Here is a 56,442-nt window from a genome sequence, read left to right on the forward strand (position 1 = left end):
GCAGCTCTGAACCGCTTCACCATCCAGTTCGAAGAACGGCTGGTGCAGCGTTAAACACCAACCCGTTTACACAAAATTCGGGACACCCCCCAGGCAACCCTCCCCGGCACCCTCACCCCTTATAATCAAAGATTCCACAGCATCCCAGCAGACCACGAACAATGAGCGACAACACGCTTGCCAAGAGTTTCGAACCCCACAACATCGAAGCCCAATGGGGCCCGGAGTGGGAAAAACGCGCCTACGCCGCGCCAGCGTTCGCGGAAAACACGAAAAACTTCTCGATCCAGCTGCCGCCGCCTAACGTCACAGGCACCCTGCACATGGGCCACGCCTTCAACCAGACGATCATGGACGGCCTCACCCGCTACCATCGCATGCTCGGCGAAAACACCCTCTGGGTCCCCGGCACCGATCACGCCGGTATCGCCACCCAGATCGTCGTCGAACGCCAACTCGACGCCCAGAAGGTCTCGCGCCATGACCTCGGCCGCGAAAAGTTCGTCGAACGTGTCTGGGAATGGAAGCAGCAATCCGGTTCGACCATCACCAGCCAGGTCCGGCGCCTCGGCGCCTCCATCGACTGGTCGCGCGAATACTTCACCATGGACGACAAGATGTCCGCCGCCGTGCGCGACGTGTTTGTCCGTCTATATGAACAGGGCCTGATCTATCGCGGCAAGCGCCTCGTCAACTGGGATCCGGTCCTCATGACCGCCGTCTCCGACCTCGAAGTCGCCAGCGAAGAAGAAAATGGCCACCTCTGGCACATCCAGTATCCGCTGACCGATGGTTCGGGTTATCTGACGGTTGCCACCACCCGCCCGGAAACCATGCTCGGCGACGTCGCCGTCATGGTCCATCCGGAAGACGAACGCTACGCCAGCCTGATCGGCAAGACCGTGATGCTGCCGCTCGCCGACCGCGAAATCCCCATCATCGCCGACGATTACGTCGACCGCGAATTCGGCACCGGTGTCGTCAAGGTCACCCCCGCACACGATTTCAACGACTATCAGGTCGGCCAGCGCCACAAGCTGCCGCAGATCGAAATCCTCACGCTCGAAGCAAAGATCAACGACAACGCGCCCGAGAAGTACCGCGGTCTCGATCGTTTCGAGGCGCGCAAGCAGGTGGTCGCGGATCTGGAAGCCATCGGTCTGCTCGAGTCCGTCAAGCCGCACAAGCTGATGGTGCCGCGTGGGGACCGTACCGGCGTCGTGCTCGAACCGATGCTCACGGACCAATGGTTCGTCGCCATGAGCAAACCGGCGCCGGAAGGGACCTACAATCCCGGCAAGTCGATCGCCGAAACTGCGCTCGACGTGGTCCGCAACGGCCAGATCAGGTTCGTGCCGGAAAACTGGACCACCACCTACTATCAATGGCTCGAAAACATCCAGGACTGGTGTATCTCGCGCCAACTCTGGTGGGGCCATCAGATTCCGGCCTGGTATGGCGAAAACGGCGAAATCTTCGTCGCCAAGACTGAAGAAGACGCCCGCGCGCAAGCGGTTGCCAAGGGCTATACCGGCGCCCTCAAACGCGACGAAGACGTGCTCGACACGTGGTTTTCGTCGGCACTGGTGCCGTTCTCGTCGCTCGGCTGGCCGAACGAGACGAAGGAACTGGCAGCGTTCCTGCCGTCGTCCGTGCTCGTCACCGGCTTCGACATCATCTTCTTCTGGGTCGCGCGGATGGTCATGATGACCACCCATTTCACCGGCAAGGTGCCCTTCGACACCGTTTATGTGCACGGCCTCGTGCGCGATGCCGAAGGCCAGAAGATGTCGAAGAGCAAAGGCAACACGCTCGATCCGATCGATATCGTCGACGGCATCGATCTCGATTCGCTGGTCGCCAAACGCACCACCGGCCTGATGAATCCGAAGCAGGCAGCGTCGATCGAGAAAAAGACCCGCAAGGAATTCCCCGAAGGCATCCCCGCGTTCGGCACCGACGCGCTGCGCTTTACGATGGCGTCGATGGCCACGCTTGGCCGCAACGTCAACTTCGACCTCGCGCGCTGCGAGGGCTATCGCAACTTCTGCAACAAGCTGTGGAACGCCACCCGCTTCGTGCTGATGAACTGCGAAGGCCACGACTGCGGCTTCGGCAAACCCGCCGATGCGTGCGGTCCGAATGGCGAGGGCAACTGCGGCCCGGGCGCCTACCTCGACTTCTCGCAGGCAGACCGCTGGATCGTCTCGCACCTGCAGCGCGTCGAGGCTGAAGTGGCCAAGGGCTTTGCCGACTACCGCTTCGACAATGTGGCAAACGCCCTATACAAGTTCGTCTGGGACGAATACTGTGACTGGTATCTCGAGCTGGCCAAGGTGCAGATCCAGAACGGCGCGCCGGAGCAGCAGCGCGCCACTCGCCGCACTTTGTTGCGTGTGCTCGAGACGGTCCTGCGCCTCGCGCATCCGGTGATTCCGTTCATCACCGAGGCGCTGTGGCAGAAGGTGGCGCCCCTTGCCGACCGTTACCCGCAAGGTATGGCCGAGGGCGAAGCTTCTATCATGGTGCAGCGTTATCCGGTGGCCGAGCCCAGCAAGCTGGACGAAGCGGCCGAACAGTGGGTGGCTGATCTGAAGGCTGTAATCGACGCCTGCCGCAACCTGCGTGGCGAGATGAACCTGTCGCCGGCCGTCAAGGTGCCGCTGCTCGCAACCGGCAACGCGGAACGCCTGCGCACGTTCGCACCGTACGCCCAGGCGCTGGCCCGATTGTCGGATGTGCAGATCATCGCCGACGAGGCTACGCTCGACGCTCAGACACATGGCGCGCCAATTGCTATCGTAGGGAATGACAAGCTGGTGCTGAAGGTGGAAATCGATGTCGCAGCCGAACGCGAACGCTTGTCAAAAGAGATTGCGAGATTGGGCGCCGAAGTGTCGAAATGCAATGCAAAGCTGCAAAATGAAAGCTTTGTTGCGAAAGCCCCGCCCGCAGTCGTTGAGCAGGAGCAGAAAAGGCTGGCAGAATACGAAACGACCATCGGCAAGCTGAACGCGCAACTTGCGCGCCTGCCAGCCTGATTGACGCTCCACGTCTGCGCCTGCGCACAGACGTAGCCACCACAGGATTCAGGGGTAATTACATGCTAAAAGTTACAAAAGCGGTATTTCCGGTAGCAGGTCTTGGCACCCGGTTCCTCCCCGCCACCAAGGCGAGCCCGAAGGAAATGCTGCCCATCGTCGACAAGCCACTGATCCAGTACGCAGTCGAAGAAGCGATGGCCGCCGGTATCACCGAAATGATCTTCGTCACGGGCCGCAGCAAGCGCGCGATCGAGGATCACTTCGACAAGTCGTACGAAATCGAAGCGGAGCTCGAAGCACGCGGCAAGGACAAGCTGCTGGAACTCGTGCGCAGCATCAAGCCGAGCCACGTCGACTGCTTCTACGTACGCCAGCCCGAGGCGCTCGGCCTCGGCCACGCGGTGATGTGCGCGGAAAAGCTGGTGGGCGACAACCCGTTCGCCGTGATCCTCGCGGACGACTTGCTGTACGGCAAGCCGCCCGTGATGGCGCAGATGATCGAGGTGTTCGACCACTATCACAGCTCGGTCATCGGCGTCGAAGAAATCCCGCACTCGGAGACGAAGTCCTACGGGATCGTCGACGGCAAGGAGTGGGAAGATTCGATCATCAAGATGTCGGGCATCGTGGAAAAGCCGGCGCCGGAAGTGGCGCCGTCGAACCTCGGCGTGGTTGGCCGGTACGTGCTGAAGCCGCGGATTTTCGAGCATCTGCGTGCCTTGAAGCCGGGCGCGGGCGGCGAGTTGCAACTGACGGATGCGATCCAGTCGCTGCTCGCCGATGAGCAGGTGCTGGCGTACAAGTATCACGGCACGCGCTTCGATTGCGGCAGCAAGCTGGGCTATCTGAAGGCGACGGTGGAATTCGCGCTGCGTCACCCGGAAGTGGCTGCGGATTTTGAAGAGTATCTGCGGACTCGCTCGCCGGTGCTGGAAGGGTAAGCTGGCGGACGGATAGAAGCGCGGAAATCCGCGCGGCAGATGTAAAAAAGGCGCTGTTGCTCCGCGGATCGCGGGCACGGCGCCTTTTATTTTGAGTGCTGCGGTTCTGACGCAGGTCAATCCTCGCGAGTCTGCTCCGATCCGCTGGGCCTTACCGCCGCCGCATCAAAAACACAAACACCTTGTCCTGCGTCGACACCTCGACGATTTCATTACCCGTCTGCTTGGCGAACGCGGCGAAATCGCGTTGCGAGCCGGGATCGGTGGCGAGCACCTTGAGGATCTGGCCGCTCTCCATATCGGCAAGCGCCTTTTTGGCGCGCAAAATGGGGAGCGGACAGTTGAGCCCGCGCGCATCGACTTCCTTGTGAACCTGAATTTGCATCGACGATGACCTTCGGGATAAGGCGCCGCGAACGACGCCGGACAGAGGGTCAAATTCTACAGCAGCCGTCATATCCACGCCGGAAGCGCCGATATGACGACCATCACAGGAACACGCTGGGGCGCCTTTTCGGGCATCGCGTCGTCAAAGCCAAACCCCGGGGCCTTATTAGCCTTACAACGTCACCGCCTGCCCCGTCTGCAAAGACTGCCGCAGCGCGCTGCCAATCCGCGTCGCCTCCAACGCGTCAGCCAACGTCGCACCTGCCGACGCCCCACCCTGCACCGCCGCCACAAATGCCCGCGCTTCGTAGAGGAACGCGTCTTCGAAACGGTCGAAGAAAGTCGGTGTGCATTCGTTGCGAATCCCGCTCGCGTCCGAAATCTCGACGCGATTCAAACGCGGATTGTGGCCAATGGTCATCGCGCCTGCCGTGCCGATCACTTCGCTGCTGGTATCGTTGCCGTGCGCCATGGTGCGCGACGCGTAAAACATCGCGAGGCTGCCGTCGTCGAATTCGCAGATCGCCACGCCGTTGTCGACATCGCCGAATTCGCGCAGCCCTTCATGCAGGGCGATCGTCCCGCTCGCAAACACGCGTTTGGCGCGCGGTTTGCCGAGCAGCCAACGAGCCACGTCGATATCGTGCACCGTGCAGTCGAGAAAAATCCCGCCCGAGGTCGGCGCGAAGCGCACAAAGAAGCCGTCGGGGTCGTTCTTGTCGGTGTTCTGCGAGCGCACCATGAACGGCCGGCCAATCACGCCTGCTTCGATCTTCTCGAACGCGTCGCGATAGCTCGGATCGAAGCGGCGCATGAAACCGATGGTCGCCTGCAAATGCGGATGCTGTTCCGCTTCCGCCAGCACACGCTCGCACTCCGCCAGATCCAGCGACAGCGGCTTCTCGCAGAACACATGTTTGCCGACCCGCAGCGCGTCGATAATCTGTTGCGCGTGCAACGACGACGGCGTGACGAGCCAAACGGCATCGACCTCAGGATCATCGAGCAACGCGGCATAGTCTTTGTACAAACGCGGCGACGACAAAGCCTCAGCGGCCCACGCCAACTCTTCTTCTACGGGACTGCAAGCCGCGACGAGCACGGCCCCCGGCACGCGATAAGCGAGATTTTCCGCATGACGCTTGCCGAGCCGTCCAAGCCCGACTACGCCAACACGAACGGGTTTGCGATTAGCAGTGGTCGCCATCATGCACCCTCCCCGAGACGCACCGGCCGGCCTTCACGCCACGAGCGCGTCGCTGCATCCGCGAGTTCAAGCGCCTTCAGGCCATCTGCGACAGTCGTGCGAACCGGTTTGCCCTGCGTGACCGCCTCGAAGAAGTGTGCAATTTCCGCCGCGTACGCCGCGCGGTAACGCTCAAGGAAAAACGCTTCGGGCACGTCACTCGAGACTTCCGTCTTCGAATAGGCAACCACCTCGGTAGGACGCACGTTGCCGGCCTGCAGCATGCCCTCGCTGCCAAGCACTTCGAAGCGTTGATCGTAGCCATACGCTGCACGCCGCGCCGTGTTGATCTGGCAGAGCCGCCCGCTCTTCGTGCGAATCGTCACGGCTGTCGAATCGATATCGCCCGCGTCGGCAATCGCCGGGTCGCTCAGGCAACTGCCCGTGGCGTGCAGCGTCTCAGCTTCATCGTCGAGAATCCAGCGGAAGATGTCGAAGTCGTGGATCAGCATGTCCTTGAAGATCCCACCCGAATGCTTGATGTAGTCAACCGGCGGTGCGCCCGGATCGCGGCTCGTGACAATCAGCATTTCCGGCGTGCCGATTTCACCGGCGTCGATGCGCGCCTTCAACGCGGCAAAGGTCGGATCGAAACGGCGCTGAAAGCCGATCATGCACACCACGCCCGCGCGTTCCACTGCCAGCGCGCAAGCACGCGCGCGTTCGAGCGTCAGATCCACGGGCTTTTCGCAGAAGATGTGCTTCTTCTGCGCGGCCGATTGCTGGATCAGGTCTGCATGCGTATCCGTGCTCGAACAGATCACCGTCGCACCGACCGACGCGTCGCCCATCGCGCCGTCTATGTCCGTGACCTGCGCGCCGTGCAAAGCGGCCAGCGCTGCCGCCGCATCCTTGTTCACGTCCACCACGTACTTGAGCCGCACGCCCGGTTGCCGCGCGAGATTGGCCGCATGAATCCGGCCAATGCGCCCTGCACCGAACACTGCTACGTCGATTGTCTTGCCGCCTGCTAGGTCAGTCATCGTATCCTCCAGTGTCTTTCGATTCTTCTACGTTCAATTCGAGCTTGTACGCGAGCGCGATGAACAGCGCCTGGCACAGGCAGATCGTGCTGGTGAGGGAGCGGAACGCGAACGCGCTCCCCTCCTTCACATAAAGTTGCGTGGTGGCGTAGCGCGCGAGCGGCGACAACTGGCTGTCGCTGATCACCAGCGTTTTTGCCTGGTGATGATGCGCCACCCTTAAGCAGTACTGCGTTTCCTTGCCGTACGGTGCGAAGCTTATCGCGATCACTACGTCGCCCTTCCTGACGCTACGGATCTGCTCGCGATACATGCCGCCGAAACCGGACACCAGGTGCACGCGCTTAGGCGTGTGCTGCAACGCGTAGACGATGTAGCTCGCCATCGGAAACGAACGCCGCACACCCACCACGTAGATGTTGTCGGCCTGTTGCAGCATCTTCACGGCGGCGTCGAACTGCGCATCGTCGAGACCCGCTTCGAGCTCATCGAGTCCGCCGCGACACGCGGCAACGAATTCGCGCGCCACGGAACCGCCGGACAACGCACCCGGCTTCTCGTCGATCAGCTTGCGAATGCGCTGCTGATAACTCGGCGACGATGTGCCCTGCCCCGTATAAGCCTGGCGAAACACCGCCTGCAGATCGGAAAAGCCGGAGAAGCCGAAGCGCTGCGCAAACCGCACGACCGCCGACGGATGCACGCCGCAGCTCGCCGCGATGTCGCTGGTGCGATCCACCATCACGCTTGAGCGATGCTGCTCGATATACGTCGCAACGTTCTTCAACTGACGCGGCAACGAGTCGTAGTTTTCCGCGATGCGCTGCATCAAATCTTCGACGCTGGGCAATTCTTCTGTGCTCTCTTCCGCCATGGCTCTTCCTTTGATGCTTTATTGCGCTGCAAAACGGCCCCCATCAAGGCTCTGCGCACCACGCTAACGTTGCCGATTATAGGCAGGCAAGACATCAAATGGAACATATTTTCCATTTTTCTTTGTCATGAAATTTTCATTGCAACTGGTCAAAAGATGGCCTAATCTTGGTCCTGAGCGATGGTGTAGCGAGCATGCGTGTTCACGCGAAGAGGGCTCGCAGGTATGAAGAAACACCATACGTTCCCTTCAATAACGAAGACCGAGAAAGGTGGAGACAATGAGACTTTGCAATGGCAAGGCAACGCTGAGGATTCTGGTGGCAGCACTGGCGCTGACGGCGGGATTGGCCGCCACAACCGCGGCCCGCGCGGCCGATGCGCACTTCGTGTTGATCAGCCACGCACCCGATTCCGATTCCTGGTGGAACACCATCAAGAACGCAATCAAACAGGCCGACGAGGATTTCAACGTCGAGACCGACTACCGCAACCCGCCTAATGGCGACATCGCCGACATGGCCCGCCTGATCGAACAGGCTGCAGCACGCAACTACGACGGCGTGATCGTTACCATCGCCGACTACGACGTGCTGAAGGGCTCGATCGGTAAGGTCACCGAAAAGCACATTCCGTTAGTGACGATCAATTCTGGCACCGAGCAGCAGAGCGCCGATCTGGGCGCGATCATGCACATCGGCCAGCCTGAATACGCGGCAGGTAAAGCAGCAGGCGAAAAAGCGAAGGCCGCGGGCGTCAAGTCGTTCCTGTGCGTAAACCACTACGCGACCAACCCGGCGTCGTTCGAACGTTGCCGCGGCTTTGCCGATGCGCTTGGGGTCGACTTCAAGACCTCCACGCTCGATGCAGGCACGGACCCAACCGGCATCCAGTCGAAGGTGAGTGCGTATCTGCGCAATCACCCGGACACCGGCGGCGTGCTCGCGCTCGGGCCGCTCTCGGCTGCGCCGACGATCAAGGCGCTGCAGCAAATGGGTCTGGCCGGCAAGCTCTGGTTCGCAACGTTCGACTTTGACGACGACATCGCCAAGGCCATCAAGGACGGCACGATCAAGTTCGCCATCGACCAGCAACCGTACCTGCAGGGTTACATCGCCGTCGCCGTGCTGGCCATCGCCAAGCACGACCACACTACCGACCCCGTGAAGATCCGCCAGGCTCTCCAGGCTAACCCGAAGTTCCAGGCTCGTCTGTCGACCTATGGTCTCGCCCCCTCCTACGGTCCGCGCAACATTGGCTCTGGTCCGGGCTTCATTACGAAGGAAAACATCGACAAGGTAATCAAGTACGCAGGTCAGTACCGCTAAGCAAGGTTTGATTGAGTTCGGGCACGGGAAACCGTCCCAGCAGGCATGAAGAAAGCGCGTGCCGCCAGCCGCCACTGGCCCGGCCGCACGCGCTCCCCTTCGCAAGGTTTCAATTGCACTTCACTTGCATTCAGCGCCTTCAAGCGACGCGTCGCCACGACGCGATCCGCTGGCGCATCAAGGAGAGCTTCAATGGGCGTCGCCAACCCCTTCCACGCCAAACATCCCCGTCCCGAGCAGGACGCTGCCGCAGCAGCAGCCGGGACCGCTTCAGCCGATGAACGCGTGCGTCGCGAATCGTGGTTCAAACATCTGTTGAGCCGCCCTGAATTTGCCGCCCTCGCCGGCACCGTCATGGTGTTCCTGGTGTTCGGGCTTGCCGCCGGCAACTCCGGCATGTTCAACCTCGACGGTGTGATGAACTGGTCGCAGGTTGCCGCCTATCTTGGGATCATCGCAGTCGGCGCCTGTCTGCTGATGATTGCCGGCGAGTTCGATCTTTCGATCGGCTCGATGATCGGCTTCTCCGGCATGATGGTCGCGTTGCCTACGATGTATTTCCACTGGCCGATTGCGCTGTCGATCGTGTTCGCGTTCGCCGGTTCGATGCTGCTCGGCGCGCTGAACGGCTACCTCGTGATGCGCACGCGGCTGCCTTCCTTCATCGTGACGCTGGCCTTCCTGTTTATCCTGCGCGGCCTCACGCTCGCGCTCTCGGTGATGTTTGCCGACCGCACCATCATCTCCGGCGTGGGCGACGTCGCCTCGCATGACTGGATCGCGCATACGCTGTTCCAGGGCGTCGCCTTCAAGGGCGTGTTTACCTGGCTCGGACACATCGGTCTCGTGAAGATGCTCGACAACGGCCTGCCGCTCGTCCCTGGGATTCCGAAAGTCATTCTGTGGTGGTTCGCACTTGCCGCCGTTTGCGCGTTTGTCCTCGCCAAGACGCAATTCGGCAACTGGATTTTCGCTGTGGGCGGCGACGCCAATGCGGCCAAGAACGTCGGCGTGCCGGTACGCCGTGTGAAGATCTCGCTGTTCGTCCTGACTGCCTTCTGCTCTTGCCTTTATTCCGTGCTGCAAGTGTGCGATATCGGTTCGGCGGCAGCCGACCGCGGCCTGCAGGCGGAATTCGAGGCCATCATTGCCGCGGTGATCGGCGGCAGCCTGCTGACCGGCGGCTACGGTTCGGTGGTGGGCGCATCGTTCGGTGCACTGATCTTCGGCGTCGTGCAGATCGGCATCACCTACACGAACATCGATTCGGACTGGTTCCGCGTGTTCCTCGGCGCAATGCTGCTGTTCGCGGTGCTGTTTAACCACTACGTGCGCAGCCGCGTCGCGGCATCCCGCTAAACGAGGAGTTCACGATGGATACCACCCAGAATACGACAGCAGCTGCCGTGCAGCCGGCCACGGGCGACTACATTCTCTCGCTCGAAAACGTCAGCCGTTATTTCGGTAACGTGATTGCATTGAAGGACATCACGATCCGGCTCAAACGAGGCGAAGTGCATTGCCTGCTCGGCGACAACGGCGCAGGCAAATCCACCCTGATCAAGACGCTGGCCGGCGTGCATCAGCCGAGCGAAGGCACCTACCTTGTCGACGGCAAGCCGGTGCGTTTCACCTCGCCCAAAGACGCGCTCGATCTCGGCATTGCGACCGTCTATCAGGATCTCGCGCTAGTGCCGTTGCTTTCCGTGGCGCGCAACTTCTTCATGGGACGCGAGCCGCAGAAAAAACTGTTCGGCTTTATCAACGTGATGGATCTCGACCATTGTGCGACAGCCTCGCGTGACAAGCTCGCCGAAATGGGCATCAACGTGCGCGACCCGCATCAACCGATCGGCACGATGTCGGGCGGCGAGAAGCAGTGTCTCGCTATCGCACGGGCCATTCACTTCGGCGCGCGGGTGCTGATTCTCGACGAACCGACGGCAGCACTCGGCGTGAAGCAGAGCTTCAATGTGCTGAAGCTGATCCACACCGCGCGAGCCAAAGGCATCTCGGTCATCTTCATCACGCACAACGTACACCACGCCTATCCGATCGGCGATTCGTTCACGCTGCTCAATCGCGGCAAGTCGCTTGGGACCTTCACCAAGGACACCATCAGCAAGGACGAAGTACTCGACATGATGGCCGGCGGCGCCGAAATGCAGAAGATGATCGGTGAACTCGAAGGCGCGACGATCTGATTGCGCCACGCCTTCGACGCAGCGCTCGTTTCGTGCCAGCGTCGTGTGGCCCGCGTCGTCAGTCAAGCACCAGGACATACAGGAAATTCCATGGCTCTTACCAGCACAACCACGCCGTCCGTTGCCAGCACCACCAGCCGCTTTGCGCAGGGCCGCAGCCGCGACATCATCTGTCTCGGCCGCCTCGGGATGGATCTTTACGCACAGCAGGTCGGCGCACGGCTCGAAGACGTCACGAGCTTCGCGAAGTATCTCGGCGGCTCGTCGGCCAATATCGCTTTCGGCTGCGCCCGGCTTGGGCTCGCGTCATCGATGCTCGCGCGTGTCGGCAACGACCATCCGGGACGCTTCCTCACCGAAACGCTCACCAAGGAAGGTTGCGACGTCAGCCACGTGCGCGTCGATCATGAGCGCCTGACTGCGCTCGTGCTGCTCGGTCTCAAGGATCGCGATACCTTCCCGCTGATTTTCTACCGCGAAAACTGTGCCGATATGGCAGTGGACGAAGCGGACTTCGACGAGGCGTACATCGCCTCGTCCAAAGCACTGCTGATTACGGGCACCCACTTTTCCACCGAACAGGTGAACCGCACCAGCCGCAGGGCGCTCGATTACGCCCGCCGCAACGGCGTGCGCACGGTGCTCGATATCGACTACCGCCCCGTGCTGTGGGGACTCACGGGCAAGGCCGACGGTGAAACCCGCTTTGTTGCCAGTGAGGACGTCACTGCGCACATCCAGCGCATCCTGCCATTGATGGATCTGGTGATCGGCACCGAAGAAGAGTTTCGCATTGCCGGCGGCAAGCATGAACTGATCGAAGCGCTCGCGATGGTTCGCGCGGTGACGCCCGCCACTCTGGTCGTCAAACGCGGTCCGCTGGGTTGCCAGATCATCGACGGCGATGTGCCGGCCTCACTCGACGACGCGCCGATTCACGGTGGTGTCGAAGTCGAAGTATTGAATGTGCTCGGCGCGGGCGATGCATTTGCCTCCGGCTTTTTGTCTGGGTGGCTACGCGATCAGCCGCTCGAGGCTTGCGCGCGTGCAGCGAACGCGAGCGGTGCGCTCGTCGTCTCTCGGCATGGGTGCGCCCCGGCCATGCCGACGCCCGCGGAGCTCGAGTACTTCCTGAGCGAGGCCAAGGCCGATCCGCAACGTATGCGCCGCCCGGATCGCGATGCGAAACTCGCGCGGCTGCACCGCGTTTCCCCTGCCCGCAAGCAATGGGACGAAGTGCTCGGTTTCGCCTTCGATCACCGCAACCAGTTCTTCGATCTGGCCCAGCAGACCGGCGCGGACGAAGCACGCATCGCGAGGTTGAAGAGCCTCTTTGTCGAGGCGGTTGCGCAAACCGAAAGCGCACTCGGCCTGCAAGGACGCATCGGTGTACTGATCGACGACCGCTATGGCCAGGATGCGTTGAACGACGCCACGGGCCGCGGCTGGTGGATCGGCCGACCGGTGGAACTGCCGGGTTCGGTACCGCTGGTGTTCGATCACGGGCGTTCCATCGGCACCACGCTGATTGCGTGGCCGCAGGAGCATGTGGTGAAGTGCCTCGTGCAATACCATCCCGACGAGCCGATCGAACAACGGCTCGAACAGGAAGCACAATTGCGCGCGCTCTACGATGCCACCCAGGCGAGCGGCCATGAACTGCTGCTCGAAGTGATTCCGCCTAAGCACGCGCATTTGCCGAGCGGATCCGACACCGTGTATCGCGCATTGAAACGCTTGTACAACATCGGCATCTATCCGGAGTGGTGGAAGCTCGAGCCCATGGAAGCTGCGCAGTGGCAGGCAATCGACGCGCTGATCGCCGAACGCGATCCGTACTGCCGTGGCGTAGTATTGCTGGGGCTGTCGGCGGCGGTTGAACAGCTGAACGAAGGCTTCCGCGCCGCAGCGCAATCGGCAACCTGCCGCGGCTTCACCGTTGGCCGGACCATCTTCCACGAGCCTAGCCACGCCTGGCTCGCAGGGACGATCGGCGACGACGAACTCATCGCACGTGTGCGACAGACGTTTGAAGCGCTGATCGCTTCGTGGCGCGCCACGCGCGGCAATCCGGCTACGCACGGCACTAAGCCACATCACGTTCACCAGGAGCAGGCTGCATGAACCAGCGCATCTTGCATCACGATCCGCAGGCGTCCGGGACGGCAGCGCCTGCGCCGGCCTCCGGCACGGTGCGTCTTACCACCGCGCAGGCACTAGTCCGCTATCTGGCCGCGCAGCGCGTGACGACCGAGGACGGTAGCGGTACCGAGCCGCTATTCGGCGGCGTATTCGCGATCTTCGGCCACGGCAATGTCGCGGGAATAGGCGAAGCGCTGTACCAGCATCGTCATGAATTGCCGACGCTGCGCGCGCACAACGAGCAGGCGATGGCCCACAGCGCGATCGCCTACGCGAAGGCCCATTTCCGGCGCCGGATGATGGCGGTCACGACTTCGATCGGACCCGGCGCGACGAATCTGCTGACCGCTGCGGCGCTCGCGCACGTGAACCGTTTGCCGGTCCTCCTGTTGCCCGGCGACGTGTTCATCTCGCGCGAGCCCGATCCGGTCTTGCAACAGGTCGAGGACTTCCAGGACGGCGGCATCTCGGCCAACGACGCGTTCAAACCCGTGTCGCGCTACTTCGACCAGATCGTGCATCCGGCGCAGTTGCTGACGGCTCTGCCCCGTGCGCTGCGCGTGTTGACCGATGCCGCGTTGTGCGGCCCTGTCACGCTCGCGCTGCCACAGGACGTGCAGGCCACCGCCTGGGATTTTCCGGCTAACTTCTTCGAACCACGCGTGGTCAACTTCCACACACCTGCGCCGATCGCAGAAGAAATCAGCGCTGCAATCGAGCGCCTGCGGCGCGCGGAGCGGCCGATGATCGTCGCCGGTGGCGGCGTGCTGTATGGCCACGCGGCTGATGCATTGCATGCGTTCGCCAGTGCACACGGCGTCCCCGTTGCGGAAACGCAGGCCGGCAAAGGTTCGCTGGCATGGAACGATCCGCTCAACACGGGGGCGCTCGGCGTAACCGGTTCGCCCGCAGCGAATGCACTCGCACACGACGCCGACTGCGTGCTGGCGATTGGCACGCGTCTGCAGGATTTCACAACCGGCTCGAACACGCTGTTCACCCAGGCCGACGTGATCGGCATCAACGCAAACGCGTTCGATGGCCTTAAACATGGTGGATTCGTAGTGCAGGCAGATGCACGCCGCGCGCTAGAGGCACTCTCCGCAGAACTCGGCAACTGGCATGCCGACCGTGCATGGACCGCGCGGGCACAAAAACTCGCAGCGGGCTGGCGCGACGCGGTCGGTATGCTGACGCATGCGCCGCAGCACGAAACCGTGTTGCCGTATGACGCGGATGTGATCGGCGCCGTGCAGCGCTCGAGCGCCAGGTCCGCCGTAGACGATATCGTCGTGTGTGCAGCAGGCACGTTGCCCGCCGAGTTGCACAAGCTCTGGCGCGCGGGCCGTCCCGGCGCGTATCACGTCGAATATGGCTATTCGTGCATGGGCTACGAGATTGCCGGCGGCCTCGGTGCGAAACTCGCCCGGCCCGAGCGTGACGTCATCGTGATGGTGGGTGACGGCAGCTACCTGATGATGAACAGTGAGATCGCGACCTCGGTCATGCTCGGCGCGAAGCTGATCATCGTCGTGCTCGACAATCGCGGCTACGGGTGTATCAATCGGCTGCAGCAGGCCTGCGGCGGCGCACCGTTCAACAACATGTTCGACGATTGCGAACAGGGTCCGCTGGGCGCACCGCCGATCGATTTCGCCGCACATGCACGCGCCCTCGGTGCGCAAGCCGAACACGTCGCGAACATCGCCGAACTTGAAGCGGCGCTGCAACGTGCGCGAGCTGCCGACCGCACGTACCTGATCAGCATCGACACCGACGCGGCGCGCACCACCGACGACGGCGGCTGGTGGTGGGAGGTGGCCGTGCCGGAAGTGTCCGAACGCGAAGGCGTGCGCGCAGCGCGTGCGCAATATGAAGCCCAGATTGCCGAGCGTGCCAAGTCCGCCGGCGACACCAAAAACGATTGAGGACACTGGCATGACTCAGTTCGAAGTACGAATCGGCATCAACCCGCTGTCGTGGATGAACGACGACCTGCCGTCGCTGGGCGGCGAAACACCGCTCGAGGTTGCGCTAACCGAAGGACGCGCGATCGGCTATGACGGATTCGAGCTTGGCAACAAGTTCCCGCGCGAACCAGAGGCCTTGAAAGCGCTGCTCGCGCAATACGACCTGGCATTGGTATCCGGCTGGTACTCGGGACGACTCGCACGACGCAGCGTCGAAGAAGAAATCGCTTCTGTGGACGCGCATCTGGAACTGCTGGCGCGCAACGGTTCCACGGTGATGGTGTATGGCGAGGTGGCCGATTCGATCCAGGGCGCACCCCAACCGCTCTATCAGCGACCGCGCTTCTTTAGCGACGCGCAGTGGGACGCCTACGCCGCGCGCCTGGACGAATTCGCGCGCTATACGCTAAGCCGTGGCGTGCGGCTTGCTTACCACCATCACATGGGTGCGTACGTAGAGACGCCTGCCGATGTCGACAACCTGATGTCGCGCACGAGCGACGCCGTCGGGCTGCTGTTTGACGCGGGACATATTACATTTGCCGGCGGCGATCCGGTCACGGTGCTGGACAAGCATATTGGGCGGGTGTGTCACGTCCATTGCAAAGACGTGCGGCCGGCGGTGATGAAACTGGCGCGCAATCGGAACTGGAGTTTTCTGGACGCCGTGATCGCAGGCGCGTTCACGGTCCCGGGAGACGGCACGGTTGATTTCCCCGCGATCATCGAACGCCTGAAGCGCCATGGTTATCGCGGCTGGCTGGTGGTCGAAGCCGAACAGGATCCGGTGATTGCACCGTCGTATGCGTATGCGGAGAAGGGGTACCTGACATTGCGGTCGCTGGTGGATGCGCCGCTCGAAGCCGGTACTTCTGCCACGAAGGAGGCAGCATGAGTTTGCTCGTAAAGGCACAGCGCGAGGGCCAGACAATCGCGCGGGTGACACCGGAGACAGCGGCGTGGCGTTACGTGGGTTTTGCGGCATACCGGATGAACGCGAACGAGGTCGTGCACGTGTTCGAACCGGGCCGCGAGGTGTGTATTGTCGTGTTGGCAGGCTCGGTGGATGTGGAGACCGGAGATCAGAAGTGGAGCGATCTTGGCTCGCGTGACAGCGTGTTTGAGGACGCGGCGCCGTATGCGGTGTACTTGCCGCCGGGTGTGCGCGCCACGGTGAGAGCGGTACGCGATGCGGAGGTGGGCGTGGCTAGTGCGCCTGCCAAGGGAGAGTTGCCGGCACGGTTGATCGAGCCTTCGCAAATGAAGCGTTCAACGCGCGGCAAGGGACTCAATACGCGGTATGTATGCGATATCCTGCCGCAGACTGAGGCCGCGGAGTCTTTGCTGGTGGTGGAGGTCAGGACGCCTGGCGGACATGCTTCGAGTTATCCGCCGCACAAGCATGACACCGATAATGTGCCGCTCGAGAGCTCGCTCGAAGAGACTTATTATCATCGGCTGGAGCCTAAGCAGGGGTTTGCTTTTCAGCGCGTGTATACCGATTCAAGGGATATCGACGAGTCGATGGCTGTTGAGGATCATGATGTTGTTATGGTTCCACGTGGCTATCATCCTGTTGTTGTTCCCTATGGGTATGATTCGTACTACTTGAATGTTATGGCTGGGGAGAAGCGGACCTGGCATTTCAAGAATGATCCGGCGCATGAGTGGATTATTAATAAGGACTAGGGTTTGGCTTGCCTGTGCGGAGCGGCACTTACTTTCTTTGTCCCACAAGGACCACATTCGGGTCGCCCGCGCACTAAGTGCGCGGGCGACGGGTTTGAAGGAAGGCGCTATTTTCTCCGTGCCAGATCAACGACTAATCCCCCGTCCTCACCCATCCGCACAACGCCATTGGCAACACTCCGCCGATACCCATAAAGCTCAAAACGCATGGCATCAGGTGCCGAACTGTCCCGAATCAAGGTCCGGCCATTCGTGACCAACGAATCAAACATCTTGATGTCGCCAGACTGAATCCACACAAAACTCCCGCCAGCCCCAGCAGGCGGCCTCGCCACCACCGCCCCACTCTCGCGCTGAAACTTCAACACTAAACCCTCATCCGTCACAGTCGCGCTCGCCAGATGACCCTGCAACACCGGCGGCGGAAACACCGTGTACTGATCGAATACCAGTTCGTTGCCCTGTAACGCCACTCCCTTGCGCACAAACGGTGTCAACGAGGCTAACGGAATATCCAGCGCCCGCAACAACCCCGCCTGCGGCACTCCTAGCACCTTGACTGACGTCGGTGCGTACACCAGATGCCGTTCATCCCGCGCGACAATCGTCCCGCTCATCGTCGTAGGCAACCACGCGCCCGGGAAATGATTCCATAACTTGATGCCGCCTGTAACCTGCAGCGCCCCGTTCTCCGGTGTCAACTTCAGATCGTTCAGCGAACGTGGTTCGTAATCCAGCAGGTAATCGTTGAACAGCGCCGCCATCGCAGGCCACGGTTCCACCACCTCGCCACCTATGATGTGAATGTCATACTGCTGCGGGTCGTCCAGATCAACTGGCTGTCCTGGCTTCTTCGGCACCATCTGCGCGTCGAGAGAACGCACGTGAAAACCGATTCGTCCCGAAACGAAGAAATCTACGTTCTCCATATGAATCAGGGGTGCCGGTCCCGATGAGTGCCGCTCGTCCGTGATCGCCGAGCCCGGCGTGAGCGCGTTCGCGCCGGAAAACGCGGCGCGGGTTCCGACCGGGATCGCTCGCGCCTGCGCAGCAGTGCGCAAATCGGGTGGCACGCTCTGCCATTGCAGTCGCGCAGCCGCAAGCGATGCCTGTTGGGCGCGGATAAAGCTGTCGTTAAAGCGTGCGCTTGCGCTACCGGTCTCTTGTGGGACGTCGTGCGAGGCGCCCGCCAGTGTGTCGAATGAGGGCAGATGCACATCCAGCGCGCCGGCCTCGTCGAAAGTGAAGTAGCCCGCCGCCATCTGCTCGCGGTAGTGGTACAAGTCGAGTACAAACGGCGCTTTGGCATCGACCGGTGTCAGCGCCATGTCGATGTTCATCGGCACCGAACGCATGAACTTGACGTCTCCCCCCTCCACCAGCATGCCGCGTGGCGGCATCGTCGCGGGCCATGCAATATCGCGCAACGTGTGATCGTCAAGCGTGAAGTGCACGCCCGCCGCCGACGTGTCGATCTGCGTGATCGTCATGTGCAGCGCTGGTGGCGGCGTGAGTTTTTCCACCTGCATGACCACGTCGTCCCCTTCCAGACGCGCAATCGGTGTATCCACTTTCAGCAGGTCGGCCATCTTCACATGTGCTGCCTGCATCAGCCTGTCCGCGCCCACGCCGGCGACTTCGACGTGGTCTGCACGGAACACGAGCTCGTCGGCGTTGCGCATAGAGAGTGTGCCGCTGAGGACGATCGGCACCCAGCTGTCGCGATGCATTTCGCCCGTGATGCGCAATGTGCCCCCGTCCTGGGGCACGACGTGCATATTGCGCAGAGGCGAGCCCTGGTACTGGAACAGATAGCGGTTGAAGATCGCCGTGAGCTTGTTGCTGTCGAGTGTGACGTCGCCACGGTGGACGTCGATCGTCACGCTGGTCGGATCGTCGAACACAATCGGCGCACCGGCATGCGTCGGCGTAAGTGTGGCCGCCATGCTGTGGATCATGAAACCGATATCGCCGGTCACGCGAAAATCCACGTCGCGAGCGAACATCATCGAACCGTCGATGCCGGAGTCACGTAGCGTCAATGGACGAACACGAATTTCGGTCATGCCACTAGCCGTTGGCAGGCGGTCGGCAATACGCTGCTCGTCGGCAAGCTGGCGTTGCTTGGCGATTTCCAGCGCGGGACGCGTGGAAGATGCGCCGCCGGGCGCCTGCGCAGACGCAGTGTTCTCTGAAGCGTGCGTCGCCGAGGTGTCTGTAGAACTGGCATCCGCGCAGGCTGAGACAGCCAACGCCATGGTGACCAATACGGCGCCCGGAGCCACGCGCGCGCACCAGGCTGGCTGAGCGCGTTGCAGGTACGTGGGTCGGGCCTTGATATACCGGGTCCTCCGTCGGCGAGCGTGAGTCGGGGCCGCCAAGATCCGCACGCCTCGTGCGGCCGCCGCAATCGCCATAGCGAGCCATCTAAGCGTGCGCACGACGACGCGCGTCGACATGAGTCCGTTCGGTTGCACGCCGGCCTTTGCCTCTGCATTTTTCATGATGTCCCCTCCCTCCTGCGACTGCTGCACGTGATAGTGGGCGCAGCACAGGTTTGTCTATGGCAACGGCCGGGGCGACCTGAAAACACCAATCGCCCCGCTTGCCCGTATTACCTGATTGTCTGTATTTGTCCTCGTATTGCCGACAAGATTTCTGGAGGACGTTCACCAAACGATCAAGCGTTTGAATCGCCAACCCATCTCCGCGCCAAGCCTTATGAGCGCTGGAGCAGAGAGATTTTTGAAATCCGGATTCAAACAGGGAGGATTGCCCGTCGATAGACCAAACAGGCGTAAAGACAAGTTGCGTTGCGCAACGGAAGCAGAAAAGGCTAGGCAGTCACGACCACAAGCGGCTCGAGCGCCGCACGTAGCGCTGCAGGCAGCTCGACCGGCCGCCGCGTCGCACGATCTACATAGACGTGCACAAAGTGACCTTGCGCAGCAGCCTGTGCATCACCTTCCTTGAACAGACCCACCTCGTAACGCACGCTCGTCGAGCCGAGACGGATCACCCGCAGGCCGGCTTCGACACGCTCCGGAAACACCAGCGGCGCGAAGTAGTTGCACTGCGTTTCGACCACCAGGCCAATTGTCTCGCCATGCTCGACATCGAGCACACCAGCGCGAATCAGATACTCATTCACAACCGTGTCGAAATAGCTGTAATAGACGACGTTGTTCACATGGCCGTAGACATCGTTGTCCATCCAGCGAGTAGTGATCGGCAAGAAGTGACGGAAAGCCGCACGCGCGGCGGGAACGGGTTTGTTCATCGTAAGCAGTACGTAGATGATTGTTGGAGAAGGAAGTCTCGCGAACGCGAGCGAGCGTTTGCTGCTATTGTCCGGGCCGCTCGACGAACTCGAACGGCAGACCGCGACGGCGCATCCACTCGCCGAGCGCTTGTCCGGTGCCCGCGCGCCACGGGCGCAACCTGGCCGGTTCGACGAGCCGGTATTCGAGCAATTCGGGCGACAACGCGATCGTGCCGTATGCTCGCACGTGATAGGCGATGATCAGTTCGTTCTTGCGCATGAATTCGTAGACGCCGACCAGTTCGACCGTCTCGGCCTGCAGCGACGTCTCTTCGCGGACTTCGCGCGCAATGCCCTCCTCCGGTGTTTCGCCGTTTTCCAGAAAACCGGTGATCAGCGCGAACATCCCTTCAGGCCACGCGGCATTACGCGCGAGCAGGATCTTGCCTTCGTACTCCACGATAGCGGCCACCACGGGCAGCGGATTGTTCCAGTGCACATAGCCGCATGTTTCGTCGGGGCAAACCTGACGCTCACGGCCGCCCTCGTGCTCGGCGTCAGTGCGCTCGACGAGAGGCGTAGCGCAGCGGGGACAAAATCGGTAGTCGCTCATGGTGGGAAATCGTCTCTGGATATGTCGTAGTGGTATTGGGTTGTGCTGGCTCAGCGCGCACATCGCCGATGGTCAAGCCGCCCAACGCGCGGCGCAACCACACAGCGGTTATGTGGATTTCTCGCGGCATTCATCGGGCGCTCACGCAGCGCAGAGTTCGCGCACCTGGGCCGCAAAGCGCTCGACGGTGTCGGGTTGGGTATCCCACGCGCACATCAGCCGGCAGCCACCCGCGCCGATGAATTCGTAGAACTTCCAGCCGTGCGAGCGCATCGCCTTCGCGACCTGCGCGGGCAACTGCGCGAACACCGCGTTCGATTCGGTCGGGAACATGATGCTCACGCCAGGAATCTCGGCGAGGCGGGTTTCCAGCAATTTCGCCATCGCGTTCGCGTGGCGCGCATTACGCAACCACACGTCGCCGTCGAGCAGGCCCAGCCAGGGCGCGGAGATGAAGCGCATCTTCGAGGCGAGTTGTCCGGCTTGCTTGAGGCGATACGCGAAATCGTCAGCGAGCGCGCGGTCGAAGAACACCACCACCTCGCCGACCGGCAAGCCGTTCTTCGTGCCGCCGAAGCACAGCACATCGACGCCCGCGCGCCACGTGATCTCGGATGGATGCACGTCGAGCGCAGCCACTGCGTTGGCGAAGCGCGCGCCGTCCATATGAACCTTCAGGTGACGACGCTTGGCAATCGCGGCGATCGCGCGCACTTCTTCGACGCTATAGACGGTGCCCACTTCGGTGGATTGCGTGAGCGTCACGACCTTCGGCTTCGGATAGTGGATATCCGCACGACGTGTCACGACGGCTTCGATTGCATCGGGCGTCAGCTTGCCGCCAACTCCCGGCGCGGTCAGCAGTTTCGAGCCGTTCGAGAAGAATTCCGGACCACCGCACTCGTCGGTTTCGATATGCGCCAGTTCATGGCAGATCACCGAGTGATACGACTGACACAGCGAAGCGAGCGCGAGCGAATTGGCCGCGGTGCCGTTGAAGACGAAAAACGCTTCGCAGTCGGTCTGGAACAGATCGCGCAAGCGGTCACAGACCTGCTGGGTCCAGGAGTCGTCGCCGTACGCGGGTTCGTGGCCGCTATTGTTGGCGGCGATCAGCGCATTGAGCGCTTCGGGACAGATACCCGCGTAGTTATCGGAGGCGAAATGTTGCATGGCTGGCGACGCGCCCGGCGACGGACGCTGGAGAGATGACCGGAAAGCGGTCATTTTAGTGCGCCAGCCAGTAAATTGTTTTTCGCCAGTCAGATTACGGGATGCTTTAGCGAGGCGGTGGCGGTGGCGGTGGCGGTTTCGGCTACGCCCGCTGCGGCCTGTTCGGTCGGTTTGAGCTGTTTGGCCGGTAAGCCACCCACATCAGCCCGAGCGCGCCGAGCAGCAGAGCGCCGGCCGCCAGCCATAACGCAAGGGAGAATGACCCGGTATGGACGGCGATCGGTGCCGCCACCAGCGGCCCGATGATCTGTCCGACGCCGTAGGCCGCAGTCGCGTAGCCCATCAGGCCGGCCGCGTGATCGCCACGCAGGCGGCGCGCCTCGCGCATCGCAAACAGGGTGATGGCGGTGAACGGCAGCCCGATTAACATACTACCGAGCCCGAAGCCGCCGGCCGTCGGCCAGACAATGCCGAGGGCCACGCCCGCCGCCTGCAGGACGTAACAGGCGGCCAGCAGGGTCCGGTTGTCCCAGTGGTGCGGCAGACGCGCGGCGCCCAGTGCGCCCGCGATCAGCGCGAGGCCGAACATCGGCCAGAACAGATCGGGCCAGGCGGAGCCGGGCAGCGCATGATGGGCGATCACCGGCAGAAAGGTCGCCGTGATGATGTAGCCGAAGCCCGGCACGCCGTACAGCACGACTAGCCAGAAGGCGTCGGCACGATGCGGGGGATTCGTCGAAGAGGTCGTTGCAGAGGCTGTGGGCGAAGTCGAATGGGTTGTGCGACTAGCGTCGTTTCCGCCATTGCCGGCTGCAGATACCGCGGCGCCCGGCCCGGTGGGGATGGCGACAAACACCCGCCAGACCAGCGCGGACAGCACCGCTGCTGCGATCCCAAATCCCAGCCAACCCACCGTGGCCCCGAGGCGTCCGGCGGCGCTCACGAACAACCCGGTCGCAATGATTCCAAACCCGGGCCCCGTGTAGATCACTCCGCCCCACCCATGTGCGCCCAGTTCGGCGAGCCGCCGCAATCCCCATTGCGACGCAAACACAAAGGTCCACGCGCTGACCGCGCCGGCAGCGAAGCGCACGATTGCCCAGACCCAGAAGTGGCTAGTCAGGCCCATCGCCAGGGTCAGCAGCACGGTCAAGGCGAGCCCCACGCGCACCATCCGCGCCGGTTCGACGCGCAGCGCCGCGCAGGCGAGCGCACCGGCAAAGTAGCCGGCGTAATTGCACGACGCAAGCCAGCCGCCGTGACGGATGTCGAGTCCGCCGCCATGCAGCATCAGCGGCAAGAGCGGCGTAAAGGCAAAGCGGCCAATACCGAGCGCCACCGCCAACACGACCATGCAGGCGATTGCGGCCTCGCGGGCCGGGTGAGATCCGGCCGACGCGGCGAGTGGGCGAGTTGAGGCGAGATTGTCCATGTGGCTGACTTCGAAAGGGGTCAAACGCGGCCAGATTGCGGGGCCGGGCGCAGCAAATGCGATGCACCAGCGCCTTGAACCCATCATAGCTTGACGCTTCAATCACAAAAAATGAATAATATAGATACCAATGATCTCTTGGAGAGAACCATGGATCTGGCCGCACTGACCATTTTTCGCGCCGTAGTGCGCGAGAACGGCGTCACGCGCGCTGCCGCGAAGCTCAACCGGGTGCAGTCGAACGTGACCACCCGCATCAAGCAACTCGAAGAGCAGCTCGGCACCGAACTGTTCATCCGCGACGGCCGCAGGCTGGTGCTGACGCCCGCCGGTGAAACCCTGCTGCCCTATGCCGAACGGCTGCTGGCACTCGCCGACGAAGCACGTCAGGCACTGCGCGAAGATCATCCGAGCGGCCGGCTGCGGCTGGGCACCATGGAAAGCGCGGCGGCAAGCCGCCTGCCGGAGCTGCTCGCGCAGTATCACCAGCGCTGGCCGGAGGTCGGCCTTGAACTGGAAACCGGGACGAGCGGTCGTTTGATCGAGCGCGTGCGGGCTTTCGAAGTGGACGCCGCGTTGATCGCCACCCCTCTCGCCCCCGGCTGGGATGGCGAGCTATTCGAATCCGTACCGGTGTTTCGCGAAGAACTGGTGATGCTGACGCCACGCGGCCATCGGCCGATTCGCGAGGGACGCGACATCGCGCTGTCGACGCTGATTGCATTCGAGCGCGGCTGTGCGTATCGCAGCTACGTCGAGAAGTGGTACATGGAGCATGGCATCCGCCCGGCGCGGGTGCTGGAGCTCGGTTCCTATCATGCGATCGTCGCTTGTGTAGCGGCGGGCGCGGGCGTGGCTGTCGCGCCACGCTCGGTGCTCGACCTGCAGCACGATATGAACAACATCGCGGTTCATTCGCTCGACGACCTGGGCATCATAGATACGCTGCTCGTCTGGCGACGCGGCCATTTCTCGTCTGCGCTCAAAGCGCTGCGCGAGACCCTGCTGGCCAGCAGCAATCTGGCGGAGCCTGTGGGTGAGCAAGTCACGGTAGGGTTGCCGACAGCGGCCTGACTGCTGGAGCGATGGTCGGGTTGCAACGCCTGGTGTCATGGCTACGACTACGTCCACTGCACTACGCCCACTCCGTCACCGCACCGAAAGCAAAAGAGCCGCGAGTTTTTATTCTCGCGGCTCTTTTGTTTCGGAGCTCCAGCCACACACACGGGCGCTCCTGCCGGCTTGCTCCGGATGGCTTATAACAGCGCTTACAACTGGGCTTCCACCCAGCCCTTCACGCCGGCCAACGCTGCCGGCAGATTAGCCGGCTCGGTACCGCCCGCCTGCGCCATATCGGGACGGCCACCGCCTTTACCGCCCACCTGCTGCGCCACGAAGTTGACGAGTTCGCCGGCCTTCACCTTCTTGCTCGCGTCCGCCGTCACGCCAGCGATCAGGCTGACCTTGCCGCCTTCCACCGAAGCCAGCACGATAGCCGCGCTCTTCAGCTTGTCCTTCAGCTTGTCGACCGTTTCGCGCAGCGTCTTGACGTCCGCACCGTCGAGGGTCGCGGCCAGCACGTGCACACCCGCGACTTCAATTGCCTGGCTAACCAGTTCGTCGCCCTGGCTCGAAGCCATCTTCGACTTGAGCGCGCCGAGTTCCTTCTCCAGCGCCTTCACCTGGTCCTGCACCTGAACGATCCGTTGCGTGAGCTCCGCAGGCTGCGCCTTCAGCGCAGCTGCGGCCGAATTGATGCGAGCGTCGAGTTCCTGCACGTAGCGCACCGCGTTGTCGCCGGTGATCGCTTCCACGCGGCGGATACCAGCCGCAACGCCACCTTCCATCACGATCTTGAAGAAGCCGATATCTCCAGTGCGTTGCACGTGCGTCCCGCCGCACAACTCGCGCGAAAAGCCAAGGTCGAGCACACGCACTTCGTCGCCGTACTTCTCGCCGAACAGCGCCATGGCGCCGCCCTTGACGGCTTCGTCGAACGGCATCACGCGCACGATGCCCGGCGCATTCGCCAGCACTTCGGCATTGACGATGGCTTCGACCTGACGGATCTGTTCGTCCGTCATCGGCGCGTTGTGCGCGAAGTCGAAGCGGGTCTTGTCGGCGTCGACGAGTGAACCCTTCTGTTGCACATGCGTACCCAGTACTTCGCGCAGCGCCTTGTGCATCAGGTGGGTAGCCGAGTGGTTGCGCTCGGTGCGTGCGCGCCGCACGGCGTCGATTTCCGCTTTCACAACGTCGCCAACCTTCAGCGTGCCCTGCTCGAGCGTGCCGTGATGGCCGACCACATCGGCTTGCACCTTCAGCGTGTCCACCACCGCGAATCGCACGCTCGCGTTGGCCAGCACGCCTGCGTCGCCGACCTGGCCGCCCGATTCCGCGTAGAACGGCGTGTGGTCCAGCACGACCACCGCCTGCTGGCCCTGAGTCGCTTCCTTGACCGATGCGCCATCCACGTAAAGCGCGATCACCTTCGCGTCGTCGAAGATGACTTCTTCGTAGCCGTGAAACGTGGTTTTTGCGCCCGAATACTCGAGGCCCTGGGCCATCTTGAACTTGCCGGCCGCGCGAGCCTGGTCACGCTGGCGAGCCATGGCTTCGTCGAACGCGGCTTCGTCTACCGTCACCTCGCGTTCGCGGCACACGTCTGCCGTCAGGTCGAGCGGGAAGCCGTAGGTGTCGTGCAGCTTGAATGCGAGTTCGCCGTCGAGTGTCTTGCCACCCTTTGCGTCCAGATCGGCCAGTGCGCTTTCGAGGATCGACATGCCGTGCTCGATGGTCTCGAAGAAGCGCTCTTCCTCCTGACGCAGCACGTCGGTCACGCGTTGTTCTGCGTCCTTCAGTTCCGGGTAAGCCTCGCCCATCTGTGCGACCAGATCCGGCACCAGACGATTGAAGAACGAACCCTTCTTGCCCAGCTTGTAGCCATGACGGATCGCGCGGCGCACGATACGGCGCAGCACGTAGCCGCGGCCTTCGTTGCCCGGAATCACGCCGTCGACGATCAGGAACGAACACGCGCGGATGTGATCGGCGATCACCTTCAGCGAGTTGTTCGTGAGATCGGCCACGCCGGTTTCGCGGCCCGCTGCCTTGATGAGCGCCTGGAACAGGTCGATCTCGTAGTTGCTGTGCACGTGCTGCAGGACGGCTGCGATCCGCTCGAGACCCATGCCGGTGTCGACGCACTGCTTGGGCAGCGGCGTCAGCGTGCCTTGCGCGTCACGGCTGAACTGCATGAACACGAGATTCCAGATCTCGATGTAGCGGTCGCCGTCTTCCTCGGGTGATCCCGGCGGGCCGCCCCACACTTCCGGGCCGTGGTCATAGAAGATTTCCGAGCACGGGCCGCAGGGACCAACATCGGCCATCTGCCAGAAATTGTCCGACGCGTAGCGCGCGCCCTTGTTGTCGCCAATGCGGATGATCCGCTCGGTCGGCACGCACACTTCCTTCGCCCAGATGTCGTACGCCTCGTCGTCTTCCTGATAGACGGTGACCCAGAGCTTGTCTTTGGGCAGCTGGTACACGCCTGTCAGCAGTTCCCACGCGTAATGGATTGCGTCGCGCTTGAAGTAGTCGCCAAACGAGAAGTTGCCGAGCATCTCGAAGAACGTGTGGTGGCGGGCCGTGTAGCCGACGTTTTCGAGGTCGTTGTGCTTGCCGCCCGCGCGCACGCTGCGCTGCGCCGTCGTAGCGCGCGAGTACGGACGCGATTCCGCGCCGAGGAACACGTCTTTGAACTGCACCATCCCCGAATTGGTGAAGAGCAGCGTGGGGTCGTTGCCGGGCACAAGGCTCGACGAGCGAACGATCGTATGGCCCTTCGATTCGAAGAACTTGAGGAATTTCTCGCGGATTTCGGCGGCTTTCATAGCGTACTGGGGACGGTCCTGACTGGATCTGGCGACATCCGGGACAGACACCTGGAATGCGCCAACCGATTGTTGCTTAAACGACTGATTATACGGGATCGGCGCCCTTGCGAGGCGGCGCAGCGCCGCCAGAGCGCAGGATTAGCCGTTCGGCCAGGTTTTTGCAGCGGGCGCCATGTTTCGGCGCGTGTCGTTCGACCTATGCCATTCGGCCGAATGGGCCTGAGCGCGGGAATCGCTTAAGATTCCGGACATCGACGCTGCAATGCCATTGCATCGACACCAAGGCGCGCCACTGCGGGCGCATCGGCCTCGCAGTCTGGCCAACCGCAACAATTTTGCATGGGACCGGAGCAAGCGCTGAAGCGCCAACCCCGGCCGACACTGGAGACATCGACACAATATGGGCGCTCTCAGTCATATCCGCGTGCTGGACCTCACTCGCGTGCTCGCCGGCCCGTGGTGCGCGCAAACGCTCGCCGACTTCGGCGCGGACGTCATCAAGATCGAACGCCCGGAGGTCGGCGACGACACCCGCCACTGGGGGCCCCCATACCTCAAAACGCCGGACGGCGCGGATACTCACGAGGCCGCCTACTACCTCGCGGCGAATCGCAACAAGCGCTCGGTGACCGTGGATATCGCCACCCCCGAAGGGCAGCGCATCATTCGCGAACTGGCCGCGCAGAGCGACGTGGTGATGGAAAACTACAAGGTCGGCCAGTTGCAGAAATACGGGCTCGACTACGCGTCGCTGAAGGAAATCAAGCCGGACCTTATCTACTGCTCCGTGACCGGCTTCGGTCAAACCGGTCCGTACGCGCAACGGGCGGGCTATGACTTCATCGTGCAGGGTATCGGCGGTTTCATGAGCATCACCGGCGAGCGCGACGGCTTGCCGGGCGGCGGTCCGCAAAAGGCCGGCGTGGCGATCGCCGATCTGATGACCGGCATGTATTCGACGGTTGCCGTGCTGACCGCACTCACGCATCGCGACCGCACGGGCGAAGGCCAGTACATCGACATGGCGCTGCTCGACGTACAGGTTGCGATGCTGGCGAACATGAACTCGAATTTCCTCGCGAGCGGTCAGCCGCCGGCACGCTGGGGCAACGCGCATCCGAACATCGTGCCCTACCAGACCTTCCAGACGAGCGACGGCTGGATCATCGTCGCGGTCGGCAACGACGGGCAGTTTCGCAAATTCGTCGAAGCCGGTGGCCGCGCAGAGTTGGCCGACGACGAGCGCTTCGCCACCAACCCTGCGCGCGTGCGCAATCGCGATACGCTGGTGCCGATCCTCGCGGAGATGGTCCGCACACTCGGCAAGCAGCAATGGATTGCGGCGCTCGAGGCGGCCGGCGTTCCATGCGGTCCGATCAACGATCTGGCCGAGGTGTTCGAGAACGAGCAGGTGGTGGCGCGCGGCATGCGGGTCGATCTGCCGCATCCGTCCGGCGGCAACGTGAAGCTGGTGCGCAATCCGATCAACATGAGCGGCACGCCACCGCAGGCGCTGACACACCCGCCCACGCTCGGCGAGCATACCGAGACCGTCCTGCGCGACGTGCTGGGCTATGACGAGGACCGGATTGCAGCGTTGCGCGCGCAAGCGGTGATCTGAGAGCCGGGCGGCGCATGGGGCGCACGGCCCAGCCCCAGCCGCGAGCCCTACTGGAATACCCCGCCTACGCCTGCACCGCGCGGGTCGGCCGCCGGTTGTGGGGTGGTGCCTTCGACGCGAATCAACTGCACATCGCCGTTGAACGACTGCCCGCTGAGCGTATAGCCCTTGGCCTTTAGCTGGTCAGCCAGTTCGCCAGTAATGGGATGATACGGCTCCCAGTAGATGGTCTTTTGCGGCAGCAATTGATGATGGAAGCGCATCGCGGCCTGCGCGTCGGCCGGCGACATGCCGAAGTCGTAAATATCCGTCATCACCTGGAAAATCGTCGTGAAGATCCGCGAGCCGCCCGGTGTGCCGATCACGAGCGCCACCTTGCCATCCTTCAAAAGGATGGTGGGCGTCATCGACGACAGGGGCCGACGGCCGGCCGCGATCGTGTTCGGACCGTCGGCAACCGTAGCAGGCCGCTCCGTGACCGCCGTCTCGGTCCCGCTTCCGGCCGTCGGATCGCTAGCGGATGCCGGTATGCTCGCGCTCGCCGCCGACGGAGCACTAGCGGTAACTGGCGACGCGGCGCTCGCCGACACGCCAGCGGGCCTGGTGATGAAGTCGTCCATCTGATCGTTGAGCAGGAAACCGCCGCCATCCACCACCACGCCGGAACCGAACGAGCCGTTCAGCGTATAGGTGTTCGAGACCGCGTTGCCCCATTTGTCCACCACCGAGAAGTGCGTCGTCTGCGGCTTTTCTAACGTCCCGCCAGCAAGACCCGGTTTCACGGGCGCCGCGCCCGGCACCTCATCGGCGCTCACTTCGCCAGCACGGTGCGCAAGATAAGCATCGTCAAGCAGCTTGTCGACCGGTACTGGCGTCGCATCGGGATCGTCCATGTATTGCTCGCGGTCGGCAAACACCCGGTCCTCAATCTGTGCGATCAGGTGGATATACGGCGCCGAATTCAGCGCAAGGCCGTCGAAGTTCTGCTTCAGATCGGCCTTCATCTTGAGCATCTGGATCAGCCCGACACCGCCCGAGCTGGGCGGCGGCGCGGTGACAATCTGATACCCGTTCCAGTCGGCACGGAGCGGTTCGCGCCAGACCGCCTTGTACTGCTGCAGATCCTGTTTGCCGAGGAGGCCATGGCCAAGCATCTGCTTCACCACCAGATCGGCCGTCTGCCCTTCATAGAATTCGCGCCCGCCGTCACTGGCAATCCGCGAAAGCGTCTGGGCCAGTTCGGGCTGCTGAAAATTGACGCCCGCCTTCAGGTTGGCGAAATAGGCGTCGAAATCGGTCTTGCCGGCAAACGCCGGCGCGGCGTCGGCGCGACTCTTCGCGAGCCGTGAGTCGACCTTGAAGCCGTCCGTTGCATAGCGGATCGCCGGTGCCAGCACCTGTTTCCACTTCAGCTTGCCGAAGCGCCGCTGGGCCTCCCACAAGCCATCAACCGTGCCCGGCACGGCCACCGCGCGAAAGCCCACCGTGCTCATGCCTGCAACCGGCTGGCCCTTGTCGTCGAGGTACATATCGCGCGTCGCCCGCTGCGGCGCCCGTTCAAGATAATCGAGGAAATACGGTTTGCCGCCGACGTACAGCGTCATGAATCCACCGCCGCCAAGACCGCCGGCGTCGGGATCGGTCACGGCCAAAGTGAACGCAATCGCAACCGCAGCGTCTACGGCATTTCCACCCTGCGCAAAAATCTGCTGCGCAGTGCTGGCGCTGTACTGATCGGGAACCGCTGCAGCCGAGCCGTCCAGAACCGGCTTCGGTTCCGCACTTTTCGCCAGCGCCGGCGTGGCCGTCACCAGTGCCGCCACGCAGCCTGCGCCCAGCACTGCTGCGCCCGCGAGCCGTTTCAGCCCGACGTAAAAGGCGTTGTTCATCATGAATTCCTTTCAGACAAGTTTCATATCCTGCAAGGCGGCCAGTCCGGCGCCGCGACGGTCGCATCCTAAGGTCGCCGTTCACGCGGAAACAAAGCGATTTACCTCCTGTTACACCGTGCAACCGCGCGCAAAAAGCCCTGAAACGTTGGCTGGAAGCCGCACTCAGCCGCATGCGGTCTGTCGGAAGGGAAGCTGTCAGGTAGAATTGACAGATAAGTGAGCGCATTGCGCGCCCTCGACCGACTTTCTCCTCTTCGCATGAATACTGAACGCAACGACGCGCCGGCGGCATCCAATTTCATTCGCAACACCATTGACGAAGACAACCGCTCCGGCAAGTGGGGCCAGCGCGTGGAAACGCGTTTCCCGCCGGAACCGAATGGCTATCTGCACATCGGCCACGCTAAAAGCATCTGCCTGAACTTCGGCGTAGCGCGCAGCTACGGCGGCATTTGCCATCTGCGTTTTGACGACACCAATCCGGAAAAGGAAAGTGTCGAGTACGTCGAATCGATCATCGACGCCGTGAAATGGCTCGGTTTCGATTGGAAGAAGGACGGCAACGAACACCTCTACTACGCCAGCGACTATTACGACAAACTCTACGAGTTTGCCGAACTGCTGATCCAGCGCGGCAAGGCCTATGTGGATAGTCAGTCGGCCGAAGAAATGCGCCTGAGCCGCGGCTCGGCCACCGAAGTGGGCACGCCCTCGCCGTTCCGCGAACGTTCGGTGGAGGAGAACCTCGATCTGTTCCGCCGCATGAAGGCCGGCGAGTTCAAGGAAGGCGAACACGTGCTGCGCGCGAAGATCGACATGGCGTCGCCGAACTTCAACATGCGCGACCCGGTCATCTACCGGATCCGCTTTGCCCATCACTACCGCACCGGCGACAAGTGGTGCGTGTATCCGATGTACGACTACACGCATTGCATCTCTGACGCGCTGGAAAACATCACGCATTCGTTGTGCACGCTGGAGTTCGAAGACCACCGGCCGCTGTACGACTGGATTCTGAACGAGCTCGCCGAAGCCGGTATCTTCAGCCGCCCGCTGCCGCAACAGATCGAATTCTCGCGCCTGAACCTGACGTATGCGATCACCAGCAAGCGCAAGCTGCTGCAACTCGTCACCGAAGGTCACGTGGACGGCTGGGACGATCCGCGCATGCCCACCATCGTCGGCGTACGCCGCCGCGGCTTCACGCCGGAGGCGATCCAGTTGTTCTGCGAACGCATCGGCGTGACGAAGGTCGATTCGTGGATCGACATGAGCGTGTTCGAAGGCGCACTACGCGACGACCTCGACGACAAGGCACCGCGCACGGCCGCCGTGCTCGACCCGGTCAAGCTGATCATCGACAACTACCCCGAAGATCTCACCGAAGAGTGCAATGCGCCGGTGCACCCGCATCATCCGGAACACGGCACGCGCGTGTTCCCGATCTCGCGCGAACTGTGGATCGAGCGTGACGACTACAACGAAACGCCGCCCAAGGGTTACTTCCGTCTGTTCCCCGGTAACAAGGTGCGTCTGCGTTACGGCTATGTGATCGAATGCACGGGCGCGGACAAGGATGAGAACGGCAACGTGACCGCGGTCCACTGCAACTACTTCCCCGACAGCAAGTCCGGCACTGAAGGCGCGAACACCTACAAGGTCAAAGGCAACATTCACTGGGTCAGCGCCGTGGGCGCCTGCCCGGCCGAAGTGCGCATCTACGATCGTCTGTTCAAGGAACCGCAGCCGGACGCAGGCGGCCGCGATTACCTCGAAGCGCTTAATCCGGATTCGAAGCGGGTGGTCAACGCCTACCTGGAGCCGGGTGCGCGTGACGCGCTGCCCGAACAGCGGTATCAGTTCGAACGGCATGGCTACTTCGTCGCCGACCGCCTCGATTCGAAACCGGGCAAGCCAGTATTCAATCGCATCGTGAGTCTGCGAGACAGTTGGGGCAAGCCAGCGTAAGCTAGACCAATTGAGCCGGGTCAACTGGGGTGACGGTGCCCACACCGCTCCGGGAGGAACGATGATGTTTGCAGCCTGCCATCCGTCCCACATGCGCGCCGCGCTGGTCGCGCTTGCTACGGCATGGCTCGCGTGCTCCGCGCAGGCGCAGGAACTCACCGGTACGCTCAGGAAAGTTCACGACGACGGGGTCGTCCTGCTCGGCGTGCGCGAAGCCTCGATCCCCTTCTCCTATTTCGACGGCCAGACCACGGTGGGCTACTCGCAGAGCATCGCGATGGCGATCGTCGAGCAGATCAAGAAAACACTCGGCCTGCCCGATCTCAAGATACGCGAAGTTGCGGTGACCTCGTCGAATCGCATCCCGATGCTGCAAAACAGCCAGATCGACCTCGAATGCGGTTCGACCACGCACACGCATGAACGCGAGAGCGAAGCGGCCTTCTCCGACAGTTTTTTCCAGTACGCGGTGCGCATGCTCGTGAAGCGCAGCAGCGGCATCACCGATTTCCCCGATCTGGCCGGCAAACCGGTGGTAACGACCGCGGGGACGTCCGACGAACGGCTCGTGCGCGAGTTGAACGTCGAGAAGCATCTCAACATGCGCATCACCAGCGCGCGAGACCATTCGGACGCGTTTGTCGCGCTCAAACAGGATCGGGCCGTGGCCTTTGTGATGGACGAACCGATTGTGTACGGCTTCAAGGCGACTGACGCGCATCCTGACGACTTCCTGGTGACAGGTACGCCGCTCGGCTATGAGGTCTACGCGTGCATGTTCCGCAAAGGCGATGCGCCGATGCGGGAACTGGTCAACGGTGTGGTCGAACGGATGCAGACATCGGGCGAGGCGGAGCATCTCTACAACGTGTGGTTCACGCAGCCGATTCCGCCTCACGGGATCAATCTCAATTTTCCGATGTCGGCGGCGATGCGTGCCTTGTTCGCGCATCCGAACGATCGCGCGCTCGACTGAGCGCTCCTCGCATCACAGCGTGTGATGCAGTTCGGCCAGCGAAAGCGTGGTCTGAAACAGCCGCGTCAGACTGCGGCTCGCATACCGTTCCACTTCGTCCGGCGCGGCCCAGCGGTATGCATCCATTTCGGGAATCAGTTTGCCGTCCGAGCGGCGCGGAAACATCGACGTGCAAACGCAGCGCGTGAGGTCAAGCTCATCGTCATGAGCGCGCGCGGCGAACAGATGCAGATCCTTGTCACGCCGGTAGACGAAGAGGCCGAGATCCTTCAAGCGCCCCGCGTCGATCACAAGGGCGGTCTCCTCGACCATCTCGCGCAGCGCCGTGACGTGCGGCGCCTCGCCCTCCTCGCCATGCCCTTTCGGGATATCCCAATGGGATGTTTCGGTGGCGTGTGCGAGCAGCACACGTCCATGCGGATCGAGCAGCACGATGCCGCACGAAACAATGCGCGCACTCATCCTGTGACGCCGCGGCGCAGTTGCGGCGCTCCGCCAACATCGAGCGGCAACGCCGTCATGGCCGCGCTCCAGCCGTCACGCATCAAGGCTTCTTCTGGAGTTGCCATGCGCCGCTGCCGGCGCGGCAGAATTGCGGGCGTAGCGTCATCGACTGCCCTTTCGCGTTCAGCACGACGGCTACGTCGCGGCAGGTGCGGTCGCCGTCCTTGGCGGTGCTCTGCGGCGTGATGGTCGCGTCGATGTGTACGGAGTTGCCCGTGCCATCGTTGACCCAGGTGGCGGCTTCGCCATCCTGCTTGCCATCGAGCGCGCTAAACACGGCCGCTTTCACCGAGTCGATGTCGCGCTGCTTCATGTAGCTGATCGGCGTATTGCCAAGGAAGCCGAGATTCGCTGCGTATGCGCCGACGGATGCCGCCAGCAGCAATCCGCCCAACGTGACGTGAAACAGGGCACGGGTTCGCATCGACATTGAGTGTTCTCCTCGAAAGATCCTTCTGGCGGTCACGAAGCGGTTCGTGATCTGGACCTGAAAAGGATAGCATGACGCTCATGTCCGAGTGGGGTCAGCGCGTGTTTTCAGACTCGTCCCATGGTTGCGTTCACGGCGAATTCCTAAGATTCAAGGCTTAGCGCAAATCTTTGCGCGCATCCTACTCTGCCGCTCCCATGGAACTCTCGTTCGCTCTCAAAGCTTTCTCCGTGATCCTCGTGCTCTTCTGCATCGCACTTATGCCGTTCTTCGTTCGGCGTGACCCCGCGCCGGTGCATAGCGTTGTCAGCGCCGAGGCACTGCCCCGGGCGCAATGGCCGGGCGTCATCACTCGCATGGGTGCGGTCACCTTGTTGGCGTCGTTTGTGTTGCTGATCGGCGGCTGTTATCTGCTGCTCAACGGTTGATCAACGATTGATCAACCGTTGATCCTCCGCCCTCTCTTCAGCTTCACGGCGCCCCAGATGTGCCGCCTGCATCCTCCCAAACTGTATCTGTCCTCTCCCACTCCGCTCCCCTAGAATGTCGCAGCCCGCCACCATCTGGAGTGCGCATGCTGCAAATACTCGGGAAAGTCACGTCGATCAACGTCCGCAAGGTGCTTTGGACCTGTGCGGAGTTGCAATTGCCTTTTGAACAGGAAGACTGGGGAGCCGGCTTCAGGTCCACCGAAACGGCCGAGTTTCAGGCGCTCAACCCCAATTCAATGGTGCCGGTCATCAAGGACGACGGCTTTGTGCTGTGGGAATCGAATACGGTCATTCGCTACCTGGCCTCGCGCTATGGCGGCGCGCAACTCTATCCCGCTGAACCACAAGCGCGGGCGCGCGTCGACCAATGGATCGACTGGCAAAGTGCCGAGCTAAACCGGGCATGGAGTTATGCCTTCCTGGCACTGGTCAGAAAGTCGCCCGCGCATCAGGACGCAGAAGCGATCGAAGCGTCGTCGCAGAATTGGACGAGACATATCGGCATCGTGAGCCGGCAGTTGGAAGCGACGGGAGCGTTCATCGCCGGACGCGATTTTTCGCTGGCGGATATCCCGATTGGTCTCTCACTAAACCGCTGGTTCAGCACCCCGCTCGATCATCCGGATTTTCCTGCCGTGACCGACTATTTCGAGCGGCTGAGCGAGCGACCCGGTTTCCTGACCTACTGCAAAAACGGTACGCCGTAGGCTCGGCGAGCGAATTAATCCAATCCATCGATCAGTCCACCGACAACTCCAGCACCTGCTCCGTCGCAGCTTCGTGCGGCGCAGTTTCCTGCGCACTCACAAGCCACCAGCACAACACCGCTGCGCCCAGCGCAACGAGACTGGCAGCCAGCAGCACGCCTTCGTAGCCGAAGCCCAAACTATGCTGTGCAACGGATGCCGCCCCGCCCTGCGCATGAATGAGCGCCGTGGCCGACGCGAGATTGCCGTCTGCGATCGCATGCGTGATCGCGAGCCGGTCGGATGCAGCGACGTCAGGCAACGCTTCGCCGACGCTTGCGCCGATCCGCGCGAACAGAATGGCGCCCAGCGCCGCGAAGCCAACCACGATGCCGCTAAAGCGCATCGTCCCGGAGACGCCTGAGGCCATCCCCGCGCGCTCAACAGGAATGACGGTCATGCCCACTTTGGCGATCTGTCCGTTCAGAATACCCGCCCCCATTGACGCGATCAGCATGCTTTCGAAGATCGCCGGATAATGAAAGAGCGTGATTCTGAGCGCCGTGAGCAGGAGACCAACACCCACACAAGCGAGGCCGATCACGAGCAGCGTACGTCCGGACAGGCGATGGTCCAGATACAGCGCAACCAGGCGCGGGACGACAAACAACGGCACAGCAAGCGGCAGCATCAATAGCCCGGCGATCAGCGGCGCGTAGCCGAGCGCGCTCTGAAAGAAAAACGGCAGATACGTGAGCATCGTCAGAAAAGCGACGGCATAGGAGACGCCCGCAATGTTCGCTCCAAGATACGTGCGGCGCGAGAGATACTTCAGATCGACCATGGGCCTGGTTTGCACCGACTCCACCACCAGAAAGGCAATCAGCATCGCGACGGCAACACCCAGTTCGACGAGGACCGGCCTGCTTAGCCATCCTGCACGATTACCCGAGATCAGCGCCAGCGTAAGCAGCCCCAGAAATCCGCTAAACGTCAGGACACCAGCCATGTCGACGCGCATGGCATGCGGGTCTTTCGACTCCGTCACCGCATACAGCGTCAACGCGATCATCGCGATGCCAACCGGCAGGTTCACGTAGAAGGCCCACTGCCAGCCAAAGTATTGCGTGATCAGGCCGCCCGCCACCGGGCCGAGCATGATGGCCACGCCAATCACCGAACCCCAGAATGCAAACGCGCTGGCGCGCTCCTTGCCCTGAAAACTATGCGACAGGATCGCCAGTGCGGCGCTCAACTGGAGCGCCGCGCCAACACCCTGCAAGGCGCGGGCGTAGTTGAGCAGCGTCGTCGAATTCGCGGCGCCGCAAATGCCCGAAGCAACCGTAAAGACGGTAAGCCCGATCACCAGCATCCGCTTACGACCGAAGCGATCGGCGAGCGCCCCAGCCGGCATGACCAGCGTGGCAAAAGCAAGGGTGTAGGCGCTGATCACCCACTCGATAGCCGTGAAATCCGCATGCAATGACCGTGCTATCGAAGACAGCGAGACCGCAACGATGTTGGAGTCCAGGTTGATCATGAACGACGGCACAGACACGCACAGCAAGACCAGCAACCTGTTTTGCATTTCGACCACCTGTGGGATGCATCGCGGTTTCTGCGGCTCGCCGTCTGAAGTTCAGCATCGGCGCAAAGCGCGCAACTGTTTACGAAATTGAATGGAACACGGTCGTCATGCGCTCCGAAAAATCCGGCGACGCGATCAGATCGAGGGTTGACCGCAGTTGCGCTGCACCGTCCTTGCCGAAGGCATCGTCGAAGCTGAGCTGAACTTTCTTCCAGATTGCCCGCGCCTCTTCCAGTTTGATGCGGCCGTCTTTCGTCAGATGCACGCGGCGGCTGCGGCGGTCTCGTTCGTCTACCACCAGTTCCACCAGACCATCCCGGATCAACGGCTTCAGCGTATGGCCAAGCGCCGACAGGTCCATCACGAGATGCTCGGCCAGCACACGCATGGTGGGCGTGCCGACGCGATCGATCTGCACCAGCAGCGAGTACTGCGTTGCGCGAAGGCCGCATGCCTCGAAGGCATCGTCGTAGATTTGCCCCATGCGCCGCGCCGCCCGGCGGATCGCCGCGTTGATGCAGACGCTCGGGCTCTTATGACGCTGTTCAGACGTATGCGGATGAGGTTTCATGGCACGCTCAAATTACAGGTATATGCCACTATTGTAACGCAAAAACCCGAACTGACCACCTCAAAGCACACTTGACGCGACAACGCACAAGGTGGCCCCATCACCTGAAGCTGCCCCTCGGGCGTGTGGATTGCTATGCTCCGCAGTTGTATCCTCAAATCCCTGAGGAAGCCGTTACGCTTCCCGCCAACCCGAATGTCGCCAAAATGAAGATTTCGTTGCCGCCCCCCGGACGGCCAAACCGCGTGTACCCGCCGGGCTCGCCCAGCCTGCACGGCCTCGCCTCGGTGATTACCGGTGTTGTGGTGGTATGCGGGCTGTATTTCGGCCGTGCAGTCCTGATTCCGATCACGCTCTCAGTGCTGCTCAGCTTTCTGCTGGCCCCGTTGGTGGCGTCGCTGCGGCGTCTGCACATGGGTCAGTTGCCGTCGATCTTCATCGCGGTGTTCTTCGCGCTGGCCATCGTGCTCGGTGCGGGTGCACTGATCACATCGCAGATCGTCCAGTTGGCGGCCGATCTGCCGCAGTATCAGGTGGCCATCGAGCAAAAGATCGAGACGGTGCAGGAGAAGACCGTCGGCCGCGCCGATGTCCTGCTCGGCCGGGCTGCGCTGACGCTGCAACGGGTCGCGCCGTCGCGTCCCGCGGCGCCGCGTGGTTATGGCAAAGCCAGCCGCAACGCGCCTCAGGCACCCATGCCCGTCGAGGTGCACGAGCCCGCGCTCACGCCGATGCAACTGGCCCAACGGGCGTTTTCGCCAGCTATCGCGCCACTCGAGACCACCTTCATCGTGCTGGTGGTCACCATCTTTATCCTGCTGCAGCGCGAGGATCTGCGGGACCGTCTGATCAGCCTGTTCGGCTCGCGCGACCTGCACCGCACCACCACCGCGATCAACGACGCGGCGAGCCGCCTGAGCCGCTATTTCGTTGCGCAACTGGGCCTGAATCTCAGCGTGGGGGGCGTGCTCGCCGTCGGTCTCGCGGGCATCGGTGTGCCGGGTGCGCTGCTGTTCGGAGTCGTCGCCGCGCTGCTGCGCTTCGTGCCGTATATCGGCATCTGGATTGCCGCGTTGCTCGCGGTGTGTCTGGCTGCAGCCATTCAGCCGCAATGGACCATGGCCGTGTGGACCCTGGTGCTGTTCGTGGTGGTCGATCTGGTGGCCGGTCAGGTGGCGGAACCGTATCTGTATGGACGACGCTCCGGCCTCTCGCCGCTCGCGGTCGTGGTGGCCGCGATCTTCTGGAGCTGGCTGTGGGGGCCCGTGGGTCTCGTGCTATCGACGCCGCTCACCTTGTGCCTCGTCACGCTGGGGCGCTATGCGGACCGGCTCAACTTCCTGACGATCCTGCTCGGCGACCAGCCGGCCCTGACTCCGGCGCAGACTTTCTATCAACGGCTGCTGGCGGACGATCCGCACGAGGCCATTGTGCAGGCAGACCGGTTGCTCGGTGAGATGTCGGTAGTCGATTACTACGATCAGGTCGCGCTCGAAGGGCTGAGACTTGCACGCAACGATGCGCTACGCGGCGTGCTGACGGCGGAGCAACTGGTGCGCTTTAACGAAGCGGTGGTCGACATCATCGAGAACCTCGAAACGGTCGAAGGTCTGCCAGACGGGATCCCGGCGCCTGACGTCGCCGATGACGCCGCGCATGCTCACGGCCGCACCGAACCGCACTATGGCGGCGGCGGTCCGGAAGGCGCGGACGCGATGGGTACTGTGGACGGCGCCGTGGTGCTGTGTATCTCGGGACGCGGCGCGTTCGACGAAGTGGCCGCGGCAATTGCCGTGCAACTGCTGGGACGGCAAAACATCACCACGATCGCCACGACCTATGAGCAATTCCGCGGGGCGCGCGGCGAAGTGCGAAGCCCGCAGGAAGGTGACGCTGCGACCATCATCTGCATCGTTTCGCTCGACGCGGCCGAGTCGCCGCCGTATTTGCGCAACCTGCTGCGCCGTATACGCAATCAACCCGTGCCGGCTACGGTGATTGTCGGTCTCGGCGGGTTATCGGAGAACGATCCGGATACCACTGCAGCCCCCAACGCGCGCAATGCGAACACGTTCCGCGATCTGATCGAGGAATGCCGGGCGGGGGCGCTGGCGACGGATCGTCAGGAACACGCTCAGGGGGCCGCCTGAGGTGTGTGCTTGCGGCCAGGAACATGAACGACGACCGGCTGGCGGAAACGGTGGCCAAACCGCGCTCGAGCGGGCCATCGGTACAATACGGCCCATGCCCCCATCCGACCTGCTCGCCTCGTCATGCAGCATCTGAAATACCTGAGCGCCTACCCGGCCGCACTGCAGGACAAGGTTCGCCGGTTGATCGCGGAAGAGAAACTGGCCGCCTATCTCGCCGACAAATATCCACGCAGGCATCCGGTGCAAACCGACCGCGCGCTCTACGAGTACGTCGCGGAACTCAAGCGTGAATTCGTGCGCAACGGGCCGCCCATCGACAAGGTCCTCTACGACAGCAAGCTCGATGTTCTGCGACACGCTTTGGGACTGCACACGACCATCTCACGGGTTCAAGGCGGCAAGCTCAAAGCAAAGAAAGAGATCCGCATTGCGTCGCTCTTCAAGGATAGTGCGCCCGAGTTCCTGCAGATGATCGTCGTGCACGAACTTGCGCATCTGAAGGAAAGCGACCACAACAAGGCGTTTTACCGGCTTTGCGAGTTCATGCAGCCGGGCTATCACCAGACCGAGTTTGACCTGCGCCTTTATCTGACGCATCGCGATATCGTCCGCGAGCGATCCACCTGAGCTTCGTTCTACGAACCTTTTCGCGCAACCACGCCCGGTTCCAATGAGTCCTCGTCGACCGTGCCTTTCAGTACGCTGACGCGTGGCCAACCAGTTGAGCGTGCGACTGCTCGGTCGCCTCATCGGCGGGAAACATGCTTTCGATACGCAACTCCTGCATGGCGACGCTCTGCGGCGTCCCAACCGTGGTGATCATCGAGAAGTAATTGAGCGGCTTACCGTCCTTCAGAAAACTGAGCGGTATCACCGGCATCGCAGGATTGACGGGAACCGCGCTGAGCGCCACAGGCGATTTCCAGTCGGACTTCGTCCCTGGATAGGCCATTAGCGTAGCGAGAAGCGCCTGGGTTTGTTCATCGATCACGCGTCCTACGGACTCACGGTAAACGCGCTGGATCAGACTCTTTGCCACGTCCTCCCATTTGTCGATAAACGGCCGCATGCCGTCCGGATCGAACATCAGGTGCAGAAGGTTGCGCGGCTCTTTGCGTGCGGACATATCGATGAAGCTGTTGAAAAAGCGCGGCGCGGAATCATTGGTCATCACGACATTCCAGTAGCGGTCCATCACGACCGCCGGATACGGTTCGTGCTGGCGCAACATGCGTTGAATCGCATTCTTCACGCTCTGCGTTTCGAGTGCGTTCAGCGGATCGTCCGGATATACCGGCGCGTAGCCTGCGGCCAGCAGCAACGTGTTGCGCTCGCGCAGCGGAACGTCCAGCGCCTGTGCGATATTCATCAGCATCTGCCGGCTGGGGACGCTGCGCCCGACTTCGATGAAGCTGATGTGACGTTGCGACACGCCGGAGTCGAGCGACAGATCCAGTTGGCTTTTGTCGCGCACGGCGCGCCATCGGCGCAAGAGCGCACCCAGTTCGGTTCCGGGCGGTCCTGAATGGACGTCTGTGGAGTTCATGTGGCACACCGTCGCGTAGATGTCGAACGGTCTACTATGACAGCCGGCATCGCCAACAACAAGGCGTCGAGCGTCACGACTCCGTACGCAGTGGCAACGTCAAAGCCCTTCTCTGTGCCGTCCGTCCACGCGTTGCGCCAGCGGGTGAAATGACCCCGCCGGCGCACGCCTCGCAAACCAACTAATGCAGGTTGCAGAATGCGCCGGTCTGGACGTCGATCCATAGCATCTGTCCGTCCGTCTTGTGGCTGTACACCAATGCGCGAGATTCGCGCTGGCTGCGCAAAAACCCCAGCACCGCATGAAGCGTGTGCTTGCCGCGGTAACGCAAAGAGCGCGTGGTGTCCCCGCTGCCGATGACAATCACGATCGGGTTGATACGCACCTTTTGTGCGATCAGATCAGGCGTTGCTGCAGACATATGAGCCTCCGTGTGTGGGGTGACACACGGGATAACGTCGACAGCGCTGCGAGCTTGAGCCTGGGGAAGGGGCGGTAAGGAAAAGGGCTTTGAGAGGCGTGTGAAGCGCGTCGCTTTGGCGACGCTTGCTGCCTGGGTGGCCCCCCCACGAGGAATCGAACCTCGATTTCAGGTTTAGAAGACCCGTGTTCTATCCGTTGAACTATGGGGAGGCGAAACTGGAATTTTAACCGCGCGGCAAGCACCACCGGCACGCAGGGGGCGGATTATAACCGATGCTACCGCGCAGCCCACCGCAGCTGCTGCGGCAAGCATCTGTTCAGTCCCAGCATAGCCGTCAGATCGACTGCGCGCTCAAACCGGCTGCGTATGCAGCATGAACCAGCCCAGACAGACGATGCCCGCAATCACGCAGTACACGCCGAAGCTCGCCAAACGACCGCGTCCTTCGAAATAACGCATCAGGAAGCGCACGCTCAGATACGCGGCAATCGCCGTCAGCACGCCACCGAGCAGCGCATCGCCAAGCTGGCCTGGCGCACGAAACAGCTTCGGCAGTTCGAGCACGCCGGCGGCAAAAATAATCGGCGTGCCAAGCAGGAACGAAAATTCCGCCGCCTTCTCCGCCGTCAGACCGGCGGCGTTGCCGGCAATCATCGTCAGACCGCTGCGCGAAAAACCCGGGATCAGCGCGCCGATCTGCGCCAGCCCAACAAAGAACGCCTGGCGGAATGTCAGCTTCTCCGGCGCCTGATGCGCGCGAGCACGTTGCAGACGGTCGCCGAACCACAACAGCACGCCGTTGACGATCAGCGCGATCGCCACGATGCGCAAGTCGTGGAACAGCAGCTCGAGGCGCTTTTCCAGCACCAGCCCGACGATGCCCGCCGGAATCGTGCCGATGATCAGCGCCCACATCATGTGGCCGTCATCATTGCGGCGGCCGCCGAGCGACGCAAAAAAACCGCTGACCAGCGCGACCCAGCGCTTGCGGAAGTACCACAGCAACGCGAGCGCAGTGCCAAGGTGCAGCGCAACGAGGAACGGCAGCAACTGCGGCGCATGCTCGTCAATATGCATGCCGAACAGCGCGGGCACGAGCAGGGTGTGACCGAGGCTGCTGACGGGGAAGAGTTCCGTGACGCCCTGCAGCACGCTCAGAAAAATCAGAAACGACAAGCTCACGCGGCGGTCCTTTTAGTGAGTGAAGAATCAAGGAGCAGCACGCCGGCCTGGTGGAACCGACGCCTGGAAGCGCACCGATTATGCCTGGCCGCTATGTCAGCGCCAAGCGTTTGAGCGACGTTAGGGGAAATTTTGATGCATTGCGTCACAACTCGAAACGGTTGTTACGCCTCTGCAAGCCATCTGGCGCGCATGTGCTGCGAACCTGGGCAAGATGACCAACGGGGATTGATCCGCGTCGCAGCGGGCGGCGCGGCAGCAAGCGGGACGCGAACGTTCAGCGATCGAGCTTGTAGAAGAAGTAGACTGTGCTGGCGGCAAACATGCCGAACAGGGCCACGCCCATTGCCATTGCGAGATCCATGAGGCCTCCGGAAGTCGTGCGGCCCGAAAGGTTAAATGACCGGGCAGTGGGACGGATTATCGTCAAGCTTACCGGTCGTGCGAACCCGTAATTGCCCGGGAAGGGTTTCCCCGTAGGCCAAACGGGCGCAAAATCGGCTCCGGACCGCGTGCCGCAGTTCGAGCCAATCGATCGACGCAGGTGATCATCGCAGTCAACCGTGCAGTCATTCGTATTAACCGCTCCTAACCAGAACCGTTCACCATGGCCCAATTCCAGCATCAGGACATCCTAGAGATCGCCGATGGCGCCTCGCTGCTTCGTATCGCGCCGCAAGCCGGCGGACGGCTGCTGTCGTGGCACATTGACGGCCAGCAGGTGATCCATTGGCCCGACGTGGCCGACTGGAGCCAGCCTGCGAAAATCCGCGGCGGCAATCCTTTGCTGTTTCCGTTTCTCGGACGCCATCGCGTCGACGGCCAGATTGGCCGCTGGCGCGACGCCGAAGGGACGGTGCGCGATCTGCCGATGCACGGCTTCGCGCGCGATCTGCCGTTCACCGCAAGCGTCGAACCGGCCTCGGCGACGCACAGCACGACGGTGCGCATGACGCTCGCAGACAGCGACGCCACCCGCGCCGGCTATCCGTTCGGCTTCCGCTTCGAGGCCGCCTACCGGCTCGCGGACGACCACACGCTCGACGTCGAACTCACCACCGTTAACACCGGCAATACACCGCTGCCCTACTACGCCGGCCATCACTTCTACTTCTCGCTGCCGCACACGCAACGCAGCGAGACGGTGCTCGAGCTGCCGCATACCCGGCGTTGCTATCAGCAGCCAGACGGCTCGATCAGCGCGCCTGAACCGGGCGAGCCGAGCTACACGCTCGACGAGACGCTTATCCTCGACCGCTTCCATTGCCTCGACGGCCTGCCTGAGCGGCCCGTGAGACTTGTCGCGCCAGGCCTGAACCGCACGATCACGATCGACCTGCAACGACCCGGTTCCGTGCCCTGGTATGCCGTCACGACCTGGACGGAAGCCGCGGAGTCGGACTTCTATTGCATCGAGCCGTGGCTCGGCCTGCCCGACGCGATCCACAACGGCCTGGGCCTGCGCTGGCTCGAACCGGGCCAGACGGAAACGGCCGCGTTGCGCATCACGGTCGGCGCCCTGCGCTGAATCGCCATACACCTGCCGGCGACTAGCGAGCAATGCGGGCCGCCGGGCGGTGCCTGGACGCCGCGCCACGCCATGCCGCTCATGCAGCGTCATCTCAATTCGCGTGCTGCGGTGCAAAACCGTTAGAATCGGTCGTTTTTTGCCCATCTGTCGCGCAATCGGGATCGGCGCGCGGCAGCGCTTTGCGAGGTCCAATGTTGGGAACAAGAAAAATTAAACGGCTCGCTTGCGTGTCGTTACTTGCAGTGCTCGTCGCGTGCGGGTCTGCGCCAGTCGGTCCGGGGTTCTATCGTGTCGAACGCGGCGATACTTTGCTGAAGATCGCCCGCAGTAACCGGGTATCGGTCCAGAGCATCGTGCGCTGGAACAATCTGTCGAATCCGGACAGCATCGAGGTCGGTCAGGTGCTACGCGTGGTGCCGCCCGGCAATTCGGCGCCGATCACCTCCGCGACGGCAAGCAGCGGCTCGTACAGCGGTCGTGGCAGCACAGCGGCGCCAGCAGCACCGCGCAGCGCGCCCAGCGACGTGTCGCCCGCCCCCGCGCCGGCCTCGTCGATCTCGCTCGTGTGGCCGACCAACGGCACGGTGATACGCCGCTTCGACGGCTCGAACTCGAAGGGCATCGATATCGCCGGCAGCGCGGGCACGCCGGTCGTCGCGGCGGCCGCCGGGACCGTGGTGTACGCCGGCAACGGCCTGCGCGGCTACGGCAACCTGCTGATACTCAAGCACAATGCAGATTATCTGACCGCCTACGCGCACAACCGCGTGCTGCTCGTGAAGGAAGGTCAGAGCGTGACCCAGGGCGAGAAAATCGCAGAAATGGGCGACAGCGACACGGATCGCGCCATGCTTCATTTCGAGTTGCGCTATCAGGGCCGCTCGATCGACCCCTCGCGTGCGCTTCCGGCACGTTAATTGCTTCTACAGGCAGTTCGCACGGCACTCCTGGTACCGTGCGATGTCCCCTCCGACACCCGACGATGCGGCGACAAGCCAGCGCATCGGTCACCACACTCCATGAGGAGCCTCCGATGAAATCTGGATGGACCCCATCCGCAAAGGCCCTCGCGGCCGTGGCTGCAAGCGTTGCTGCGCTGACGCTCGCGAGCCTTGGCGGCTGCGCCAGCTCCACCAAAATGACCTACCTCCCGAGTGGAGACACAGGCTTTGCCATCAACTGCAGCGGCAGCGACGCGAGCGAGAGTTGGGCCGAATGTTACAAACGCGCCGGCGAAGTATGCGGTTCGTATGGCTACGACGTCATCTCGAAGGATGTCGACAACGGTGCCACCTCGGGTGGCTCGATCGGTGGCATCCTCGGTGCAAACGTCAAGAACCGCTCCATGGTGGTTCGCTGCAAGCAGTAAGCGCAAATGAGACCCGCAAGCGGCGCTGCACGACACGGCGCCGCCCCCGCTGCGCGACAATTCGTGCTCCGGTCATGGCTTTAAGACCAGCTTAAAGCGGTGTGAGCACGCTCATATCCGATAACCGAGAGTTCTCATTTGGTGTGAATTGAACCGCTATAAATATCATCGAATGCAATTCATCTGATCCCCTAACGAAAAAAAGCCCGGCTCGAGGCCGGGCTAACGGGGGTTCGGCGCATATCGGTAAAGGACCGGTTCACCATGCGCCAAAACCGAATCTATCAACGGCGGCAGGGGCATGCAATCGATTAATTTCGCAAAAAATGTGCTTCGCCGCACGGAATACGCATTCCGTGAACGAAAATTAATGAGATAGTTCGAATAACGCGATTCAAATGAAACGGAATGACGGGCTTATGAGGATCGCTACCAAACCTGCCCGCACAACATGAAGTCCTTACTGGCATTGCGTTCTGGAGCAACGCCGCACTGCACGATTGAGCCACGTTCCGATTTAACTGTCAAATCCTGAAAGCATTTTTCCGGTGATTACTACCGCCGATTTCCCTTGCCTGCCTTCGGTCGTCTTTGGTGCGAAGGCGCACGTTCCAGTTGTATTTAATCGTGGGTCGCGGCCATTCGCATAATGCGACTTTTCAGTTATTCTGGATTAATTCGCATCTCGCGGAGCATTTTAGCCATTTTTTATCGGTTAAATCCGACGAGATAAAGCACTCGCTAGCCGTCATCCGCTAACCCGGCGCATCACAAGACGCGCAGCCCCAGTTCAGTCACCAGCACAGCGGCCTGCTGGTGGGAAATCGTCGCGCCGCGAAACAGTCCCGCGTCCACGAGACGTACGCCGCTCAGATCGGCAAGGCGCAGGTCTGCGCCATCGAAACGGGCACCTTTGAGGTTGGCGTCCTTGAGGCTGCCGCCTTCGAACCGCGCCTCCCGGAAGTCGGCGCCGGCGAGGTCGGCATCGGAGAAATCGAGTTCTTGCAGCGTGGCTTTGCGAAATGACAGGCCACGCAGATGCGCGCCGACCAGCAGCGTCTCGACGAACGTCAGGCCCAGCGCGGTGCAGGCCTCGAAGTTCGCGCCTGTGAGTTTGCATCCGGTGTAGTTGACTGACGCGAGCTTGGCGCGGCGCCAGCTCGTATTGTTGAGATCGCTCGACTGAAACACGGCGTCGACGAGGTCCGCCGAGGCGAAATCCGCCTGCCGCCCACGGCAACGCAACCAGCGGCTTTGCGTCAGTGCGGCGCCGAAAAACGAAGCCTCGACGATGGTGCAGCGATGAAATTCGGCGCTACGCAAATCGAGCCGCGACAGATCCGCGCCCTCGAAGTCGCAGTCTTCGAACCGAATCGGACCATGAGTGGCGGCGAGCAATCGCTGCACGTCTTCACGTGCGAGCGTGGCATCGGCGACGATGTGAACGCCCGCGGCAGGCGTCGTAGAATTGAGCGACATGAAAAAGTTGTTCCGTTCGACCGGCGCGTGCTGGACCCAAAAACCTTGTGAGTCACTTAAGTTAAAGCGAAAAGGCCCAACGCCGATTCGCCGAAAACGGCAAGCGTACCCGAACGCGCCTTCGCTGTGGAGGGCGCTCGCCGATGGTTTATAGTAGCGGCCGCCTGTCAACCACCGCTTTTAACACCGCCTGATCCGATGACATCGAACGACGCCGCCCACAGTCCGCTTTACCTCTCGCTGCTCGCGGAAACCGCGAAAATCGGCTGGCCTGAGCTCGAGCGCTTCTTTGCGCGCGGCATCCTGCTGCACGTCGCGCGGGACCTCGATCTGGTCAGCGTCGCCGAGGCGATTGCCAGCGACGATACGGCCCAGGTAACGCAGTGGTTGTCAGCGGGCCTCGTCGAGCGCATGCCGAGCGAAACCGCCGCCGATTTCGCCGCGCGCGATCCAGACCTTTGGGCCGTGGTGGTCTCGCCGTGGGTTTGCGTGCAGGAACGCGGTTGAATCAAGTCTGGGGATGTCTACGGAGTGGTAGCGGATTCTCTGCCAGCCGCTCGCGCATTCCAGTTACCGCTTGAAACAAGCGCATACATATCACGCGCACCCGGCGCCCTAGAATGGTTGCAGCCCGCGCTCTCCGCGCGAACAGTCTGCGCGGGTCAGAAGCGCCGGCGTGCCCGCGCCGGTGCTTCGCCTTTATTGCGACGGCTGCACGGGTCGCGCCGTATCCGGCGTGTCCAGCATGGAAGGAGGCCGGTCGTCGGTCGGCACGCCGTGATAATCAGCCGGGTCTTTCGGCGGCGAGCCATGGTGGCCGGACGCGGGATCATTCGAGCAGCCCGCCAGGACTACTGCAGCAAATACAATCAAAAGGGCGCGATTCATAGACTCTCTAAAGGAAACATAACAGCGCAAGCGCGCCGAGAGTCTACCTGCAAAGTCTTTTTGCGGCAGTGGCCGCCATCGGCCATCACGACGCCACGTGCCAATGCGTATGGCGCCAATGCGTACGGCATATGCCGTTTTTTTGCCGTCTGACCTACTATGTACACATGGCTGCAATCGACGAAGGAGGCTGCCATGGACGCTGAATCGATCGCGGGTTTTGTCGGGCTCGCGGTGGGCCTGCTGGTCCTGATAGGTTTGTCGGTTTTCGAATCGCGGACCTACCGGCGTGAGCACAACGGTGAAGGCATGATGCATCACTGGCTGTCCGAGCATCACGTGCTCAACTGGACGCGCCGCAGGCACTGACCCGGCGCCGACACCGCGCTGACCTCTACCGCCCTCGCGGCCATTCAGTTTTACGGCCGCGAGATGCGCTACGCAGGGTCGGCATGATCCGATTTGCCGCGCGGTAGCGAAGCCCCGCGGCACGGAAGGTTATTGCGCTGTCCGCGACGCCGCCGCGCTATACCCCAGCCTTGGCCAGCACCACAATCGATACCCCTAACGCGTCGCGCTGCGGATCCTCATTGCGATACGAATGCGGCACATGGCCAGGAAACGCGAGCACGTCGCCCGTTTCGAGTCCGTGCCGTTCACCCGCCACAAAAATCGCGACCCGCCCTTCCATGCAGGTGAAGTACTCGCGCGTGCCGGGCAGATGCGGCGTGCCACGCATATAGGCGCCCGGCGCGAACGCCATCGTCTCCAGAATGCCATCCGGCACAGGCTCCGGGACCAGTGGTCGGATCGTCAAACCGTTGCCGCGATTTTGCGCGGAGATATCGTCGACCGACCATTTGCGGACCTTGGCACGTGGCGAGGCGAGCAATTCATCGAGCGGCGCGCCAAGCGCACTGGCCACCTTCATTAGCACCGCCAGCGATGGATTGCCTTCGCCCGATTCCAGATTGGCCACCGTCGAACGCGGCACTCCCGACGACTTCGCCAACCCTTCCTGGGTCAACGCACGCGCGTGACGCAACGCTACGAGGTTGCGCGCCAGATGCTGGGCCGCGTTCGACCTGTCGGGCCCGCTCTCGGGAGCGGGTTCAAAAGCAGTCTCGTCCATCGTATCGACTTTCTGACAAGGAATTGGACATCGCACTCGGCCGTGCGCCGTGGGGTTCCTATTATCGGGCCATCGAGACGGCGCGGGTGAAGCGATCGTCTCGCCCTGAACCGGAGAACTCACATGATCCACACGCCCCACAATCTGCAAGACATTCGTGTCGCTCTGACCGGCGGAACCTCGGGGCTCGGCCTCGCCTTGATGGACGAACTGCTGACGCGCGGCGCGCGCGTCGCTTTCGTGGCTCGCGATCAACGGCGCGTGGCCGAGGTGGCTGCGGCGCGTCCGAAGGTGGCGGGTATCGTCGGCGATATCTCGAACAAGGATGACATCTATCCGCTCGCGATGCAGATCAGCGGCCTGCTCGGCGGCGTCGACGTGCTGGTGAACAATGCATCCGCGCTCGGTCCAGTGCCGCTCGCGCTGCTCGCCGATACGGAGTGCGAAGATTTCGAAACGGCGCTAGCGACCAATCTGCTCGGGCCGTTCCGTCTCACACGCGCGCTGCTCGGCTCGCTCACTGCCGCCGCCCGCGAACGGGGCGGCGCCGTCGTGCTGAACGTCTCGAGCGATGCGGCAATCGAGCCGTATCCGGGCTGGGGCGCATACGGTGCGAGCAAGGCCGGCCTACGTCATCTGAGCCGCATCTGGGACCAGGAACTGGCCACGCAGAAAGTGCGTGTGCTGTCGCTCGATCCTGGGGACATGGACACACCGCTGCATGCCCTCGCTGCGCCCGGCGACGACCCGACGACCCTGAAGCGTCCCGCCGACGCAGCCCGCGAATTCGCTGACGCAATCGAAGCGGCATTGCATGCGCTGCGCGATCCGGCCCACCTTGAAGGAGTACGAGCATGACGATGCGCGCCGCCACGCTGCCTGTTCAACGTCCTCACGATGCACGCCTGCTGGTGGTCGACCGTCACGGGCATATCGAGCATCGACCACGCCACGCATTCGTGGAATTGCTGCGCGCGGGCGATTGCATAATCGCGAACGATGCTGCAACGCTACCCGCCAGTCTGCACGGCATCCATCGACGCAGCGGTGCCGTGATCGAAATTCGCCTCGCGGGACGCGCGTCGCTCGATCCACAAGACGTCAAACGCTTTACTGCCGTGGTGTTCGGGGGCGGCGATTTTCACACGCCGACCGAAGCGCGTGCTGCCCCGCCGCCGCTCGCGCCTGGTGACCGGCTGAGCTTCGGCAAGCTCGAGGCGACCATCGTGCGGATGCTCGATCATCCGCGTCTCGTGGAGCTGCAGTTTCATGCGGACGCGGCGCACATCTGGGAGACGCTGGCACAACAAGGCAAGCCGGTGCAGTACGCCCATCTGCACGAGGCGCTGGCGTTATGGGATGTGTGGACACCGATCGCCGCACAGCGAGTGGCGTTCGAACCGCCCTCCGCGGGCTTCGTGCTCGACTGGCGCAGCATCGATGCGCTGCAGGTGCGCGGCATTCCGTTTGCGACGCTGACGCACGCAGCGGGCCTGTCATCCACCGGCGACGCGGCGCTCGATCAGCGCTTGCCGTTCGACGAACCGTATCGCATTCCGGCTGCCACTGCTGCGCTGATCGCTGCCACGCGCGCACGGCAGGGACGCGTCGTCGCTATCGGCACGACGGTTGTGCGGGCGCTTGAACACGCGGCGAGCGGCAACGGCGTCGTGCATGCGGGCGACGGCGTCGCCACCCAACGAATCGGACCACAGACGCAGTTGCATACGGTGGATGTGATTGTCTCCGGTACGCATGAGCCGGACACCAGTCACTACGCGTTGTTGCGCGCCTTCACCGATACCCTGACGCTGCAGGGCGTGACCGATGAGCTGGACGCGCACCGCTATCGCACGCATGAGTTTGGCGATTCCGTGTGGATCGAGCGGCGTGCCTGCGTCGTGCGAGACGCGCGGATGCGCCCGGTGGATCCGCGCGAACGGGAACGTTGCCCAGCGCCGGGCATAGGCCTTGCTGACTCGCACCGCAAGGACAGCGCGATGCCGGCGGTCCCGTCAAGCCGGCCCAACCGTGCCGGACCCACCCTACGCAACGTACGCACCGTATCAGACGAACTGGCGCCAGTCGCGCACTCGCCTGACAAGGAGACATCGCATGACACTCGGAACCATCCTGCTGATCATCCTGATCCTGCTGCTGATTGGCGCCCTGCCAAGCTGGCCGTATAGCAGCGGCTGGGGATACCGGCCGACCGGTCTGCTCGGTATCGTACTGATCGTGGTGATCATCCTGCTGCTGATGGGACGAATCTAGTGGGCCAGGTGAAGCGCTGATCGCGCTCCTTCAGCTTCTCGTTCGCGCTTTTTCTATTTCAGGATTGACGGTCATAGGTCAGACCAGATAGAATCTCTGATTCGTCGGAGCGTAGCGCAGCCTGGTAGCGCATCTGATTTGGGATCAGAGGGTCGTAGGTTCGAATCCTATCGCTCCGACCATGGAATCAAAGGGTTACACGCTTCGGCGTGTAACCCTTTTTCTTTTCGATCGGGCATGGACGGTTCAGAATGTTTTCTGTCCGCGGCTGACGAATGCCCTGACTCTGCCTAAAGGATCGATCCGTGCGCAAATTCGTATTGCTCATCCTGCTCGCGACGTTCGTCGCAGCGTTCGCACCTGTCACTGCCGAGGCGCGCCCCCGCGTCGTCTGCAAGCACGTCTGGTATCGCGGTCATCTGGTGCGTCGTTGCCGTCAGGTGCCCCCGCCGCGACATCATCGGCATCGCCGGCCGCCCCATCGCCAACCGGGCTACGTTTGAGGTAGGGCATTGCGTCGGCAGCAACGATGCAGGCGCCCGGCGTCCAATGCGGCCGTCGCTGTCTTGATTATTGCACGGAGCCTGGCGGCGACGTCCTGGGATACGTCGGATGCACTAACATCGAAGCAAAGCTTGTGATGCAGGACGCCTCACAAGGACAAATGCGTTTAGGGCGGATGATCCGCACCAAACGTCAATGCCTCGGTCGACTGAACTCGTAAAGCCGCCGACGCTGCATCTCGCCGATCACGCGCTTGCGCGCACGCTCGCGCCGGTAGTGACCAATGGCGAAAACCACCGCAATCAACAAGACCAAAAATCCAATAGCGGTGGCCAAAACAGTCGCGTCCATAGCGGCCTCATGTCAGATGCTGCGTTCAACTGCAGCGGCGTTCAATCACTGCACAGCTAACACCCACAACAATCTGTGCGCCGCAAAGGCGCCCTTTCGGGTCACCCTACGTACGACTCAACGACCGCACAGCCATACAACACATGCTCAAACCGCTCGCCAAGGCGGCATTTCGCTACCGCGCCTGACGACCTTAATGACCTGCTTGCGACGAGCCGTTGCTGCCGACGCCATAGCCGCTCGCGTCAGCCTTTTCGGCGGCAACACGAGCTTCGGCGGCTTGAATGTTCTCGGGGTAGTTCATCCAGTCGCGCGGGTTATAGCCGGCCTTCTCCAGCTCCACGAGTTGGGCGCGCACTTCCGCGCGCGTCAACGGTTGGCTCGATTGCGCAAATGCTGCAAGCGGTGCAGCGATCAGGGCGGCGATAACAGCAGCTTCAATCAGCGACTTCATGACGACTACCTCCAGAAATTGTCTTATCTGTCGCAACACCGACCACGGTGTTCGACGTATGACAACATTTTATGGTTAACCATGACTAGGGTAAATACCTATGCGATGAAAACACTGTTGTCAAAAACATTCCAATACTGGGATAGCGCCTGACCATTGTTGACAGTGTCTTTCGTCACGCCGTCATAGCATTGGAACTCCGGTCCGGCGCCCGTCACTGGAAGTCGCCGCAACCGTCCATTAGCCCGTCGCGGATGGATATCGGATGCTAAAAAACACGCCACATGCCAGGCTTCAACCCAAGGGCGCGCAGAAACTGATGTTCCTGGATCAGGAGATCGCACATATTGCGTCGGTGATGCCGGCCAGCCTGGCCGAGGGCCGAGGCGGACCGATCCTGTCGTCGCGTTACTGGCGCACCCGGCTCAACAAGCTTCTGGATGCCGCCCATCTGACGCGCTCCCAGTTGTACGCATTGGATCGTCTGCTTCGCCAGCTCGATGCATTCGAGGCGAAACACCGGCGGGCCGAAGCGGCCAACGACCCGTCCGCGTTGCTCAATATCTCCACAACATGCGTGCCGCATCCGCGGACGTCCTGATCTACCCACTGGTTTGTCCACCGCGCAAACGACGCCTCGCGAAACGCGACTTGTCTTTTGGCGAACTGTTGGCTTGATAACGGTGCTCGCTGAATCGTCTATCTAAGATGACTGCTGACCAAATTCCACGGGATCAAGCCATGCGCTATCCGTTCGATATCGCCGTTACGTATGCCCTGCTAGTGCTCGTGATGTGCTGCGTGGTGAAGCTGACCGTAGCCTGAATCAAGCCCAATCAGCCGCAGCTTTACAGCTCGAGCCGATAGCGACCCTTCACACACACGACCGCGCTCGGGCGCGCGCATGCTGTGGCTGCCGCCGTCCATCCGCGGCGGCGCCTCCCAGATCCAGATCCGCCACAACAGGCGCAGAAAGCCGCTCCATGTCGCGCAGCGTGTGACAACACCGCCTGAACTGGCTGAGCACCCCCCGCTGCACGCCCTTTAGCAAACCACCTTGCTGTCACGCACGCAGCCATGCGACAGTGGTACAACACTGCGTCGCTCGAAAGTCCGCACCCATCTTGCATGGGACCGGAGCAAGAGCTCTGCATGGGACCCGAAGCGCGCCAAAGCGCCGCTCCGGTCGATAAAGGAGACAGCCATGAACCTGATCCTCTGGCGCCATGCCGAGGCCGAAGAGATCGCGCCGACCGACCTCGCCCGCCAGTTGACCGTGCGCGGCCGCAAGCAGGCGCAAGCCGTGGCGAAGTGGCTGCGCGCGCGGCTCGACGAGGACGCCGTGATTCTCTCGAGTCCGGCGGCGCGCACCATCCAGACGGTCGAGAACCTCACCGACCAATACCGCGTGGTGCGCGAACTCGCGCCCGGCGCCAGCGCCGCTGACGTGCTGACCGCCGCCGGCTGGCCGGCAGGCATCGCATCGACGGTAGTGATCGTCGGCCATCAGCCCACGCTCGGTCACGTCGCCGCACAGTTGCTTGCGAACAACAGCGAATCGAGCTGGCCGCTCAAGAAAGCTGGCGTATGGTGGCTTGCAAACCGGGAGCGCGACGGCGACGAGCAGGTCGTGCTGCGCGCCGCCATCAGCCCGGATCTGCTGTAACCGACCGTAAAAGCTTGCGGCACAAAAACGCCGTTTAGCTTACGGACCGACATCTAACGGTCACAACATTGCCATGCGAGCGTCATCGGGCGTTACTACATTGGCGAAAAAGCGAATTTCTCCTTTTTCGACCAGGAACGCCACATGCAAGATCTGCCGACGTCCTCCCTGCCATTCGCTTCGAATCTCGAGACGCGTCGCCGTCTGCCGCGTGCCGAGGAAACGGTTACCGCGCAACACCGGCTGCAAGTAGCCTGGGCGCGGACCGAAGAAGAACTGCGCGAAGCCCAGCATCTGCGTTACCGGGTTTTCGCCGACGAAATGGGCGCCCGTCTGACGGGCCCTGCAGGCCTTGATGTCGACGCATTCGATCACTACTGCGATCACCTGCTGGTGCGCGATCTCGATACGCTGAAAGTGGTCGGCACCTATCGCGCGTTGCCACCGCATCAGGCCGCGCGCATCGGCCGCCTGTATGCCGAAAGCGAGTTCGATGTTTCGCGTCTCACTCACCTGCGGCCGAAGATGGTCGAAGTGGGCCGTTCATGCGTGCACCCGGACTACCGCAGCGGCGCGGTAATCATGTCGCTGTGGGGCGGTCTCGCGGCGTACATGATGCACAACGGCTACGAAACGATGCTTGGCTGTGCAAGCGTGTCGATGGCCGACGGCGGCCACTACGCGGCGAACCTGTACTGCGCGCTGCGCGACAACGCGATGACGTCGCAGGAATACCGGGCCTTTCCGCACACGCCGCTACCCGTCGAAGAGTTGCAAACCGGCGCGAACGTTGCGCCACCGCCGCTCGTCAAAGGTTATCTGCGAGTTGGCGCAAAAATTTGCGGCGCGCCGGCCTGGGATCCTGACTTCAACACGGCCGATTTTCTGACGCTGCTGCGCTTGTCTGAAATCAATGAACGCTACGCGCGCCACTTCCTGGGCGATGCATTGCCGGGGTGAGCGAAGCGACGCCACACTTCTTCGCAGGTGCGAATGCAAAACAGCCCGGCAGATTGGCTCTGCCGGGCTGTTTTGTTTCAAACATTGCTGCTGCGTATAGGTGTAGCCAGCGGCGCGCGATCGACGTATCGTCAGTCGTCCGTATAAACGACGCGATACGGGATGCCCACCTTCTCCCATTCCGCGGCTTCCTGAATCATGCTGTAGTCAGTGAGCGGGTTGTTCGCCACCCATTCCTTCGGCAAACGCACTTCGTAGCCATTGTTCACGCGACTTACGGCGATACCCGGCAAACCGACATCCGCACGGCGCCGGCACAACAGCGCAGCGAGACGCAGACAGAACAGCAGCGGCCACTCCACCTCACGCGTTTGCGACAGTTTGCCGAGCTTGCCCGCATGGCCCAGCACGAGCGCCGCGAGACGCGCCTGATCAGTGCGCGAAAAGCCCGGCATGTCCGCGTTGCTGGCGATATAGGCCGAGTGCTTGTGATACGCGCTGTGCGAGATGGACAGCCCGATCTCGTGCAGCGACGCCGCCCAACTCAGGAACATGCGGTTCTCGGCGCGACGTTCGCCATCCGGCTCGTCGAACTGATCGTAGAAGCTCACCGCCAGAT

General features: G+C 62.1%; 54 protein-coding genes and 2 tRNA genes (1 of these 56 only partly in view). 30 read left to right on the forward strand and 26 right to left on the reverse strand.

The genetic code is table 11. The features are described 5' to 3' along the window. Positions 1 to 161: 161 nt before the first annotated feature. Together P3T24_RS33520 and galU are read left to right on the forward strand one after the other, a co-directional pair. Entirely contained in the window at positions 162 to 3,041 is a 2,880-nt protein-coding gene (locus P3T24_RS33520; RefSeq protein WP_429441063.1) for a valine--tRNA ligase, read from the forward strand. 62 nt (positions 3,042 to 3,103) lie between these two features. Next, on the forward strand, positions 3,104 to 3,985 hold the full coding sequence (gene galU, locus P3T24_RS33525; protein WP_074263933.1) for a UTP--glucose-1-phosphate uridylyltransferase GalU: 882 nt from the start codon (positions 3,104 to 3,106) through the stop codon (positions 3,983 to 3,985). 151 nt (positions 3,986 to 4,136) lie between these two features. Here galU and P3T24_RS33530 read toward each other — a convergent pair whose 3' ends face one another. From P3T24_RS33530 to P3T24_RS33545, 4 genes are all read right to left on the reverse strand, one after another. Beyond that, on the reverse strand, positions 4,137 to 4,364 hold the full coding sequence (locus tag P3T24_RS33530; protein WP_074265982.1) for a sulfurtransferase TusA family protein: 228 nt from the start codon (positions 4,362 to 4,364) through the stop codon (positions 4,137 to 4,139). 180 nt (positions 4,365 to 4,544) lie between these two features. Further along, entirely contained in the window at positions 4,545 to 5,579 is a 1,035-nt protein-coding gene (locus P3T24_RS33535) for a Gfo/Idh/MocA family oxidoreductase (protein WP_429441208.1), read from the reverse strand. Beyond that, positions 5,579 to 6,601: an inositol 2-dehydrogenase gene (iolG, locus tag P3T24_RS33540; RefSeq protein WP_429441065.1), complete on the reverse strand. Its 1,023-nt coding sequence runs from the start codon at positions 6,599 to 6,601 to the stop codon at positions 5,579 to 5,581. Before iolG ends, P3T24_RS33535 begins: the two co-directional genes overlap by 1 nt. Next, positions 6,594 to 7,475: a MurR/RpiR family transcriptional regulator gene (locus P3T24_RS33545; protein WP_429441067.1), complete on the reverse strand. Its 882-nt coding sequence runs from the start codon at positions 7,473 to 7,475 to the stop codon at positions 6,594 to 6,596. Before P3T24_RS33545 ends, iolG begins: the two co-directional genes overlap by 8 nt. A 280-nt stretch (positions 7,476 to 7,755) precedes the next feature. Here P3T24_RS33545 and P3T24_RS33550 point away from each other — a divergent pair, with 280 nt between their 5' ends. The 7 genes from P3T24_RS33550 to iolB all read left to right on the forward strand — a co-directional run bounded on the left by P3T24_RS33550 (position 7,756) and on the right by iolB (position 16,807). Then, positions 7,756 to 8,802 carry a sugar ABC transporter substrate-binding protein gene (locus P3T24_RS33550; protein WP_074263929.1) on the forward strand — a complete coding sequence of 349 codons (1,047 nt, stop codon included), beginning with the start codon at positions 7,756 to 7,758 and terminating at the stop codon, positions 8,800 to 8,802. A 192-nt stretch (positions 8,803 to 8,994) separates the two neighbouring features. Then, positions 8,995 to 10,161 carry an ABC transporter permease gene (locus P3T24_RS33555; RefSeq protein ID WP_074263928.1) on the forward strand — a complete coding sequence of 389 codons (1,167 nt, stop codon included), beginning with the start codon at positions 8,995 to 8,997 and terminating at the stop codon, positions 10,159 to 10,161. 14 nt (positions 10,162 to 10,175) lie between these two features. Continuing rightward, entirely contained in the window at positions 10,176 to 11,006 is an 831-nt protein-coding gene (locus P3T24_RS33560; protein ID WP_074263927.1) for an ATP-binding cassette domain-containing protein, read from the forward strand. A 90-nt stretch (positions 11,007 to 11,096) separates the two neighbouring features. Continuing rightward, positions 11,097 to 13,130 (forward strand): bifunctional 5-dehydro-2-deoxygluconokinase/5-dehydro-2-deoxyphosphogluconate aldolase, encoded by a 2,034-nt coding sequence (locus tag P3T24_RS33565; RefSeq protein WP_429441069.1) that lies wholly within the window; start codon positions 11,097 to 11,099, stop codon positions 13,128 to 13,130. Continuing rightward, positions 13,127 to 15,076 carry a 3D-(3,5/4)-trihydroxycyclohexane-1,2-dione acylhydrolase (decyclizing) gene (iolD, locus tag P3T24_RS33570; protein WP_429441070.1) on the forward strand — a complete coding sequence of 650 codons (1,950 nt, stop codon included), beginning with the start codon at positions 13,127 to 13,129 and terminating at the stop codon, positions 15,074 to 15,076. The genes P3T24_RS33565 and iolD overlap by 4 nt, the downstream gene beginning before the upstream one ends. Before the next feature lie 10 nt (positions 15,077 to 15,086). Beyond that, positions 15,087 to 16,013, forward strand: a complete 927-nt coding sequence (gene iolE, locus P3T24_RS33575; RefSeq protein ID WP_074263924.1) for a myo-inosose-2 dehydratase — start codon at positions 15,087 to 15,089, stop codon at positions 16,011 to 16,013. Next, positions 16,010 to 16,807, forward strand: coding sequence for a 5-deoxy-glucuronate isomerase (iolB, locus tag P3T24_RS33580; protein ID WP_429441071.1), 798 nt, complete (start codon positions 16,010 to 16,012; stop codon positions 16,805 to 16,807). Before iolE ends, iolB begins: the two co-directional genes overlap by 4 nt. 107 nt (positions 16,808 to 16,914) lie before the next feature. Here iolB and P3T24_RS33585 read toward each other — a convergent pair whose 3' ends face one another. From P3T24_RS33585 to P3T24_RS33605, 5 genes are all read right to left on the reverse strand, one after another. Further along, positions 16,915 to 19,065, reverse strand: a complete 2,151-nt coding sequence (locus tag P3T24_RS33585) for a hypothetical protein (protein ID WP_429441210.1) — start codon at positions 19,063 to 19,065, stop codon at positions 16,915 to 16,917. Positions 19,066 to 19,643: 578 nt separating this feature from the next. After that, a complete protein-coding gene (locus P3T24_RS33590; RefSeq protein ID WP_074263922.1) occupies positions 19,644 to 20,087 on the reverse strand; it encodes an acyl-CoA thioesterase in 444 nt (147 codons plus the stop codon). A gap of 64 nt (positions 20,088 to 20,151) precedes the next feature. Next, positions 20,152 to 20,682, reverse strand: a complete 531-nt coding sequence (locus P3T24_RS33595; protein WP_429441073.1) for an NUDIX domain-containing protein — start codon at positions 20,680 to 20,682, stop codon at positions 20,152 to 20,154. Between the two features lie 141 nt (positions 20,683 to 20,823). Beyond that, a complete protein-coding gene (locus P3T24_RS33600; protein WP_429405453.1) occupies positions 20,824 to 21,855 on the reverse strand; it encodes a threonine aldolase family protein in 1,032 nt (343 codons plus the stop codon). Positions 21,856 to 21,997: 142 nt separating this feature from the next. After that, positions 21,998 to 23,287, reverse strand: a complete 1,290-nt coding sequence (locus P3T24_RS33605) for a YbfB/YjiJ family MFS transporter (protein ID WP_429441076.1) — start codon at positions 23,285 to 23,287, stop codon at positions 21,998 to 22,000. 150 nt (positions 23,288 to 23,437) lie between these two features. Here P3T24_RS33605 and P3T24_RS33610 point away from each other — a divergent pair, with 150 nt between their 5' ends. Further along, entirely contained in the window at positions 23,438 to 24,361 is a 924-nt protein-coding gene (locus P3T24_RS33610) for a LysR family transcriptional regulator (RefSeq protein ID WP_429441078.1), read from the forward strand. 194 nt (positions 24,362 to 24,555) lie between these two features. Here P3T24_RS33610 and alaS read toward each other — a convergent pair whose 3' ends face one another. Beyond that, the gene (gene alaS, locus P3T24_RS33615) at positions 24,556 to 27,180 is read right to left on the reverse strand and encodes an alanine--tRNA ligase (protein ID WP_429441079.1); all 2,625 of its coding nucleotides are present in this window, start codon (positions 27,178 to 27,180) and stop codon (positions 24,556 to 24,558) included. A 403-nt stretch (positions 27,181 to 27,583) separates the two neighbouring features. On the opposite strand from alaS, the gene P3T24_RS33620 reads away from it, so the two are divergent. Further along, positions 27,584 to 28,804 carry a CaiB/BaiF CoA transferase family protein gene (locus P3T24_RS33620; RefSeq protein WP_074263918.1) on the forward strand — a complete coding sequence of 407 codons (1,221 nt, stop codon included), beginning with the start codon at positions 27,584 to 27,586 and terminating at the stop codon, positions 28,802 to 28,804. 47 nt (positions 28,805 to 28,851) lie between these two features. Here P3T24_RS33620 and ggt read toward each other — a convergent pair whose 3' ends face one another. Continuing rightward, positions 28,852 to 30,696: a gamma-glutamyltransferase gene (ggt, locus tag P3T24_RS33625; protein ID WP_429441081.1), complete on the reverse strand. Its 1,845-nt coding sequence runs from the start codon at positions 30,694 to 30,696 to the stop codon at positions 28,852 to 28,854. A 258-nt stretch (positions 30,697 to 30,954) separates the two neighbouring features. Here ggt and P3T24_RS33630 point away from each other — a divergent pair, with 258 nt between their 5' ends. Both P3T24_RS33630 and P3T24_RS33635 read left to right on the forward strand, forming a co-directional pair. Continuing rightward, positions 30,955 to 32,664, forward strand: a complete 1,710-nt coding sequence (locus tag P3T24_RS33630; RefSeq protein ID WP_429441083.1) for a glutamine--tRNA ligase/YqeY domain fusion protein — start codon at positions 30,955 to 30,957, stop codon at positions 32,662 to 32,664. A gap of 91 nt (positions 32,665 to 32,755) precedes the next feature. Then, the gene (locus P3T24_RS33635; RefSeq protein WP_074265977.1) at positions 32,756 to 33,640 is read left to right on the forward strand and encodes a transporter substrate-binding domain-containing protein; all 885 of its coding nucleotides are present in this window, start codon (positions 32,756 to 32,758) and stop codon (positions 33,638 to 33,640) included. Between the two features lie 12 nt (positions 33,641 to 33,652). Here P3T24_RS33635 and P3T24_RS33640 read toward each other — a convergent pair whose 3' ends face one another. Beyond that, positions 33,653 to 34,102 carry an NUDIX hydrolase gene (locus tag P3T24_RS33640; protein WP_429288226.1) on the reverse strand — a complete coding sequence of 150 codons (450 nt, stop codon included), beginning with the start codon at positions 34,100 to 34,102 and terminating at the stop codon, positions 33,653 to 33,655. A gap of 82 nt (positions 34,103 to 34,184) precedes the next feature. Continuing rightward, a complete protein-coding gene (locus P3T24_RS33645; RefSeq protein WP_074263915.1) occupies positions 34,185 to 34,574 on the reverse strand; it encodes an RT0821/Lpp0805 family surface protein in 390 nt (129 codons plus the stop codon). 197 nt (positions 34,575 to 34,771) lie between these two features. Between P3T24_RS33645 and P3T24_RS33650 the strand changes: the two genes are divergently transcribed. Continuing rightward, entirely contained in the window at positions 34,772 to 35,002 is a 231-nt protein-coding gene (locus P3T24_RS33650; protein WP_074263914.1) for a hypothetical protein, read from the forward strand. Positions 35,003 to 35,148: 146 nt separating this feature from the next. Then, on the forward strand, positions 35,149 to 35,772 hold the full coding sequence (locus tag P3T24_RS33655) for a glutathione S-transferase family protein (RefSeq protein WP_429441213.1): 624 nt from the start codon (positions 35,149 to 35,151) through the stop codon (positions 35,770 to 35,772). A gap of 31 nt (positions 35,773 to 35,803) precedes the next feature. Here P3T24_RS33655 and P3T24_RS33660 read toward each other — a convergent pair whose 3' ends face one another. Then, complete coding sequence (locus tag P3T24_RS33660) at positions 35,804 to 37,339, reverse strand: MFS transporter (protein ID WP_429441086.1); 1,536 nt, start codon at positions 37,337 to 37,339, stop codon at positions 35,804 to 35,806. 79 nt (positions 37,340 to 37,418) lie between these two features. Next, positions 37,419 to 37,910: a MarR family winged helix-turn-helix transcriptional regulator gene (locus tag P3T24_RS33665; RefSeq protein WP_429441089.1), complete on the reverse strand. Its 492-nt coding sequence runs from the start codon at positions 37,908 to 37,910 to the stop codon at positions 37,419 to 37,421. Positions 37,911 to 38,116: 206 nt separating this feature from the next. Here P3T24_RS33665 and P3T24_RS33670 point away from each other — a divergent pair, with 206 nt between their 5' ends. Both P3T24_RS33670 and P3T24_RS33675 read left to right on the forward strand, forming a co-directional pair. Further along, on the forward strand, positions 38,117 to 40,060 hold the full coding sequence (locus tag P3T24_RS33670) for an AI-2E family transporter (RefSeq protein ID WP_429441091.1): 1,944 nt from the start codon (positions 38,117 to 38,119) through the stop codon (positions 40,058 to 40,060). Positions 40,061 to 40,183: 123 nt separating this feature from the next. Beyond that, positions 40,184 to 40,690 carry a YgjP-like metallopeptidase domain-containing protein gene (locus tag P3T24_RS33675; RefSeq protein WP_429441094.1) on the forward strand — a complete coding sequence of 169 codons (507 nt, stop codon included), beginning with the start codon at positions 40,184 to 40,186 and terminating at the stop codon, positions 40,688 to 40,690. Positions 40,691 to 40,757: 67 nt separating this feature from the next. Here P3T24_RS33675 and P3T24_RS33680 read toward each other — a convergent pair whose 3' ends face one another. From P3T24_RS33680 to P3T24_RS33700, 5 genes are all read right to left on the reverse strand, one after another. Next, positions 40,758 to 41,609, reverse strand: a complete 852-nt coding sequence (locus P3T24_RS33680) for a helix-turn-helix domain-containing protein (RefSeq protein WP_429441097.1) — start codon at positions 41,607 to 41,609, stop codon at positions 40,758 to 40,760. 181 nt (positions 41,610 to 41,790) lie between these two features. Beyond that, positions 41,791 to 42,030 (reverse strand): hypothetical protein, encoded by a 240-nt coding sequence (locus P3T24_RS33685; protein ID WP_074263909.1) that lies wholly within the window; start codon positions 42,028 to 42,030, stop codon positions 41,791 to 41,793. A gap of 137 nt (positions 42,031 to 42,167) precedes the next feature. After that, a tRNA-Arg gene (locus tag P3T24_RS33690) sits at positions 42,168 to 42,242 on the reverse strand. Positions 42,243 to 42,384: 142 nt separating this feature from the next. Next, on the reverse strand, positions 42,385 to 43,215 hold the full coding sequence (locus tag P3T24_RS33695) for an undecaprenyl-diphosphate phosphatase (protein ID WP_429404098.1): 831 nt from the start codon (positions 43,213 to 43,215) through the stop codon (positions 42,385 to 42,387). Between the two features lie 277 nt (positions 43,216 to 43,492). Further along, entirely contained in the window at positions 43,493 to 43,645 is a 153-nt protein-coding gene (locus tag P3T24_RS33700) for a hypothetical protein (protein ID WP_167379357.1), read from the reverse strand. 177 nt (positions 43,646 to 43,822) lie between these two features. On the opposite strand from P3T24_RS33700, the gene P3T24_RS33705 reads away from it, so the two are divergent. From P3T24_RS33705 to P3T24_RS33715, 3 genes are all read left to right on the forward strand, one after another. Then, a complete protein-coding gene (locus P3T24_RS33705) occupies positions 43,823 to 44,743 on the forward strand; it encodes an aldose epimerase (RefSeq protein ID WP_429441099.1) in 921 nt (306 codons plus the stop codon). A 194-nt stretch (positions 44,744 to 44,937) separates the two neighbouring features. Continuing rightward, a complete protein-coding gene (locus tag P3T24_RS33710; RefSeq protein ID WP_429441102.1) occupies positions 44,938 to 45,663 on the forward strand; it encodes a peptidoglycan DD-metalloendopeptidase family protein in 726 nt (241 codons plus the stop codon). A 116-nt stretch (positions 45,664 to 45,779) separates the two neighbouring features. Beyond that, on the forward strand, positions 45,780 to 46,115 hold the full coding sequence (locus tag P3T24_RS33715; protein ID WP_429441103.1) for a hypothetical protein: 336 nt from the start codon (positions 45,780 to 45,782) through the stop codon (positions 46,113 to 46,115). Between the two features lie 768 nt (positions 46,116 to 46,883). Here P3T24_RS33715 and P3T24_RS33720 read toward each other — a convergent pair. Further along, on the reverse strand, positions 46,884 to 47,594 hold the full coding sequence (locus P3T24_RS33720) for a pentapeptide repeat-containing protein (RefSeq protein ID WP_429441106.1): 711 nt from the start codon (positions 47,592 to 47,594) through the stop codon (positions 46,884 to 46,886). Positions 47,595 to 47,792: 198 nt separating this feature from the next. Here P3T24_RS33720 and P3T24_RS33725 point away from each other — a divergent pair, with 198 nt between their 5' ends. Then, positions 47,793 to 48,101 (forward strand): DUF2288 domain-containing protein, encoded by a 309-nt coding sequence (locus tag P3T24_RS33725; RefSeq protein ID WP_429441108.1) that lies wholly within the window; start codon positions 47,793 to 47,795, stop codon positions 48,099 to 48,101. A 192-nt stretch (positions 48,102 to 48,293) separates the two neighbouring features. Here the strand turns inward: P3T24_RS33725 and P3T24_RS33730 are convergent, their stop codons facing one another. Further along, complete coding sequence (locus P3T24_RS33730) at positions 48,294 to 48,482, reverse strand: hypothetical protein (RefSeq protein WP_429404090.1); 189 nt, start codon at positions 48,480 to 48,482, stop codon at positions 48,294 to 48,296. Between the two features lie 195 nt (positions 48,483 to 48,677). On the opposite strand from P3T24_RS33730, the gene P3T24_RS33735 reads away from it, so the two are divergent. After that, complete coding sequence (locus P3T24_RS33735; protein ID WP_167379377.1) at positions 48,678 to 48,851, forward strand: hypothetical protein; 174 nt, start codon at positions 48,678 to 48,680, stop codon at positions 48,849 to 48,851. Positions 48,852 to 49,008: 157 nt separating this feature from the next. On the opposite strand, the gene P3T24_RS33740 is transcribed toward P3T24_RS33735, so the two are convergent. Further along, a complete protein-coding gene (locus tag P3T24_RS33740) occupies positions 49,009 to 49,614 on the reverse strand; it encodes a helix-turn-helix domain-containing protein (RefSeq protein WP_074263901.1) in 606 nt (201 codons plus the stop codon). Between the two features lie 123 nt (positions 49,615 to 49,737). Between P3T24_RS33740 and P3T24_RS33745 the strand changes: the two genes are divergently transcribed. The 5 genes from P3T24_RS33745 to P3T24_RS33765 all read left to right on the forward strand — a co-directional run bounded on the left by P3T24_RS33745 (position 49,738) and on the right by P3T24_RS33765 (position 52,391). Further along, entirely contained in the window at positions 49,738 to 50,472 is a 735-nt protein-coding gene (locus tag P3T24_RS33745) for an SDR family oxidoreductase (protein ID WP_429404088.1), read from the forward strand. Further along, positions 50,469 to 51,803, forward strand: a complete 1,335-nt coding sequence (locus P3T24_RS33750) for an S-adenosylmethionine:tRNA ribosyltransferase-isomerase (RefSeq protein WP_429441111.1) — start codon at positions 50,469 to 50,471, stop codon at positions 51,801 to 51,803. The genes P3T24_RS33745 and P3T24_RS33750 overlap by 4 nt, the downstream gene beginning before the upstream one ends. Further along, positions 51,730 to 51,888, forward strand: a complete 159-nt coding sequence (locus P3T24_RS33755) for a DUF3309 family protein (RefSeq protein WP_074263898.1) — start codon at positions 51,730 to 51,732, stop codon at positions 51,886 to 51,888. Before P3T24_RS33750 ends, P3T24_RS33755 begins: the two co-directional genes overlap by 74 nt. 105 nt (positions 51,889 to 51,993) lie before the next feature. Next, positions 51,994 to 52,070: transfer RNA gene (locus P3T24_RS33760), tRNA-Pro, on the forward strand. A gap of 123 nt (positions 52,071 to 52,193) precedes the next feature. Then, on the forward strand, positions 52,194 to 52,391 hold the full coding sequence (locus P3T24_RS33765; protein WP_143787481.1) for a hypothetical protein: 198 nt from the start codon (positions 52,194 to 52,196) through the stop codon (positions 52,389 to 52,391). Positions 52,392 to 52,584: 193 nt separating this feature from the next. On the opposite strand, the gene P3T24_RS33770 is transcribed toward P3T24_RS33765, so the two are convergent. Continuing rightward, positions 52,585 to 52,743: a hypothetical protein gene (locus P3T24_RS33770; RefSeq protein ID WP_166660752.1), complete on the reverse strand. Its 159-nt coding sequence runs from the start codon at positions 52,741 to 52,743 to the stop codon at positions 52,585 to 52,587. Positions 52,744 to 52,936: 193 nt separating this feature from the next. Next, positions 52,937 to 53,197 carry a DUF4148 domain-containing protein gene (locus P3T24_RS33775; RefSeq protein ID WP_074263896.1) on the reverse strand — a complete coding sequence of 87 codons (261 nt, stop codon included), beginning with the start codon at positions 53,195 to 53,197 and terminating at the stop codon, positions 52,937 to 52,939. A 265-nt stretch (positions 53,198 to 53,462) separates the two neighbouring features. On the opposite strand from P3T24_RS33775, the gene P3T24_RS33780 reads away from it, so the two are divergent. The 3 genes from P3T24_RS33780 to P3T24_RS33790 all read left to right on the forward strand — a co-directional run bounded on the left by P3T24_RS33780 (position 53,463) and on the right by P3T24_RS33790 (position 55,823). Further along, on the forward strand, positions 53,463 to 53,798 hold the full coding sequence (locus tag P3T24_RS33780) for a hypothetical protein (RefSeq protein ID WP_429441114.1): 336 nt from the start codon (positions 53,463 to 53,465) through the stop codon (positions 53,796 to 53,798). Positions 53,799 to 54,401: 603 nt separating this feature from the next. Continuing rightward, on the forward strand, positions 54,402 to 54,863 hold the full coding sequence (sixA, locus tag P3T24_RS33785; protein WP_429404080.1) for a phosphohistidine phosphatase SixA: 462 nt from the start codon (positions 54,402 to 54,404) through the stop codon (positions 54,861 to 54,863). A 144-nt stretch (positions 54,864 to 55,007) separates the two neighbouring features. Then, positions 55,008 to 55,823 carry a GNAT family N-acetyltransferase gene (locus P3T24_RS33790; RefSeq protein ID WP_074263893.1) on the forward strand — a complete coding sequence of 272 codons (816 nt, stop codon included), beginning with the start codon at positions 55,008 to 55,010 and terminating at the stop codon, positions 55,821 to 55,823. A 131-nt stretch (positions 55,824 to 55,954) separates the two neighbouring features. On the opposite strand, the gene ppx is transcribed toward P3T24_RS33790, so the two are convergent. Further along, positions 55,955 to 56,442, reverse strand: the 3' portion of a protein-coding gene (ppx, locus tag P3T24_RS33795; protein WP_429404076.1) for an exopolyphosphatase. The gene runs 1,093 nt beyond the window's last position; 488 of the gene's 1,581 nt are visible here — the last part of the coding sequence; its start codon lies beyond the right edge, outside the window — the gene reads right to left on this strand; the stop codon is at positions 55,955 to 55,957.

The organism is Paraburkholderia sp. GAS33, assembly GCF_050436645.1.
Classification (GTDB): Bacteria; Pseudomonadota; Gammaproteobacteria; order Burkholderiales; family Burkholderiaceae; genus Paraburkholderia; species Paraburkholderia phenazinium_B.

Coding starts and splice junctions, on each gene's coding strand:
- ggt (WP_429441081.1), bottom strand. CDS start 30,696: ATGATGAACAACGCCTTTTACGTCGGGCTGAAACGGCTCGCGGGCGCA.
- P3T24_RS33720 (WP_429441106.1), bottom strand. CDS start 47,594: ATGTCGCTCAATTCTACGACGCCTGCCGCGGGCGTTCACATCGTCGCC.
- P3T24_RS33710 (WP_429441102.1), top strand. CDS start 44,938: ATGTTGGGAACAAGAAAAATTAAACGGCTCGCTTGCGTGTCGTTACTT.
- P3T24_RS33745 (WP_429404088.1), top strand. CDS start 49,738: ATGATCCACACGCCCCACAATCTGCAAGACATTCGTGTCGCTCTGACC.
- P3T24_RS33755 (WP_074263898.1), top strand. CDS start 51,730: ATGACACTCGGAACCATCCTGCTGATCATCCTGATCCTGCTGCTGATT.
- P3T24_RS33635 (WP_074265977.1), top strand. CDS start 32,756: ATGCGCGCCGCGCTGGTCGCGCTTGCTACGGCATGGCTCGCGTGCTCC.
- P3T24_RS33665 (WP_429441089.1), bottom strand. CDS start 37,910: ATGAAACCTCATCCGCATACGTCTGAACAGCGTCATAAGAGCCCGAGC.
- P3T24_RS33555 (WP_074263928.1), top strand. CDS start 8,995: ATGGGCGTCGCCAACCCCTTCCACGCCAAACATCCCCGTCCCGAGCAG.
- iolB (WP_429441071.1), top strand. CDS start 16,010: ATGAGTTTGCTCGTAAAGGCACAGCGCGAGGGCCAGACAATCGCGCGG.
- P3T24_RS33730 (WP_429404090.1), bottom strand. CDS start 48,482: ATGAATCGCGCCCTTTTGATTGTATTTGCTGCAGTAGTCCTGGCGGGC.
- P3T24_RS33780 (WP_429441114.1), top strand. CDS start 53,463: ATGCTAAAAAACACGCCACATGCCAGGCTTCAACCCAAGGGCGCGCAG.
- P3T24_RS33630 (WP_429441083.1), top strand. CDS start 30,955: ATGAATACTGAACGCAACGACGCGCCGGCGGCATCCAATTTCATTCGC.
- P3T24_RS33565 (WP_429441069.1), top strand. CDS start 11,097: ATGGCTCTTACCAGCACAACCACGCCGTCCGTTGCCAGCACCACCAGC.
- P3T24_RS33735 (WP_167379377.1), top strand. CDS start 48,678: ATGGACGCTGAATCGATCGCGGGTTTTGTCGGGCTCGCGGTGGGCCTG.
- P3T24_RS33670 (WP_429441091.1), top strand. CDS start 38,117: ATGAAGATTTCGTTGCCGCCCCCCGGACGGCCAAACCGCGTGTACCCG.
- P3T24_RS33770 (WP_166660752.1), bottom strand. CDS start 52,743: ATGGACGCGACTGTTTTGGCCACCGCTATTGGATTTTTGGTCTTGTTG.
- P3T24_RS33520 (WP_429441063.1), top strand. CDS start 162: ATGAGCGACAACACGCTTGCCAAGAGTTTCGAACCCCACAACATCGAA.
- P3T24_RS33740 (WP_074263901.1), bottom strand. CDS start 49,614: ATGGACGAGACTGCTTTTGAACCCGCTCCCGAGAGCGGGCCCGACAGG.
- P3T24_RS33605 (WP_429441076.1), bottom strand. CDS start 23,287: ATGGACAATCTCGCCTCAACTCGCCCACTCGCCGCGTCGGCCGGATCT.
- iolG (WP_429441065.1), bottom strand. CDS start 6,601: ATGACTGACCTAGCAGGCGGCAAGACAATCGACGTAGCAGTGTTCGGT.
- P3T24_RS33725 (WP_429441108.1), top strand. CDS start 47,793: ATGACATCGAACGACGCCGCCCACAGTCCGCTTTACCTCTCGCTGCTC.
- P3T24_RS33650 (WP_074263914.1), top strand. CDS start 34,772: ATGGAACTCTCGTTCGCTCTCAAAGCTTTCTCCGTGATCCTCGTGCTC.
- P3T24_RS33560 (WP_074263927.1), top strand. CDS start 10,176: ATGGATACCACCCAGAATACGACAGCAGCTGCCGTGCAGCCGGCCACG.
- P3T24_RS33750 (WP_429441111.1), top strand. CDS start 50,469: ATGACGATGCGCGCCGCCACGCTGCCTGTTCAACGTCCTCACGATGCA.
- P3T24_RS33640 (WP_429288226.1), bottom strand. CDS start 34,102: ATGAGTGCGCGCATTGTTTCGTGCGGCATCGTGCTGCTCGATCCGCAT.
- iolD (WP_429441070.1), top strand. CDS start 13,127: ATGAACCAGCGCATCTTGCATCACGATCCGCAGGCGTCCGGGACGGCA.
- P3T24_RS33675 (WP_429441094.1), top strand. CDS start 40,184: ATGCAGCATCTGAAATACCTGAGCGCCTACCCGGCCGCACTGCAGGAC.
- P3T24_RS33645 (WP_074263915.1), bottom strand. CDS start 34,574: ATGTCGATGCGAACCCGTGCCCTGTTTCACGTCACGTTGGGCGGATTG.
- P3T24_RS33590 (WP_074263922.1), bottom strand. CDS start 20,087: ATGAACAAACCCGTTCCCGCCGCGCGTGCGGCTTTCCGTCACTTCTTG.
- P3T24_RS33790 (WP_074263893.1), top strand. CDS start 55,008: ATGCAAGATCTGCCGACGTCCTCCCTGCCATTCGCTTCGAATCTCGAG.
- P3T24_RS33775 (WP_074263896.1), bottom strand. CDS start 53,197: ATGAAGTCGCTGATTGAAGCTGCTGTTATCGCCGCCCTGATCGCTGCA.
- P3T24_RS33620 (WP_074263918.1), top strand. CDS start 27,584: ATGGGCGCTCTCAGTCATATCCGCGTGCTGGACCTCACTCGCGTGCTC.
- P3T24_RS33550 (WP_074263929.1), top strand. CDS start 7,756: ATGAGACTTTGCAATGGCAAGGCAACGCTGAGGATTCTGGTGGCAGCA.
- P3T24_RS33545 (WP_429441067.1), bottom strand. CDS start 7,475: ATGGCGGAAGAGAGCACAGAAGAATTGCCCAGCGTCGAAGATTTGATG.
- iolE (WP_074263924.1), top strand. CDS start 15,087: ATGACTCAGTTCGAAGTACGAATCGGCATCAACCCGCTGTCGTGGATG.
- P3T24_RS33705 (WP_429441099.1), top strand. CDS start 43,823: ATGGCCCAATTCCAGCATCAGGACATCCTAGAGATCGCCGATGGCGCC.
- P3T24_RS33655 (WP_429441213.1), top strand. CDS start 35,149: ATGCTGCAAATACTCGGGAAAGTCACGTCGATCAACGTCCGCAAGGTG.
- P3T24_RS33715 (WP_429441103.1), top strand. CDS start 45,780: ATGAAATCTGGATGGACCCCATCCGCAAAGGCCCTCGCGGCCGTGGCT.
- galU (WP_074263933.1), top strand. CDS start 3,104: ATGCTAAAAGTTACAAAAGCGGTATTTCCGGTAGCAGGTCTTGGCACC.
- P3T24_RS33595 (WP_429441073.1), bottom strand. CDS start 20,682: ATGAGCGACTACCGATTTTGTCCCCGCTGCGCTACGCCTCTCGTCGAG.
- P3T24_RS33685 (WP_074263909.1), bottom strand. CDS start 42,030: ATGTCTGCAGCAACGCCTGATCTGATCGCACAAAAGGTGCGTATCAAC.
- P3T24_RS33680 (WP_429441097.1), bottom strand. CDS start 41,609: ATGAACTCCACAGACGTCCATTCAGGACCGCCCGGAACCGAACTGGGT.
- P3T24_RS33535 (WP_429441208.1), bottom strand. CDS start 5,579: ATGGCGACCACTGCTAATCGCAAACCCGTTCGTGTTGGCGTAGTCGGG.
- P3T24_RS33600 (WP_429405453.1), bottom strand. CDS start 21,855: ATGCAACATTTCGCCTCCGATAACTACGCGGGTATCTGTCCCGAAGCG.
- alaS (WP_429441079.1), bottom strand. CDS start 27,180: ATGAAAGCCGCCGAAATCCGCGAGAAATTCCTCAAGTTCTTCGAATCG.
- P3T24_RS33585 (WP_429441210.1), bottom strand. CDS start 19,065: ATGGCGTTGGCTGTCTCAGCCTGCGCGGATGCCAGTTCTACAGACACC.
- sixA (WP_429404080.1), top strand. CDS start 54,402: ATGAACCTGATCCTCTGGCGCCATGCCGAGGCCGAAGAGATCGCGCCG.
- P3T24_RS33610 (WP_429441078.1), top strand. CDS start 23,438: ATGGATCTGGCCGCACTGACCATTTTTCGCGCCGTAGTGCGCGAGAAC.
- P3T24_RS33660 (WP_429441086.1), bottom strand. CDS start 37,339: ATGCAAAACAGGTTGCTGGTCTTGCTGTGCGTGTCTGTGCCGTCGTTC.